Annotated in this window: 45 protein-coding genes and 1 pseudogene (2 of these 46 running past the window's edge); 18 read left to right on the top strand and 28 right to left on the bottom strand. The window is 68.9% G+C overall.

The window, feature by feature from the left end:
• The 3 genes from OG524_RS27865 to OG524_RS27855 all read right to left on the bottom strand — a co-directional run.
• Positions 1-785, bottom strand: partial view of a pectate lyase gene (locus tag OG524_RS27865; protein ID WP_405387974.1) — the 5' portion only. The gene continues 55 nt to the left of window position 1, outside the view; 785 of the gene's 840 nt are visible here — the first part of the coding sequence; its start codon is at positions 783-785; its stop codon lies off the left edge, out of view.
• A 287-nt stretch (positions 786-1,072) separates the two neighbouring features.
• A complete protein-coding gene (locus tag OG524_RS27860) occupies positions 1,073-1,897 on the bottom strand; it encodes a hypothetical protein (protein WP_405811861.1) in 825 nt (274 codons plus the stop codon).
• Complete coding sequence (locus OG524_RS27855) at positions 1,894-2,442, bottom strand: SigE family RNA polymerase sigma factor (protein ID WP_405393060.1); 549 nt, start codon at positions 2,440-2,442, stop codon at positions 1,894-1,896. The genes OG524_RS27860 and OG524_RS27855 overlap by 4 nt, the downstream gene beginning before the upstream one ends.
• Positions 2,443-2,663: 221 nt before the next feature.
• On the opposite strand from OG524_RS27855, the gene OG524_RS27850 reads away from it, so the two are divergent.
• Positions 2,664-4,595 (top strand): rhamnogalacturonan lyase, encoded by a 1,932-nt coding sequence (locus OG524_RS27850; protein WP_405387976.1) that lies wholly within the window; start codon positions 2,664-2,666, stop codon positions 4,593-4,595.
• A 156-nt stretch (positions 4,596-4,751) separates the two neighbouring features.
• Positions 4,752-4,904 carry a hypothetical protein gene (locus OG524_RS27845; RefSeq protein WP_405393415.1) on the top strand — a complete coding sequence of 51 codons (153 nt, stop codon included), beginning with the start codon at positions 4,752-4,754 and terminating at the stop codon, positions 4,902-4,904.
• A 172-nt stretch (positions 4,905-5,076) separates the two neighbouring features.
• On the opposite strand, the gene OG524_RS27840 is transcribed toward OG524_RS27845, so the two are convergent.
• Positions 5,077-6,570, bottom strand: a complete 1,494-nt coding sequence (locus OG524_RS27840; protein ID WP_405387977.1) for a long-chain-fatty-acid--CoA ligase — start codon at positions 6,568-6,570, stop codon at positions 5,077-5,079.
• Entirely contained in the window at positions 6,567-7,628 is a 1,062-nt protein-coding gene (locus OG524_RS27835; RefSeq protein ID WP_405811860.1) for a TauD/TfdA family dioxygenase, read from the bottom strand. Before OG524_RS27835 ends, OG524_RS27840 begins: the two co-directional genes overlap by 4 nt.
• A gap of 167 nt (positions 7,629-7,795) precedes the next feature.
• Between OG524_RS27835 and OG524_RS27830 the strand changes: the two genes are divergently transcribed.
• The 7 genes from OG524_RS27830 (at position 7,796) to OG524_RS27800 (ending at position 16,269) form a co-directional block, all read left to right on the top strand.
• Positions 7,796-8,818 (top strand): AraC family transcriptional regulator ligand-binding domain-containing protein, encoded by a 1,023-nt coding sequence (locus OG524_RS27830; RefSeq protein ID WP_405387979.1) that lies wholly within the window; start codon positions 7,796-7,798, stop codon positions 8,816-8,818.
• Positions 8,819-9,156: 338 nt separating this feature from the next.
• Positions 9,157-10,209 carry a 3-keto-5-aminohexanoate cleavage protein gene (locus tag OG524_RS27825; protein ID WP_405387980.1) on the top strand — a complete coding sequence of 351 codons (1,053 nt, stop codon included), beginning with the start codon at positions 9,157-9,159 and terminating at the stop codon, positions 10,207-10,209.
• A 127-nt stretch (positions 10,210-10,336) separates the two neighbouring features.
• Positions 10,337-11,311, top strand: a complete 975-nt coding sequence (locus OG524_RS27820; protein ID WP_405811859.1) for a quinone oxidoreductase family protein — start codon at positions 10,337-10,339, stop codon at positions 11,309-11,311.
• A 49-nt stretch (positions 11,312-11,360) separates the two neighbouring features.
• On the top strand, positions 11,361-12,275 hold the full coding sequence (locus tag OG524_RS27815) for a TauD/TfdA dioxygenase family protein (protein WP_405387982.1): 915 nt from the start codon (positions 11,361-11,363) through the stop codon (positions 12,273-12,275).
• A 106-nt stretch (positions 12,276-12,381) separates the two neighbouring features.
• On the top strand, positions 12,382-13,665 hold the full coding sequence (locus tag OG524_RS27810; protein ID WP_405387983.1) for an MFS transporter: 1,284 nt from the start codon (positions 12,382-12,384) through the stop codon (positions 13,663-13,665).
• Positions 13,662-14,240: an RBBP9/YdeN family alpha/beta hydrolase gene (locus OG524_RS27805; RefSeq protein ID WP_405811858.1), complete on the top strand. Its 579-nt coding sequence runs from the start codon at positions 13,662-13,664 to the stop codon at positions 14,238-14,240. Before OG524_RS27810 ends, OG524_RS27805 begins: the two co-directional genes overlap by 4 nt.
• Before the next feature lie 40 nt (positions 14,241-14,280).
• Positions 14,281-16,269 (top strand): acetoacetate--CoA ligase, encoded by a 1,989-nt coding sequence (locus OG524_RS27800; protein WP_405387985.1) that lies wholly within the window; start codon positions 14,281-14,283, stop codon positions 16,267-16,269.
• Between the two features lie 132 nt (positions 16,270-16,401).
• Here the strand turns inward: OG524_RS27800 and OG524_RS27795 are convergent, their stop codons facing one another.
• From OG524_RS27795 to OG524_RS27770, 6 genes are all read right to left on the bottom strand, one after another.
• Complete coding sequence (locus OG524_RS27795) at positions 16,402-16,821, bottom strand: cupin domain-containing protein (protein ID WP_405387986.1); 420 nt, start codon at positions 16,819-16,821, stop codon at positions 16,402-16,404.
• Between the two features lie 52 nt (positions 16,822-16,873).
• Positions 16,874-17,851 carry an aldo/keto reductase gene (locus OG524_RS27790; protein ID WP_405811857.1) on the bottom strand — a complete coding sequence of 326 codons (978 nt, stop codon included), beginning with the start codon at positions 17,849-17,851 and terminating at the stop codon, positions 16,874-16,876.
• A 70-nt stretch (positions 17,852-17,921) separates the two neighbouring features.
• Positions 17,922-18,761: an SDR family oxidoreductase gene (locus OG524_RS27785; RefSeq protein ID WP_405811856.1), complete on the bottom strand. Its 840-nt coding sequence runs from the start codon at positions 18,759-18,761 to the stop codon at positions 17,922-17,924.
• Positions 18,758-19,558 carry a carboxymuconolactone decarboxylase family protein gene (locus OG524_RS27780; RefSeq protein WP_405811855.1) on the bottom strand — a complete coding sequence of 267 codons (801 nt, stop codon included), beginning with the start codon at positions 19,556-19,558 and terminating at the stop codon, positions 18,758-18,760. Before OG524_RS27780 ends, OG524_RS27785 begins: the two co-directional genes overlap by 4 nt.
• A complete protein-coding gene (locus tag OG524_RS27775; RefSeq protein WP_405811854.1) occupies positions 19,555-20,592 on the bottom strand; it encodes an alcohol dehydrogenase catalytic domain-containing protein in 1,038 nt (345 codons plus the stop codon). Before OG524_RS27775 ends, OG524_RS27780 begins: the two co-directional genes overlap by 4 nt.
• Before the next feature lie 50 nt (positions 20,593-20,642).
• A complete protein-coding gene (locus OG524_RS27770) occupies positions 20,643-21,014 on the bottom strand; it encodes a DUF2255 family protein (RefSeq protein WP_405387991.1) in 372 nt (123 codons plus the stop codon).
• A gap of 281 nt (positions 21,015-21,295) precedes the next feature.
• Here OG524_RS27770 and OG524_RS27765 point away from each other — a divergent pair, with 281 nt between their 5' ends.
• The 3 genes from OG524_RS27765 (at position 21,296) to OG524_RS27755 (ending at position 23,691) form a co-directional block, all read left to right on the top strand.
• Positions 21,296-22,183: a helix-turn-helix transcriptional regulator gene (locus OG524_RS27765; RefSeq protein WP_405387992.1), complete on the top strand. Its 888-nt coding sequence runs from the start codon at positions 21,296-21,298 to the stop codon at positions 22,181-22,183.
• Positions 22,184-22,266: 83 nt separating this feature from the next.
• A complete protein-coding gene (locus tag OG524_RS27760; protein WP_405387993.1) occupies positions 22,267-22,524 on the top strand; it encodes a hypothetical protein in 258 nt (85 codons plus the stop codon).
• A 192-nt stretch (positions 22,525-22,716) separates the two neighbouring features.
• On the top strand, positions 22,717-23,691 hold the full coding sequence (locus tag OG524_RS27755) for a glycosyl hydrolase (RefSeq protein WP_405811853.1): 975 nt from the start codon (positions 22,717-22,719) through the stop codon (positions 23,689-23,691).
• A gap of 107 nt (positions 23,692-23,798) precedes the next feature.
• On the opposite strand, the gene OG524_RS27750 is transcribed toward OG524_RS27755, so the two are convergent.
• The 8 genes from OG524_RS27750 to OG524_RS27715 all read right to left on the bottom strand — a co-directional run bounded on the left by OG524_RS27750 (position 23,799) and on the right by OG524_RS27715 (position 33,446).
• The gene (locus OG524_RS27750; protein ID WP_405387995.1) at positions 23,799-24,476 is read right to left on the bottom strand and encodes an alpha/beta fold hydrolase; all 678 of its coding nucleotides are present in this window, start codon (positions 24,474-24,476) and stop codon (positions 23,799-23,801) included.
• The gene (manA, locus tag OG524_RS27745) at positions 24,473-25,669 is read right to left on the bottom strand and encodes a mannose-6-phosphate isomerase, class I (RefSeq protein ID WP_405811852.1); all 1,197 of its coding nucleotides are present in this window, start codon (positions 25,667-25,669) and stop codon (positions 24,473-24,475) included. The genes OG524_RS27750 and manA overlap by 4 nt, the downstream gene beginning before the upstream one ends.
• A 108-nt stretch (positions 25,670-25,777) precedes the next feature.
• Positions 25,778-26,371: a hypothetical protein gene (locus OG524_RS27740; protein ID WP_405811851.1), complete on the bottom strand. Its 594-nt coding sequence runs from the start codon at positions 26,369-26,371 to the stop codon at positions 25,778-25,780.
• Positions 26,372-26,585: 214 nt separating this feature from the next.
• Positions 26,586-27,644, bottom strand: a complete 1,059-nt coding sequence (locus OG524_RS27735) for a LacI family DNA-binding transcriptional regulator (RefSeq protein ID WP_405387998.1) — start codon at positions 27,642-27,644, stop codon at positions 26,586-26,588.
• Positions 27,637-30,111 carry a glycoside hydrolase family 2 protein gene (locus OG524_RS27730; RefSeq protein WP_405811850.1) on the bottom strand — a complete coding sequence of 825 codons (2,475 nt, stop codon included), beginning with the start codon at positions 30,109-30,111 and terminating at the stop codon, positions 27,637-27,639. The genes OG524_RS27735 and OG524_RS27730 overlap by 8 nt, the downstream gene beginning before the upstream one ends.
• 44 nt (positions 30,112-30,155) lie before the next feature.
• Positions 30,156-31,034 carry a carbohydrate ABC transporter permease gene (locus OG524_RS27725; protein ID WP_405388000.1) on the bottom strand — a complete coding sequence of 293 codons (879 nt, stop codon included), beginning with the start codon at positions 31,032-31,034 and terminating at the stop codon, positions 30,156-30,158.
• Positions 31,031-31,996: a carbohydrate ABC transporter permease gene (locus OG524_RS27720; RefSeq protein ID WP_405388001.1), complete on the bottom strand. Its 966-nt coding sequence runs from the start codon at positions 31,994-31,996 to the stop codon at positions 31,031-31,033. The genes OG524_RS27725 and OG524_RS27720 overlap by 4 nt, the downstream gene beginning before the upstream one ends.
• Positions 31,997-32,132: 136 nt before the next feature.
• A complete protein-coding gene (locus OG524_RS27715; RefSeq protein WP_405393061.1) occupies positions 32,133-33,446 on the bottom strand; it encodes an ABC transporter substrate-binding protein in 1,314 nt (437 codons plus the stop codon).
• Positions 33,447-33,791: 345 nt separating this feature from the next.
• On the opposite strand from OG524_RS27715, the gene OG524_RS27710 reads away from it, so the two are divergent.
• From OG524_RS27710 to OG524_RS27700, 3 genes are all read left to right on the top strand, one after another.
• Positions 33,792-34,757, top strand: a complete 966-nt coding sequence (locus tag OG524_RS27710) for an ROK family protein (protein ID WP_405811849.1) — start codon at positions 33,792-33,794, stop codon at positions 34,755-34,757.
• Positions 34,758-35,922: 1,165 nt separating this feature from the next.
• The gene (locus tag OG524_RS27705; RefSeq protein ID WP_405811848.1) at positions 35,923-41,133 is read left to right on the top strand and encodes a DUF6531 domain-containing protein; all 5,211 of its coding nucleotides are present in this window, start codon (positions 35,923-35,925) and stop codon (positions 41,131-41,133) included.
• A 6-nt stretch (positions 41,134-41,139) separates the two neighbouring features.
• Positions 41,140-41,373, top strand: a complete 234-nt coding sequence (locus OG524_RS27700) for a bacteriocin immunity protein (protein WP_405811847.1) — start codon at positions 41,140-41,142, stop codon at positions 41,371-41,373.
• A 905-nt stretch (positions 41,374-42,278) separates the two neighbouring features.
• Here OG524_RS27700 and OG524_RS27695 read toward each other — a convergent pair.
• The 5 genes from OG524_RS27695 to OG524_RS27675 are packed head-to-tail and all read right to left on the bottom strand — an operon-like array spanning position 42,279 to position 49,658.
• Positions 42,279-43,022, bottom strand: a complete 744-nt coding sequence (locus OG524_RS27695) for a hypothetical protein (RefSeq protein ID WP_405388005.1) — start codon at positions 43,020-43,022, stop codon at positions 42,279-42,281.
• Between the two features lie 43 nt (positions 43,023-43,065).
• Positions 43,066-43,821 (bottom strand): hypothetical protein, encoded by a 756-nt coding sequence (locus OG524_RS27690; protein WP_405388007.1) that lies wholly within the window; start codon positions 43,819-43,821, stop codon positions 43,066-43,068.
• 7 nt (positions 43,822-43,828) lie between these two features.
• On the bottom strand, positions 43,829-48,592 hold the full coding sequence (locus OG524_RS27685) for a putative T7SS-secreted protein (RefSeq protein WP_405811846.1): 4,764 nt from the start codon (positions 48,590-48,592) through the stop codon (positions 43,829-43,831).
• A 2-nt stretch (positions 48,593-48,594) separates the two neighbouring features.
• A complete protein-coding gene (locus tag OG524_RS27680) occupies positions 48,595-49,251 on the bottom strand; it encodes a hypothetical protein (protein ID WP_361894493.1) in 657 nt (218 codons plus the stop codon).
• Positions 49,248-49,658, bottom strand: coding sequence for a hypothetical protein (locus OG524_RS27675; protein WP_388203866.1), 411 nt, complete (start codon positions 49,656-49,658; stop codon positions 49,248-49,250). Before OG524_RS27675 ends, OG524_RS27680 begins: the two co-directional genes overlap by 4 nt.
• A 204-nt stretch (positions 49,659-49,862) precedes the next feature.
• On the opposite strand from OG524_RS27675, the pseudogene OG524_RS27670 reads away from it, so the two are divergent.
• Positions 49,863-50,981, top strand: a pseudogene (locus tag OG524_RS27670) (ATP-dependent helicase); the annotation flags it as partial.
• Between the two features lie 408 nt (positions 50,982-51,389).
• Here OG524_RS27670 and OG524_RS27665 read toward each other — a convergent pair.
• Positions 51,390-52,733: a class I SAM-dependent RNA methyltransferase gene (locus OG524_RS27665; protein WP_405811845.1), complete on the bottom strand. Its 1,344-nt coding sequence runs from the start codon at positions 52,731-52,733 to the stop codon at positions 51,390-51,392.
• 98 nt (positions 52,734-52,831) lie between these two features.
• A complete protein-coding gene (locus OG524_RS27660; RefSeq protein ID WP_405388010.1) occupies positions 52,832-54,880 on the bottom strand; it encodes an APC family permease in 2,049 nt (682 codons plus the stop codon).
• A 344-nt stretch (positions 54,881-55,224) separates the two neighbouring features.
• Here OG524_RS27660 and OG524_RS27655 point away from each other — a divergent pair, with 344 nt between their 5' ends.
• Positions 55,225-55,893, top strand: a complete 669-nt coding sequence (locus OG524_RS27655; RefSeq protein ID WP_056790670.1) for a TrkA family potassium uptake protein — start codon at positions 55,225-55,227, stop codon at positions 55,891-55,893.
• Complete coding sequence (locus OG524_RS27650) at positions 55,893-56,573, top strand: potassium channel family protein (RefSeq protein WP_405388011.1); 681 nt, start codon at positions 55,893-55,895, stop codon at positions 56,571-56,573. The genes OG524_RS27655 and OG524_RS27650 overlap by 1 nt, the downstream gene beginning before the upstream one ends.
• 114 nt (positions 56,574-56,687) lie before the next feature.
• Here OG524_RS27650 and OG524_RS27645 read toward each other — a convergent pair whose 3' ends face one another.
• Both OG524_RS27645 and OG524_RS27640 read right to left on the bottom strand, forming a co-directional pair.
• The gene (locus OG524_RS27645; RefSeq protein WP_405388013.1) at positions 56,688-57,458 is read right to left on the bottom strand and encodes a DUF3159 domain-containing protein; all 771 of its coding nucleotides are present in this window, start codon (positions 57,456-57,458) and stop codon (positions 56,688-56,690) included.
• 3 nt (positions 57,459-57,461) lie between these two features.
• A protein-coding gene (locus OG524_RS27640; protein ID WP_405388014.1) for an OB-fold nucleic acid binding domain-containing protein crosses the window boundary here: on the bottom strand, positions 57,462-57,671 show its 3' portion. Its footprint extends 207 nt past the window's final position; 210 of the gene's 417 nt are visible here — the last part of the coding sequence; the start codon falls outside the window, past its right edge — the gene reads right to left on this strand; the stop codon is at positions 57,462-57,464.

Here is a 57,671-nt window from a genome sequence, read left to right as displayed (position 1 = left end):
GTGCCCGTCTTCGGCGGCTCGGCACCCGTGTTGTTGCCGGTGAACCGGTCACAGGTGGAGATCTTCTTGCCGCTGTCGCCGTGGATGCGGATGTTGCGCAGCGCCGCGGTGTCGCCGTAGTTGGTGTTGATGCCGACGAGCGACTTGCCGGGAGCGGTGATGTCGACGTCGTTCACGATGATCGTCCGCTTGTACTGCGTCGAGCAGTTGCCGCAGGAGCGGACCAGCTTGCCGAACTCCGACACCTGGAACTTCGTGATGACGAGCTTGCCGGCCCCGTTGAACTGGAAGACCTTGTCGGAGGCCTTCCGGGCGCCGCCGCCGTACACCGTGTACACGGAGCTCGCGGACTTGCCCTTGAAGGTCGCGGCGTCCTCGCCGACGTCCTCCCACCAGACGTTCTGCAGCGTGCAGCTGCCCGCGCAGTGGATGCCGTCCGCGGCGGGCGAGCCGATGACGACGTTCTTCAGGACGGCGCCGTCCTTCAGCTTGAATATGGGGTCCTGGCCCTCTTCCTGGCCGTCGCCGCCCAGCTCTCCGCTGCCGTAGAAGCGCTTGAGACCGCCGTCGTACGTGCCCGACACCTCGATGCTGGCGGACACCGCCTGCTTGCCCTTGGGAGTGGGCCAGGCAGCGGCGGCACCGGCCGGCGACAGCATGACGTTGGTGACGACGGCGGCGCCGGTGAGTCCGACCGCGGCGGTCAGCGCGCCGATGGCGCGGCGCCGCGTCAGGCGCCGCTTGCGGCCCTTGCGCAGTTCGGAGCGTCCACTGAGTTGACTCATGTGTTCCATTCCTCGGGGTGTGGAGGTGACCTTTCATTCACTGGTCGCCGCCGCCCGGCCCGGGGGTTGCCGCGGAATCGGAGAACTCCTGACGCAGGTCCCGGAGCCTCGGAGGCTGTCGGGTGACCTCGGATCGGAAAGCGGACGCGGTCCGGTGCGTGCGGTTCCGGTGCGTGCGGTTCCACGGCGGAGGAGGGGGGCGACGCGGAACGCCGCCGACCGACGACAACGCGGGAAGCGTGCGTGCCAGGGCGTGGCCGCCGGGTCAGAGGTCACCCGACACCCCCTCAGTCCGAGGACGGTGCGAAGTCGCCCCGCCAGTCGTCCTGTTCCCCCGGGGACCCTGAGGTGCCTGCCTGGACGGTGTACACATCGCCATAGGCGTTCCGCTGCCCCTGGGCGTGGTCGTACTGCCCCGCGAAGACGTGCGCGCCGACGGGGACGGTCCGGCCCGCCCTCAGGGTCCACCGGTAGACGAGGAAGCCGTCGTCCTCGGACACCGAGGCGTCGAAGTCCTCCGCGGGCAACGAGCGCCAGCTGCCGGTGTCCGCGACTTCGGCGGTCAGCGCGACGCGCAGTTCGACGGTGAGGGAGGCCAGTGGTTTCCTCGCCTTGACGGTGACGTTGCTCTGCGCCCAGTGGATGCTGCTGCCCGGGTCGATGGAGCCGTCGGCCCACAGCAGGTCCGCCGCCGTCGGACTCTCCGAAGGCTCGCTCCTCGACGCGTCGGACGGGCGCTTCGTGTGCGGAGTCCCGGTCGGCCGGGGTGCGGCCGTGGTGGGTGACGCGGACGTGCGGAGCGGTACCGGGGCCGACGACGGGGCGGCGGGTGTGTCCATGGGGGCGGAAGTCGTCACCACGCTCTGCGGATTCGGGGCCTCCTCGTTCACGGAGGAGGCGACCGCGTACCCGGCGACGGCGAAGACACCGGCCACGGACGCCGTCGCGCTCACGACGCGCAGCCAGGACATCGCCGGCCCGGGGGGCCGGTGCGCGGCAGCCGCCTCGTGACCGCCCATGCCCCGCTCCACGCGGGCCCGCATACGCTCCCGGTCGGGTCTGTGCGTATGCGCGGCGCCGCGCAGCCGGCGCCGCAGTTCGTCGTCCTTCATGCCGTCCTCCCTCCCGGGGCCGCGGTCCGTACCCGTTCCACTCCGGGAAGCGGCGTCAACTGACGCTGCAGTTCGGCCATTCCCTTCGACGTCTGGCTCTTCACCGTACCCACCGAGACCCCCAGGGCGAGGGCCGTGTCCTTCTCGGAGAGATCGAACGCGTGCCGCAGCACCACGCAGGCGCGCTTGCGGAACGGCAGTCTGCCCAGCGCCTCCCGGACGTCGATCACGCCGGACACGTCCGGGCCGTCCGTCACCTCGCTCTGGCTCGACCAGAACAGCGTGACCCGTCTTCGCTCGCGCACCGCGCTGCGGATACGGCTGCGCGCCATGTTGGCCACCACTCCACGGGCGTACGCGACCGGATACTCGGCGGCGCGCATCCGGTCCCAGCGCCGCCAGAGCGCGAGGAGGGCGTCCGCCGCGAGGTCGTCCGCCCCGGCCGCGTCGCCGGTCAGCAAGTGGGCGAGGCGTGAGAGTTCGGCGAAGTGCGCTTCGAAGAAGGCATCGAACTCCCTCGTCGCGTCATCCACGGCCGCACACATGGGCACCTCGCTCACCGACCCGAAACTGCGTTGTTCAGAATTTCGTACATCATCTGGAATGTCGAACGCCGAACGATAGAGGCGTACACACCGCAGGTCAAACGGCCGACGGTGGCCCGGATTTCCGCCGGCTCGGACTCCGTGCGGGCGGCAACCTTCCTGGCAGCGGCGGCGACCAGGATACGTATCGGTCCCTCCACGACGATGACGACGAGGTCACTATGCCCCGATCCATCCATGCTTCCCACCGTCGCCGCCGCGGCCGCATGTTCGCGGGAGGGGTGCTCGCCACCACGCTCACCGTGACCGCGGGTGTGCTGGCGGCCGGCCAGTCGGCGGGTGCGGCGGAGGAGGTCTCCGCACCCGCCAACAAGGCCACTGCGGCACTGGCCGCCGCACGCGTGGCCGAGAAGCTGGATCGCGGCCTGGTCGCCGTGCCCGCGAGCGGTGGCGTGCTGGTCACCTGGCGGATGCTCGGCAGCGACGCGGAGAGTGTCTCCTTCAAGCTGTACCGCGGTTCGACACTGATCACGGAGACCGGCAAGACCAACTTTCTTGACACAGGCGGCAGTTCCACCTCCGCGTACGAGGTCCGCGCCCTGGTGAACGGCGTCGAGCAGCCCGGCGAGAAGGCGGGGGTCTGGGCCTCGGGCCGTCTCGACATCCCCCTCGACAAGCCTGCGGGCGGAACCACGCGCGACGGCGTCGCCTACACCTACGCCGCCAACGACGCCTCCACCGCGGACCTGGACGGCGACGGCGCCTACGAACTGGTGCTGAAGTGGGTGCCGTCCAATGCCACCGACGTGGCCAACTCCGGCACGTGCACCGGGCCGACTCTCTACGACGCGTACGAGCTGAGCGGCAAGCGGCTGTGGCGCGTCAACCTCGGGACGAATGTGCGCAGCGGCTCGCACTACGACTCGTTCCAGGTGTACGACTACGACGGCGACGGCAGGGCCGAGGTGGCCGCGCGCACCTCGGACGGCTCCAGGGACTCCGCGGGCACCGTCATCGGCGACGCGTCGGCCTCGCACCTCGCGGCCAACTGCGCGGTGCTGAGCGGCCCCGAGTATCTGTCCGTCTTCAACGGGCAGACCGGCAGGGTGATGGACTCCGTGCCCTTCGAGCCCGCTCGAGGCGCCGTCTCGGACTGGGGCGACACCTGGGGCAACCGGGAAGGGCGGCTGCTCTCCGCGACCGCGTACCTCAACGGTTCCTCGCCCAGCATGATCTTCAGCCGGGGCATCTACGAGCGCATCGCGGTCGCCGCGTACGACTGGAACGGCACCGACCTGAGCCGCCGCTGGAAGTTCGACACCAACAGCTCCACCAACTACGGCAAGGGCTTCGACCAGCAGGGCAACCACAACCTCGCGGTCGCCGACGTGGACGCGGACGGCAAGGACGAGATCGTCTACGGCGCCATGGCCGTCGACGACAACGGGAGCGGGCTGTGGACCACCAAGCTCGGGCACGGCGACGCCGTGCACGTGGGTGACCTGAACCCGTCCCGGCCCGGCCTCGAATCCTTCAACGTGCACGAGCACACCGACTCCGCCTACGGCTACGAGATGCATGACGCGAGGACCGGCCAGATCCTGTGGGGCACCAAGACCGGCACGGACGTCGGGCGGGGCATCTGCGCGGACCTGACCCGCACTCACGCCGGTGCCGAGTGCTGGTCGAGCGGCGGCGGGCTCTACGCGGCCAACGGTACGAAGATCAGCGACGCGGTCCCGACGTTCGGCGGCGGGGCCTCGTACAACTCCGCCATCTGGTGGGACGGCGACGCCAACCGTGAGCTCCTGGACCACCGCTGGTCGGGCACGGCGGGTGTCGGCTACGCCCAGGTGCTGAAGTACACCGGCTCCACCGAACTGACCCGTATCTGGTACGACCAGGACGCCAAGTCCAACAACTGGACCAAGGGCAGCCCCGCCCTCTCCGCCGACCTCCTCGGCGACTGGCGCGAGGAAATGCTCTGGCGCAACACGGACTCCACGGCACTGCGGCTGTACACCACCCCGCACCCCACCGAGTTCCGGCTGCCCACACTGATGAGTGACCCCGTGTACCGGCTCGGGATCGCCTGGCAGAACACCGGATACAACCAGCCGCCGCAGGTCAGCTACTACCTCGGCACGAAGTAGCGGACACCCTCTCCCCCTCACCGCCCCCTTCGGATGGAAGTGGTGCCCGGACAGTGGCGCGTACCCGGTGGATGTGCGCCGGGGGCCAGTGGCTCGTTGAGATGGTGAGCCCGTAGGGACCACCGTCCGGGCACCGCCCGTCAGAAGGACAGCGCAGTGACCGCCACAGCCGGCCGGAGTCCGGACCGCGCGTCCGGGCACCGGCCGGTGAGGGGGCGGGCGAAGCCGCCCGCCGCCCCGCTGCCGCAGCGGGACGGCATCGATCCCGTGCGCCTCCGGCTGCCGACCGGGGTCGGCCGGGCGTCATGACGTGCCCCCTCCCTCGACCCGCCCCCGGGAACGGCGTACTCCCCCGTCCACGGCGTGGCCGAACCGCGTACGGGACCGGGATCGCCGGGAGGACGGCGGCAGGCCCACCGGACCGCCCCTCGTCGTCCCAGCCCGCACGCCGGGGTGCCGCTACAGCGCGTCGGCGCGTGATTCACCGATCGGTGACCACGATCTCGCGCTTGAGGATCTTGCCGGTGGGGCCCTTGGGGAGCTCGGCCGTGAAGGTGACGATCCGGGGGTACTTGTATGCCGCGACCCGGTCCTTGACGTGGTCGCGGATCTCCTCGGCCGTGGCACTCGCACCGGACCGGAGTGTGATCACCGCTGCGATCTCCTCGCCGTGGACCGGGTGCGGCACGCCGACCACCGCGGCTTCGGCGACGGCCGGGTGCTCGTACAGCACCTCCTCGATCTCACGCGGGTAGACGTTGTAGCCGCCGCGGATGATCAGGTCCTTCTTGCGGTCGACGATGAAGTAGAAGCCGTCCTCGTCGACACGGGCCAGATCACCGCTGTGGAACCATCCCTCGCGAACGGCTTCCGCCGTGGCCTCGGGACGGTTCCAGTAGCCGGTCATGAGGTTCTCGCCGCGGATCGCGATCTCACCGACCTCGCCCGGGGGCACCGCCCCGCCGTCCTCGGCGACGAGCTGCATCTCGACTCCGCGGATGGGCTGCCCGATCGAGCCCGCCTTGCGCGGGCGGTCGGGGTGGTTGAAGGCGGCGACCGGTGAGGTCTCGGAGAGCCCGTATCCCTCCAGCACCGTGGCGCCGAAGCGCCGCTCGAAGCCGTGCAGCACCTCGACCGGAAGCGAGGCGCCGCCCGAGACGGCCAGGCGCAGCCAGTGGGTGTCGAAGCCTTCGGGCAGCGGGGCGTGGAGCAGCGCCGCGTACATCGTCGGCACGCCGAGGAACACGGTGACCCCGTCGCGGGCCATGATCTCCAGGGCGCGCTGCGGCTCGAACCGCGGCAGGAGGGTCAGTGTGGCGCCGGCGGCGACGGCCGTGTTCAGCGCACAGGTCTGGCCGAAGGCGTGGAAGAGCGGCAGACCGCCGAAGAGCACGTCGCCGGGTCCGACCTGGAGCAGTGTCTCGGCCGCGGTGGCGGTGTTGGTGGCCAGGTTCCGGTGGGACAGCTCGGCCCCCTTCGGTGTACCGGTCGTGCCCGAGGTGTAGAGGATGAGGGCCGGATCGTCATCGGTACGGCTGACGATGCCGGGCATCGGTTCGTGAGCCCGCAGCACGTCGTCGAAGGCCGAGGGCTCGGTCACCACACATGCCGTTCCGGTCTCGGCGGCGGCCTTCTCGACCTCGTCCGCGAACAGGGGGAACACCAGCGCGATCCGTGCCCCGCAGTCGCGCAGGGCGAAGGCCACCTCGCGGGCCTTGAGGAGCGGATTCATCGGCACGACCACGCCGCCCACCCGCAGGATGCCGTAGTAGACGACCGGGAACAGCGGCACGTTGGGCATGGTCAGCGCGACGCGGTCGCCGGGCCGGACGCCGCGGTCGCGCAGGAGGGCGGCGACTCTGGCGCTCGCTTCGTCCAGTTCGGCGTAGGTGAGGGTGCTGTCGTCGTGGCGCACGGCGATGCGATCACCCTGGGCCGCGGCGGAGTCCACCAGGAATGTGGCGAGGTTGGTCATGGCTGTCTCCTTGGGTTCGTCTCGTCCTGCGACGCGGCATTCCGGGGGCGGATCACATCGCGAGGGGTGACCCCGCCGCGAGCGTCCTCGGTACGGGGGCGGTGCGGCAGGGCCAGCCAGAGCCGCAGCAGGTGGCGCTTGAGTGCGGGCTGGGCGTGGTCCTCGAACTCCGCTCGCGCGTGCATGACCGTCCGGGTGTTGACCAGCAGCAGGTCGCCGACCTGAAGGTCGATGTCGAGCCGGAACTCCGGGGAGCCCGCCACGTCGTCGATGAGGTCGAACAGCTCCAGGTCCGCCCGCTCCAGCCGGGGCACCTGGGGGAAACGCTGGGCGGACTCCAGGTAGCAGCGGTGGTAGCGCATGCTCGGTGCCCCTTCCGGCCGGGCCACGAGCGGGACGGCCGCGTACGGCGTCTCCCCGGGAGCGTGCTCCTCCCGGCGGTCGAAGAAGTAGGTGCGGTACAGGCGCCCGGCCAGATCGGGGCGCAGGTCCAGCACCGCGTTGTGCACCGCCGCCGAGCTGACCAGGGAGGTGAGCCCTCCCGTGCGGGGCGCCCGCAGCGGAAGCAGCGCGAGCAGATCGGTCCTGTCGGTGTGGAACGGCAGCGCCGCCCGGGTCTGGTAGCCGCGTGTCGCCGGATCGGTCAGGCTGCGGCCGGTGTCCCGGACGTGGCCGAGCATGTGCCCGTCCGCGTTCTGCGGGACCGGACGCCCCAGGTGCTGGCCGAGGCCCCAGAAGACGGTGCTCGCGGCCGGCTCGCCCAGCCGTTCGACCGGGAGGCCCTTCACGATCGCGAACCCGCGTCCGTGCTCCAGTGTCCTGGCGATGCGCTCCAGCTCACCGGCGAGCACGGGGAGCGGGAAGTCGGCCGCTGTCAGCTTCAGCAGTGTGAGGTCGCGCCTGCGCGCCTCCCCCAGGGCGGAGTCGATCTCGGCGAGGTGGCGCGGCGAGAGCCGCAGGATCCACTCCTCGCGGTTCACCAGATCTCCGCCTCGCCACACCGAGGGGCCCGAACAGGGCGCGTCCAGCGCCTTGCCTGTGTCCGTCGTACCGGTCATGTGCGCCTCCGTACCGTCGCCCGTCCACCGGCCCCAGGGGGGTGCCGCATCGAGCCGGGCGGCCGGTGAACGGACGCCATGCTAGGTCGCGCGTTCACACCATACTTGTCCTGGCGTGACATCTGACTTACCTTTTCGGGACACCTGGACAGCCTCGGAGGGTACGTATGAAGCCCCTGGTCCGTACCGCAGCCCTCAGCGGCTATGTCGAACTGTGCCGCGCACTGGGCATCGACCCGCAGCCTCTGATGAAGCGCGCGGGCCTGGACACCGCCGCCCTCGCGGTCCAGGACCGATGGATCTCCGGGGCGGCCGCGGTCCAGGTGCTGGAGCTGTCGGCAGTCGCCTCGGGGCACGAGGACTTCGGCGTGCTGATGGCCGATTTCCGGCGCCTCTCCAACCTCGGCCCCGTCAGCCTGGTCGTACGCGAGGAACCTGACGTACGGAGCGCACTGAGACTGCTGATCCGCCATCAGCACATGTACAACGAGATCCTGAACGCCCAGCTGTCCGAAGGCGACGGGCTGGCCACGTTGAGGGTCGACCTGCGGCTCGGCGAGGTGACGGAGAGCAGGCAGGCCACGGACCTGGTCGTCGCCGCCTTCCACCAGATCCTGCGCGGCTTCCTTCACCCGCGGTGGCAGCCGCTGTCCGTCTGGTTCAGGCACCCCGCACCGGTGGACACCTCGACGCACCGACGCACGTTCGGCGAGTCGGTGGAGTTCGATCGCGAGTTCGACGGCATAGTCTTCTACGCCGCCGACCTCGATGCGCCCAACGCGATGGCGGACCCGCTGCTGCGGGAGTACGCACACCAGTACTTCGAGGCGATCGCGGTCCCCAGGGACACCACCACCGCGGACCGGGTACGGGAGCTGATCGAGGTCCTCCTGCCGAGCGGGCGCTGCTCGATCGAGCAGGTCGCGCGCAGCCTGGGCGTCGACCGGCGCACCGTCCACCGGCATCTGGCCGATTCGGGCGAGACGTTCTCCTCGCTCCTCAACGCCACCCGCACGCATCTCGCCGAGCAGTTCGTCGCGAATCCGCGGCGTTCCCTGACGGAGATCTCCGACCTTCTCGGTTTCTCGTCGCTGAGCGCCTTCTCGCGCTGGTTCCGCGAACAGTTCGGGTGCAGCCCGAGGGCGTGGCGCAGCGGCGGGAACCGGCAGCAGCTCCCCGGCCAGGACTGATCCCACGGGCGGCACGTGCCCGGCCGGTCGCGTCGGCTCACGCAGCGTGACGCACGGGCGATGTCCCCAAATGACAAGTTATCCGTCCCCGCGGGTCAAGCGAGCGCGGGTGTTCGCCCCTACGTTTGCAGCACCGCAGAGACGCGGTCGGCCGCCGGAGAAGAGCCGTACCACCCCCCGTGCACGTCCCCTCCGGAACGGTCGAACGTACCCGGGCCGCCCTGCGCCCGCTGTCCCCCGGTGACCCGCATCGATCCTCGCCGGACATCTCATGCCCCGGCATCGCACGCGGCGATGCTCCCGGCGAATGATCACCGACCGCACGAAGGAGACGGACCGTGCACTTCCACGACGACTCACTTTTCCCGGAGAACCAGGAAAAACTGGTGATCCAGGCCGCCCCCTACGGGCCGGAGTGGCTGCCCGGGGACGCCGACGACCTTCCCCTGACGATGGACGAGCACGTCCAGGCGGCCGTCGACTGCTACAACGCCGGCGCCACCGTGCTCCACATCCACGTACGCGAGCTCGACGGCAAGGGCTCCAAGCGGATGTCCAAGTTCAACGAGCTCATGGGCCGGCTGCGCGAGGCCGTGCCGGACATGGTGCTGCAGGTCGGCGGCTCGATCTCCTTCGCCCCCGAGGGTGAGGGCGGTGAGGCGAAGTGGCTGAGCTACGACACCCGCCACATGCTGGCCGACCTGGACCCCGCGCCGGACCAGGTGACGATCGCGATCAACACCAGCCAGATGAACATCGTCGAGATCATGAACGACGACGATCTGGAGGGCACGTCGATCGCGAAGCCCGATTACTACAAGGCGTACCGCGACATGGTCGTCGAAGCGGGCCCCGACTTCTACCTGGAGCACCTCAAGCGTCTGGCCGCGAGCGGCATCCAGCCGCACTTCCAGCTCGCCACCCTGGCCCAGCTCGAAACCGTCGAGCGGCTCATCCGGGCCGGTATCCACACGGGCCCGCTGATCCTCAACTACGTGGCGATCGGCGGCGGTTTCGCCGGCCGCCACCCGGCCGACCTCATCGAGTTCGTCCGTCGCGCCCCCGACGGCGCCGTCCTGACCATCGAGAGCTCCATGCGCGCCGTGGCACCCATGAACGCGATCGGCATCGCGCTCGGCGTCCACGTCCGGGTGGGCAACGAGGACAACCTGTGGCGGCGCAAGGGCGAGCGCATGTCCAGCGTCGAGCAGGTCGAGCAGATGGTGCAGATCTCCGAGGCGCTCGGCCGTGACATCGCGACCGGCGCGGAGGCCAGGAAGATCTACCAGCTCGGCGAGACCTACTCGGGCGCCGACGAGACGCTGGCCCGCCTCGGCATGGTGCCGAACCGCCGTCCCGGTCAGCGCGGCTTCATGCTGCGCGACGTCTGATCACGGCACGGGACCACCGCGCCGAGCCGCGCACCCGCGCGAACCCACAGGGCCGTCGGGGTCACGTCCCCGGTCACCGACGGCCCTGTTCTCTCTCCTCACCTCCCACGAACAACGGAGCACGTCCATGGCGCACGCCATTCGCTTCAAGGAGACCGGCGGTCCCGAGGTCCTGCGCCGGGAAGAGGTCGTCGTCGGCGACCCCGGCCCGGGCGAGGTACGGATCCGGCACGAAGCCGTCGGACTCAACTTCGCCGACACCTACTTCCGCAGCGGCCTGTATCCGGCGCCGCTGCCCGCCGGGCTGGGTGTCGAGGCCGCGGGTGTGGTCGAGGCGGTGGGCGAGGGCGTCACCCGCGTCACCGAGGGCGACCGGGTCACGTACACCGGCAGCCCGCTCGGCGCCTACAGCACGGAACGGGTCATGCCCGCCGACTCCCTGATCCGGCTGCCGGACGGCATCGGCTTCGAGACCGCCGCCGCGATGACCATGCGCGGCCTCACCTCCGCGTACCTGCTGCGCAGGATCCACCCGCTGAAGGCCGGCGACACGATCCTGCTGACCGCGGCCGCGGGCGGCGTCGGCCTCATCGTCTGCCAGTGGGCCAAACTGCTCGGGCTGACCGTCATCGGCACCGTCTCCACGGAGGAGAAGGCCGAGCTCGCCCGCGCCCACGGCTGCGACCACGTCATCCACTACCGGCGCGAGAACGTGGCCGAGCGGGTGCGCGAACTGACCGACGGCGCCGGGGTCCCGGTCGCCTTCGACAGCGTCGGCAGGACCACCTACGCCGCCTCCCTCGCCTCGCTCCGGCGCCGCGGTCTGCTGGTCTGCTTCGGTACGGCCTCCGGGCCGGTCCCGCCCATCGACGCCATGCAGCTTGCCGTCAGCGGCTCCCTCTTCGTCACCCGGCCGGCGCTCGCCGACTACATCGCCGACCCCGTGGAGCGGGCCGAGCTGGCGGGGGAACTCTTCGACCACGTGGCCTCCGGACGCATCGCCATCGAGATCAACCAGCGCTACGCGCTCGAGGAAGCCGAACAGGCGCACCGCGAGCTGGAGGCGGGACGGACCACGGGATCGTCCGTCTTCGTCCTCTGAACCCCTGGCGGCTCACGCGGCACCACCACTCTCTAGAGGAGGAAGCACCATGGAAAAGACTCTCACCCAGCAGGGGGGCGCGCCCGCGTCGGTGCGCGCCCACTCCCTCGGCTCGATCAAGGCCGAGCCACTGACCTGCACCATCGGCGCCGAACTCTCCGGCGTGAACCTCGGCGACGCCTCCCGCGACGACGAACTGTTCGCCGAGATCAGGGCCCTGCTCCTGCAGTACAAGGTGCTGTTCCTGCGGGACCAGGACATCACGCGCGCAGAACACGTCGCCTTCGCCGAGCGCTTCGGCCCGCTGGAGGACCACCCGGTCGCCGGCAGCGACCCCGACCACCCCGGCCTCGTGCGGATCTACAAGGACCTGGACAGCGCGCCGGAGCACTACGAGAACGCGTTGCACACCGACGGCACCTGGCGTGAGAAGCCGTCCATGGGCGCCGTGCTGCGCTGCGTCGAGACGCCTCCGGTGGGCGGGGACACGATCTGGGTCAACATGGCCGAGGCCCACCGCCGGCTCCCGGAGCACATCAGGACCCAGATCCAGGGGCTGCGGGCCAGGCACAGCATCGAGGCCACCTTCGGTGCCGTCATGCCGCAGGAGAAGCGTCAGGCGCTCAAGGCACAGTTCCCCGACGCGGAGCACCCGGTGGTGCGCACCCACCCCGAGACCGGCGAACAGATCCTCTTCGTCAACGCCTTCACGACGCACTTCGTCAACTACCACACGCCCGAGAACGTGCGCTTCGGGCAGGACTACGCCCCCGGCGCGGGCCTCCTCCTGAACTACCTGATCAGCCAGGCCGCAGTCCCCGAGTACCAGGTGCGCTGGCGCTGGACGCCGAACAGCGTCGCCATCTGGGACAACCGCTCCACCCAGCACTACGCCGTCCAGGACTACTGGCCCGCCGTCCGCCGGATGGAGCGCGCCGGAATCGTCGGCGACGGACCGTTCTGACCCTTCCCTATCCTTTTCCCGAGCAGTCGAGGTGATGACAATGGGGTTTCTCACCACTGCGGAATCCGCCCCGGGCAGAACCGGTTCCGGTTCCTCGGAGTGGCCCGTGTCCCGGCGCTACGCCTGGGTCGTCTTTGCACTGAGTTTCGGACTTCTGCTCTCGGACTACATGTCCCGGCAGGTCCTCAACGCCGTCTTCCCGATGCTGAAGGCCGACTGGCTGCTCTCGGACGCCCGCCTGGGCTCCCTCAGCGGCGTCGTGGCCCTGATGGTCGGTCTGCTCACCGTTCCGCTCTCGCTGCTGGCCGACCGATGGGGCAGGGTGAGATCCCTGGTCATCGCGGCGACCTTGTGGAGCCTGGCGACCCTGGGCTGTGCGGTGGCGGCGAGCTACGGCCAGATGTTCATCGGCCGGCTCCTCGTCGGCGTCGGTGAGGCCGCGTACGGCAGTGTCGGCATCGCCGTCGTCCTGAGCGTCTTCCCGCGCGCCCTACGGGCGACCCTCTCCGGGGCCTTCATCGCCGGCGGAGCCTTCGGCTCGGTCCTGGGCATGTCCATCGGCGGCGCCGTGGCGCAGGCGTACGGCTGGCGCTGGGCGTTCGCCGCGATGGGCGTCTTCGGCCTGGTGCTCGCGGGCGTCTACGCCGTCGTGGTCACGGAGAAGCGGCTGGCCCCGAGGCAGGATCCGCCCGAGGGCAAGAACGGCACCGACCCACGGACCCCTCTGCGCGTGCTCCTCCCACGGCTGTTCTCCTCCGTCTCGGTGATCAGCGCCTACATCGGCAGCGGTCTCCAGCTGTTCATCGCAGGCACCCTGATCGCCTGGCTGCCCAGCTACTTCAACCGCTACTACGACATGCCGACCGCGAAGGCCGGTGCGACCGCCGGACTCTTTGCCCTCGTGATCGGAATCGGCATGGTCGCCGGCGGAATCGCCTCGGACCGGATCAGCCGGCGCGCCCCGATCCGTAAGTGGGCCGTCGCCATCAGCTGCAGTGTGGGCTCCCTCGTCCTGCTGATGACCGCCTTCCGCATGCCGACCGGCCCGGCACAGCTGGTGGTACTGGGGCTGGGAGCCCTGCTGTGCGCCGGAACGGCCGGGCCGGGTGCCGCCATGGTGGCGAACCTGACCCCCGCGGCCATCGCCGCGACGGCGTTCGCCACGCTCACGCTGGCCCAGAGCCTGCTCGGACTGGCCCCCGGCCCCGCCGTCACCGGCGCGCTCGCGGACCGGCTCGGTCTGCTCGGCGCACTCCAGCTCGTCCCGCTCGTGGCGATCGCGGCCACCGGCGCCTTCCTGGTCGGCCGCCGCCACTACGACCGTGATCTGCGCCGTCTGACCGGGCTCGGCCCGGTGGCGGAGCCCAAGGAATCGGAGACCTCCCCATGAGCCGTACCACCGAGCCGGTGGTCGTGATCGTCCCCGGTCTGCGCGACCACGTCGAGGAACACTGGCAGACCCTGCTGGCGACCCGGCTCACCCAGGCGGGCCGCACGGTCCGTACCGTCCCCCCGCTGACGCGGGACCAGCTCAGCCGCGAGGCCCGCGTGGCCGCGCTGGACGAGGTGGTGGCGGAGATCGAGGGACCGGTGGTGCTGGTCGCCCACAGCGCCGGTGTGATCACCACCGTCCACTGGTCCCAGGAGCACGCGGCCCCGGTGCGGGGGGCGCTGCTGGTGACGCCGCCCGACTTCGAGAAGCCGCTGCCGGAGGGTTACCCCACTCCCGAGGTGCTCGACAAGAACGGCTGGACACCCGTGCCCCGCTCGCCGCTGCCCTTCCCCAGCATCGTCGCGGCCAGCTCGAACGACCCTCTGGGCACCGTCGAACGCGTCGCCGAGCTGGCCCGGAACTGGGGCGGGCGCCTCGTGGAACTCGGCGAGGTCGGCCACCTCAATCCCGCCTCCGGCCATGGCCCGTGGCCGCGCGCCGAAGAACTGCTCCGCGAGCTCGAACAGAGCTGATCCACCGCACAGCCCCCGCTCAGCCCCGCGAAAGGCAACGATGAACACCGACACCGACCTGCTGTGGTCTCCCGGTCGCCGCGAGTTGGAGGACTCCAACGTCGTGTGCTTCATGGAATGGGTGAGCGAGGTGCGGGGGCTGCGCTTCTCCGACTACTCCGAGCTGTGGCGGTGGAGCTCCACCGACCTGCCCGGCTTCTGGTCGGCGGTCTGGGAGTTCTACGGGCTGGATGCGGTCACCCGGTACGACGAGGTGCTGGGTGATGCGTCGATGCCGGGCGCCGTCTGGTTTCCCGGCGCCCGGCTGAACTTCGCCGAGCGGTGCTTCGCCCGGGCCACGGACGCCCGCCCGGCGCTGATCAGCGTGGCCGAGGGCGGCACGCCCGTGGAGACCTCGTGGCAGGAACTGCGCCGCCAGGTCGCGGACGTCGCGGCTGCCCTGCGCCGCATGGGCGTGGGGCCCGGCGACTGTGTGGCCGCGTACCTTCCGAACCTCCCGCAGACCGTCGTCGCCCTGCTGGCCACGGCCGCCGTCGGCGCCGTGTGGACGGCGTGCTCCCCGGACTTCGGCACCCCCAGCGTGCTCGCCCGGCTGCGGCAGGCGCAGCCGACCGTCCTCGTGGCCGCGGACGGATACCGCTACGGCGGCAAGACCTACGACAGACGCCCCGAGATCGCCGAGCTCGCGGACGGACTGCCCACCCTGCGTCACGTCCTCGCGGTCGACAACGTCTTCCCCACCCCGGCCGAGCCATGGCCGACGCGGCACGGGATCGAACAGCACGCCTGGTCCGCGCTGCCGGCCGCCGCGTCGCCACTGGAATTCGCCGACGTGCCCTTCGACCACCCCTTGTGGATCCTGTGGTCGTCCGGGACGACCGGGATACCCAAGGGGATCGTTCAAGGTCACGGTGGCATCGTGGTCGAGCTGCTCAAGGCACTGGGCCTGGGCGCGGATCTGCGCGCCGACGACCGCTACCTCTTCCTCACGTCCACGAGCTGGATGGTCTGGAACTTCCTGGTCGGTGGCCTGTTGCACGGCACCACGATCATCCTGTACGACGGCAGCCCCACCTTTCCGGACATCAACGGGGCCTGGCGGATCGCCGAACAGACCGGCGCCACCATGGTCGGCGTGGGCGCGGCCTACCTCGCCGCCGTGGAGAAGTCGGACACGCGTCCCGCGGCCGAGCTCGGTCTCGAGCGACTGCGTTCCGTACTCCAGACCGGATCGTCCCTGGCCCCCAGCACCTGGCGGTGGGTCCACGACCGGCTCCCGCCGAGCGTCTGGCTGCAGTCGATCTGTGGCGGTACCGACATCTGCTCGGTTCTCGCAGGCGGTTCCCCCCTGCTGCCCGTACGCGTGGGCCGGATCCAGTGCCCCGCGCTCGGCGTCGCACTGGCCTCCTGGGATCCCGGCGGGCACCCCCTGACAGGTGAACAGGGCGAGCTGGTGGTGACCGCGCCGCTGCCGTCCATGCCCCTCCACTTCGTCGGCGACCCCGACGGCGCCCGCTACCGGGCCAGCTATTTCGACACCTACCCAGGGATCTGGCGGCACGGCGACTGGGTCACCGTCGACGCGGACCTGTCGGTCGTCGTCGCCGGCCGCTCCGACTCCACCCTCAACCGCATGGGCATACGGATGGGCTCCGCCGACATCTACGCCGTCGTCGAGCAGCTCCCCGAAGTCGCCGACAGTCTCGTCATCGGCGTGGAACAGCCCGACGGTGGCTACTTCATGCCCCTGTTCGTCGTGACCGCTGACGGCATCGCACTGAACGACGGACTGCGCGAGCGGATAGCCGCAGCCATCAGGCAACGGCTGTCCCCGCGCCACGTGCCCGACGTGATCGTCCCGGTCCCCGCCGTCCCGCGCACGCTCACCGGCAAGAAGCTCGAAGTACCCGTCAAGCGCATTCTGCAGGGCTCCCCTGTCTCCGACGTCAGCAGCGAAGGATCGGTGACCCACCCCGAGATGCTCGCCTGGTTCGCGGACTTCGCAGCCCGTTCGGCACCGGACAGGTGACCCGCCCACAACGATCTGCCCGGGCCCCGGCTGGGGCACACGGATCTGGCGGGCGGTCCAGTCGGGGCCGACGCCGCCGAACAGGGCAGTCATCGTCTCGGGCGTGAGCTGCTCCCCCTTCGTGTGCGAGCGTCAGCGTGCGCGGGTGCGAGGGGCGTTGTACTGCTCGTCGGTGACATGTTCCAGCCAGGTGGTCTCGGGCCGGTCGTCATCGGGGGCGGTGGCGTCCCACAGGGCGAGGTGCTGCATGAAGTTGTCCTCGGTGGCCCCGTGCCAGTGCTCCTCGCCGGGCGGGCAGGTCACCGTCTCGCCGGGGTGGGCCTCGAAGACGACCCCGTCGCGGGTGCCGACCAGGGCGACACCGGAGACGACGTGCAGGGTCTGGCCGATGGCGTGGTGATGCCAGGCGGTGCGGGCGCCAGGGGCGAAGCGCACCATGTTGGCGCGCAGGCGGGAGGGTTCCTGACCGGCGTGGATGACGTCGAACCAGACGTCCCCGTTGAACCAGTCCTCAGGGCCCTTGCCGGTGGGCTGCGGCTTGACGAACTCCACGGGATGCTCCTTGCTTTCGTACTGGGCGGTGTGGCGGGGAAGGAGAGGCAGGTCAGCGTTCCAGCATGGCCAGGCCCGCTTCGGTGTGGGTGTCGCCGGCGGCCGGGGGGAGGCTGGAGAGCTTGGACAGCACCTCGTCGCTGAGCTGGATGCTGTCCGCGGCGGTGTTCTCCTCGACGCGGGCGACACGCTTGGTGCCGGGGATGGGGGCGATGTCGTCGCCCTGGGCCAGCAGCCAGGCGATGGCGACCTGCGCCGGTGTGGCGCCGACCTGGGCGGCGATGGCCTGGACTGCGTCGGCGAGGGCCAGGTTGCGCTGGAAGTTCTCGCCGGTGAAGCGCGGGTTGCCGCGCCGGAAGTCGCCCTCCTCGAAGTCGTTCTCATTGCGGACGGTGCCGGTGAGGAAGCCGTGCCCGAGCGGGGAGAACGGCACCAGGCCGATACCCAGTTCCCGCAGCACAGGCAGGACGCGGTCCTCGATCCCGCGGGTCCACAGCGAGTACTCGGACTGGACGGCGGTGACGGGGTGCACGGTGTGGGCGCGGCGGATGGTGTCGGGACCGGCCTCGGACAGTCCGAAGTGGCGGACCTTGCCCTCGGTGATCAGTTCGGCGACGGCTCCGGCGGTCTCCTCGATGGGGGTGTTCGGGTCGACGCGGTGCTGGTAGTACAGGTCGATGTGGTCGGTTCCCAGCCGCTTCAGCGATCCTTCGACCGAGGTGCGGATGTTGGCGGGGGTGGAGTTGAGGTTCCAGGCGCCGGCGCCGCCGTGGTCGATCATGCCGAACTTGGTGGCGAGGACGACTTGGTCGCGGCGGCCCTTGAGGGCCTGGCCGAGGAGGTTCTCGTTGGTGTAGGGGCCGTAGATCTCGGCGGTGTCGATGAGGGTGACGCCGAGGTCGACGGCCCGGTGGATGGTGCGGATGGATTCGGCGTCATCGCTTCCGGCGCCGGTGAGACCGTGGGACATGCCCATCGCGCCCAGACCGATCCGGGAAACCTCCAGGTCACCCAGCTTGACGTGCTTCATAGCCGTTCCTCTCCTGACAGGTTGAACGCGGGTGATCGGCGCGACCGAGCGCGTGAGTGGGGGCGGGGAGCTATTCCCCGGCGGGGAAATCGGTGGAGGCCGCCAGGTCGCGCTGGGCCTCGAAGTCCTCGATCCGCTTGCGCAGCACCCCGAGGGTGGAGTCCAGTGCCTGGGAGCCGAGCATCATCCGCAGCGGGGCCGGCTCGGTGTCGGCGGACTCGATGATGGCCGCGGCCATGCGCTGGGGGTCGCCGGGGGCGAGGCCGTTGGCGGGGTCGAGCATGACCTTGAAGGCGTGTGCGGGGTTGCCCTCGTAGGCGTCGATCGGGTCGGCGACCTGGGCGCTGCCATAGCGGAACTCGGTACGCGCCCCGCCGGGCTCGACGATCGTCACACCGATGCCGAACGGGGCGACTTCCTGGGCGACCGCCTCGGCGAACCCCTCGATGCCCCACTTGGCAGCGTGGTACATGGAGTTGCCGGGGAAGGCGACCTGTCCGCCGTAGGTGGACATCTGCACAATGCGTCCGCCGCCCTGGGCGCGCAGGTGCGGCAGGGCCGCGCGGATCAGGGTGATGGAGCCGGTGAGGTTGGTGGCGATGATGTGATCGACCTGGGCATCGGTGATCTCCTCGGCGGCGCCGAACAGACCGTAGCCCGCGTTGGAGACGATCACGTCGACACGGCCGGCGGCGAACGCCGCGTCCACCGTCTTGCGCACGGCGGCGGTGTCGGTGACGTCGAGGATCTCCGGCCGGAAGATGTCGGGGTACTGCTCACGCAGGTCAGCGACCTTGTCCAGGTTGCGGACGGTGCCGATGACCGTGTCGCCGCGTTCCAGGAGCCGGGTGGTCAGGGCGTGGCCGAAGCCTCTGCTGACGCCGGTGATGAGCCAGGTACGGGTGGTCATGCGTTGCCCTTCTTCGTGGTCGGGGCGGTGTCGGCCGGCGCGTTGGCGTCGAGGGCGGCCAGGGCGTTGAGGGTGCGGGGGTAGCCGATGAACGGCAGCAGGCCGGTCAGGACGGCGAGGAGGGTGGCGCGGGTGTTGCCGACGTTGAGGTTCGCGGCGACGTGTCCCTTGACCTGGGCGTCGGCGCCGCCGAGCGCGGCGAGCATCGCGAAGGTGAGCAGTTCCCGGGTGGGGACGTCGATGCCGGTGCGGGTGTAGTGGTCGCCGAAGCAGTTGCCGCTCAGGAACCGCTGGATGTGCTGCTCGTCCTCGGGGGCGTTCGCGTACATGGCGTCCACGGCCTTCTCGCCGACGATCTGCTTCTGGACCGCCAGGCCCTGCTCCATCCGGGTGCCCGGACCGGTGGTGGACTGGCCTTCCAGGGGCAGTGCGATGCCGCGGTCGGTGAGCACCTGATTGGTGGCGTGCAGGAAGTCGAAGACGCGGGCCATACCGGCGTACGGCACGGCCTGGTAGACGATCTCCTTCGCCTGCACCGGGGTGACGCCGATGGTGAGGGCGGCGCCGAGCATCACCTGGTATTCGGCGAGGGCGCCGGCGGCGATCATCGCGGCGAGCTGCGTCATCAGCCGGGTTCGCTCCGGCAGCTTCTGCGTGTGCTGCAGGGCCTCGTCGAAGGCGAAGTTGTCGAAGTACTCGATCAGTTCCGGATCGGTGACCGCGAGGGTGGAGACGTGGCCGGGGAAGAGCCGCTCGTGCGCGGCGGTGGCGGCGGGGTTGGGCTTGCGTGCGGTCACGGGCGGACCACGACCTTGAGGTTGGTGCGGTCGTCCATGGCCTTGTACGCGTCCGCGACCTGGTCCAGGGAGACCTCGGCGTCGAACACCCGGCCCGGGTCGATCCGGCCGGCGAACACGTCGGCGATCGCGGGCTCCAGGTAGGCGCGCACCGGGGCGGGCCCGCCGGTCAGACCGGCGTTCTTCCCGAACAGCGACCCGAAGCCGACCGGGGCCTCCTCGTACTGCGGGACACCGACGCGGGAGATGATCCCGCCGGGCCGCACGACGCCGTACGCCTGCTCGTAGGCGGGCATCAGCCCGACCGCCTCCAGCACGACGTGGGAGCCTGCGCCGCCGGTCAGGTCCATCACCTTGGCGATGCCTTCCTCGCCGCGCTCGGCGACGACGTCGGTGGCGCCCCACTCCTTGCCGAGGTCGGTGCGGGAGGTGTGCCGGCCCATGAGGATGATCTTCTCCGCGCCCATCCGGCGCGAAGCCAGCACGGCGGACAGGCCCACCGCGCCGTCGCCGATCACGGTGACGGTCTTGCCGGGCTCGACCCGGCCCATGTGGGCGGCGTGGTAGCCGGTGAGGTACACATCGCTCAGAGCGAGCAGCGACGGCAGCAGGGCCTTGTCCACATCCGTGGGCAGCTTCACCAGTGTGCCGTCGGCCTGGGGGACGCGGATGGCCTCGGCCTGCGCTCCGCCGACGCCTCCGGCGCCGTACCAGCCGCCGTGCGGGCAGGCGGTGTGGAAGCCGTCCCGGCAGATCGGACAGGTGTTGTCGGCGAACGCGAACGGGGAGACGACGAAGTCACCGCGCTTGAGTCCGCGCACGTCGGAGCCGGTCTCCTCGACGATGCCGAGGAACTCGTGCCCCATCGGTACGCCCTCGTCGGTCTTGTCCATCGAGTGGTAGGGGTGCAGGTCGGAGCCGCAGACACAGGCGAGGGTGATCCGGACGATCGCGTCGGTGGGGTCGACGATCTTCGGGTTGGGGACGTTCTCGACCCGGACGTCGCCGGGGCCGTACATGAAGGTGGCACGCATGGAAGATCTTGCCTTTCGTAACTGTGGGTAGCTGACTGCCGACGGGCTGATCAGCGTGGTTCGAGGCGCAGGGTGGAGGCGCGGGACCGGTCGGTGAGGACGTGCTCGACGATGCTTGTGCAGTGCCCGTACTTCTGCCGGTAGGCGGCGTCCACACCCGGGTACTCGTCGGGGTCGGTCGGGTGGAAGGTGACGCCCTGGCGGACGCCGCCGGCGTCGATACGGCCCTGGTGGCGGGACTGCGTGCCCCGGTACCAGGGACCGTCGGTGCCCTTGACCGAGCGGACGTACAGATGGTCTCCGGCGCGGACCACCCACATCGTCACCGGTTCGCGCAGGGTGCCGTTCGCCCGTTCGGATGCCAGGTCCAGCTCCTCGGCCGCAGCGATCTTCTCCAGATCCGTACCGTTCCAGTCCGTCATCGTCAGTCCCTTCCGCTGTGCAGGCCAGGCGGGCCTGACCAGCCATGTCGCCGTTCACCACGTCCACCGTTCCCCGCACACGAGCGGCACGCCATCGGAGCGGGCCGGGCCATCGGGGATGTGCCTGGGCGGCGGGCGCCGGGCACGGTGCAACACCGTCAACCGTGCCCCTTCACAGCCGCCGCAGGCAGGCCGGGATGTTCCAGGGGGTGGCCAGCGGGGGTGTGACAGGGCCCCCCTCAGCACGCATGTCGCACCGAAGGCGGAGAGACACTGGCGGTATGGCACCTGAGCAGCACAGCAGCGGCGAAGAGCTGGCACGCTTCCTGCGCGCCCGCCGCACCCAGACCAGCCCCCGGTCCGCCGGGCTCACCCCGGGCCCCGGCGTCCGCCGCACTCCGGGACTGCGGCGCGAGGAACTGGCCACGCTCGCCGGGGTCAGCATCGACTACTACACCCGCCTGGAACGCGGCAAGGAAACCCGCCCCAGCCCCGCAGTGATCGACGCGCTCGCCCGCGCCCTCCAGCTCGACGACGCCGAACACCAGCATCTGCGCGACCTCGCCGTCCGCGCCGCCCACTACGCACCCCAGGCCGCCCCCGCCCCCAGCCGTACCGTGCGCCCGCACCTGAAGCTGCTGCTGGAAGCCGTGCGCCCTAGCCCGGCCTACGTCGTCAGCCGCAGCATGGACGTCCTCGCCCACAACCCCGGCGGACTCGCCCTGTACCCCGGCCTGGCGGACTGGCCGGCCACCCGGCGCAACCTCGGCCGTTATCTCTTCCTCCACCCCGCCGCCCGCGAGGTCTTCCCTGACTGGGACAACCAGATCCGGCACTGCGTCTCCCGGCTGCGTGCCCTGGCCGGCACGGACCCCGACGCCCCCGACCTCACCCAGCTCGTCGGCGAGCTGCTCCTGAAGAGCCCCGACTTCGCCAGGCTCTGGGACCGCTACGACGTCACCGGCCGGAAGATCACCACCAAGACCTTCCAGCACCCCCAGGTCGGAAAGATCACCCTCGACTTCCAGGGCATGGCCCTGGAAGGAACCCCCGGTCACCGCTTCGGCGTCTACATCGCCGAACCCGGCACCCCCGAGCACGACGCCATGCTCCTGCTCGACATGACCGCCCCCCACACCGCCGAGCCGGCGTCCCAGCAGAAGAGGTAGCCCCGAGGGGCATGCCCCTCGGCCAGGGCACCATCGGGGAAGTTTGGTGGTTCGTTCAGGGTGGGCGGCGCCTGATGTAGCGCATGACGGTCTGCTCGGTGATGCGGAGCAGGCGGCGCATCAGCCGGAGCAGGGTCGGCACTTTCGGCCGCTTCGTCGAGGATGCGGTCCTGGCGCAGGTTGTCGGCGACGTCATCGACCACACCGACCGGAAAGGGTGGCGCCCGGTTCCGCACAACACCCGGCCCGGTCTGGGCACGTGGGTCGGCGGCGCGGCACGACACCACTGGGGGCGGGCCATGTCGGTACGCAGTTCGAGCCATGACGCGGAGCGCACATAGAGGACAAGCAGCGAAAAATGTGCCACGTTTAGGAAACGTTAAGTAAATTATGTTGTCTGCTGGCAATGAGAGGCAACGTGAACCGTTGACGAGAACTGCAGATTCCGCCACCTTCATGACGTCGAGCATTTCCGCTCCGCCACGAAAGCAGGGATGCCAGTGAGAAAAACACGACGCTTTGCCACTTCCGCCTTGACTGCCGCAGCCGTATTCACGGCAGCATTCGTTTGGCCGGCGGCGGAGTCCGCGCAGGCGTTTCCCGCGACGCCCAAGCAGAACGTAGTGAACTATCTGCGCTCCATCTCCGGAACCAGCATCGTTTCCGGACAGCACAACAAGGAGCCCGCTTCGGCTCCGGGGCAGTACACGCAACAGGTCAAGGACGTCACCGGGCAGTACCCGGGCCTGTGGGGCGGCGATCTGATGTTCAACGCTGCGGACGTGGCCAATCGCCAACGTGTGGTCGACCAGGCGAAGACCGAGTGGGCCAACGGGTCGCTGGTATCTCTGACCTGGCACGCCTGTCCGCCGACCGGCGGAAGCACCTGCGCGTTCGAGGGCGGTGTGAAGTCGAACCTATCCAACGCGCAGTTCTCGCAGATCCTCACCAACGGCAGCACACTGAACAACACCTGGAAGCAGCGTCTCGACGAGGTCGTCCCCTACCTCCAGCAGCTGAAGAACGCGGGAGTCCCCGTGCTCTTCCGGCCGTTCCACGAGATGAACGAATCGTGGAACTGGTGGGGCAACCGGCCGGGTACCAACGGAAGTGCCCGACTCTTCCAGATCACGCGCGACTATCTCGCGGGAACGAAGGGGCTGGACAACCTCATCTGGGTGTGGAACGTGCAGGACAACCCGGCCGGCGGGTGGAGCAACTACTACCCCGGAAATTCGTACGCCGATGTCGTGTCACTCGACGTCTGGTACAAGAACCACCCAAGTTCCGGCGATTACCAGCAGATGAGGAACATCGCCGGGACAAAGCCCATGGCCATCGGGGAAATCGGCAAGATGCCGACCGCCGCGATGCTGCAGAGCCAGCCGCAATGGGCATGGTTCATGATGTGGTCCGAGCATCTGCGGGGGAACAACACCAACGCCGAGATCCAAGCGGCGTACTTCCACCCCCGCGTTCTGAACCAGGGCGAGGTCAGCCTCCCCTGATGCCCTTGTCGCCATCGCCGGGGCGAACTCGCGGCTCCTGATCCGGGTCGGGCCGAAGGGGCCCGACGGCTGTTCATCTTCGCCCTGAGGCAAGCGTTCGGGTGTGATCACAGCCATCCGGACAGCCCACGGAGAAACCCGACGGGATCGTCACGGTGGACGGTGTGTCCTGCACCGTCCACCGTTCGCGTGTGCCATCCCCGGCTGCGCAGCGTCGCGGCCGGGGCCGGTGGAATCCGTTCGCTGGGGTCGGCGAGCAGCACCAGGGACGGCACGGCCGGGGCGGCGGGCAGGCCGGGCAAGTGCGCCAGGGCGTCGACGGAGCTTGGATCCCAGGTCTCCAGCGCCTGGTGCTCGGCGGTGATGTCCTCGTCATGCCAGAGCGGGTGCTCGGCCCGCAGTTCTCGCCAGGTGGCGTACTTGGCGGCGCGCAGGGCGGCCAGGTCTCGGGGCCGGTTCACCCATGCGGGGTCGCAGTGGACGGCTCGGGCACAGCGCAGTCGGGGTGTGGCGAGCAGCAGTACGGCTGAGCCCAGTGAGTGGCCGATGGCGAGGTCGGGGGCCGGAGGCACGGTTTCGATCAGGTCGGTGGCCAGGACGGCGGGAGTGTAGGTGGCGCCGTGGTCACTTCCTCCATGACCGCGCAGGTCGACGGCGATGACCCGGTAGCCGCTGTCTGCGACGGCCGGTGCGACACGGTTCCACGTGCGTGAATCTGTCATGATGCCGTGCACGAGCACGGCTGTGCGGGGGCCGGTCCCCCACTCTCTGGTCGCGAGCCTCATGAAGCGGCGGACAGGGGTACTCGCGCGCGGTGGAGCACCGCTCCTCCGCCGGTCACCTCACACGGGCTTCCCGCGGGCACGAACACGGCCGCGCCCCGGGAGAGGGGCGGACCCGACGTCAGGCGTACGTGGCCGACGAGACAGAGCAGCACCTGCGGCCCGGGGTCGGTCACGCTCACGGCTTCGGTACCTGTCTCCAGGCGCGAGAGAACGAACTCCTCTGTCGGAGAACAGAATTCGGTCTCACCGGCCGGCCCGGTGGGAGTGGGCCGCATGACTGCGGGTCTCATCGGAGTGCAGTCCACGATGTCGGCCGGCAGCACGGTGTCGACGTGCTTGTCGGTCAAGCCGCAGCGCAGGACGTTGTCCGAGTTGGCCGTGATCTCCACGCCGGTTCCCCGCACATATGCGTGCGGCACGCCTGCCCCTCGGTACAGGGCTTCTTCTGCGTCGAGACGAACCTGGTTGAGCAGCAGTGCTGCGAGAAGCCCGGGGTCACCGGGGAAGTCTTCTGCGACGGCCGCGTAGGCGGCGCCGGCGTTGCTCCAAGGATCTGGGGACGCGGTCAGCCGGGGCAGGGCGGCGGATACGGTGCGCACGAGCCGCTCGGGAGCGCGCAGGGCCGCGCGAAGCGTGCGGCTGAGGGCTTCGTGCGCAGGCCGCGAGTGGAGAACGACTGACCAGCGGCGGAGTTCGGGCACCGCCAGGGCATCGAGCAGCTCGGCTGTGCGGGCCGGCTCCCGGAAGCCGCAGAGCGCCTCGAAGGGCTCCAGTGCACACAGCAGTTCCGGCTTGTGGTTGCGGTCTTCGAACGTGCGGTGCGGGGCGTCGAGCGGCACTCCGGCCGCTTCCTCTCGGTCATGGCCGTTCTGCGCCTGCCGGCGTGTGGGATGCACCTGCACCGACAGCGCCCGCTCGGCTGCGAGCACTTTGGGCAGGAAGGGGAGTTCGGGGCCGTGAGCGGCCAGGCTCGCCTCCCCCAGTTCCCTGAGCGGGTCGGCGGTGACGGCGGCTGCCAGGTCAGGGCGGCCGGGCCGGTCGGGGAGAAGCGATGGGACGACGCGGTGCGCGCCGAACCAGAGTTCGGCCTGTGGTTCGCCGTCGGGCCGCTGCCCGAGGAGAGCGGGAATCGCGGTGCGTGAGCCCCAGGGATGGTTACGTACGGCGGGGCTGAGGAGGGAAGGTGCGGTCACGGGGTCCTCCGGGGAGAGGGGTGGGGCATGAGAGTGCGCCGCCGTCGTCCGGCGAGGGCGGCGCACGGGTCCCGGGCACGGTCAGGGCTGTTGTGCCCGGCAGATCGGTCAGGTCAGTCGGTGGCCGTGAACGCCGTCGCCGTCGGGTTCGCGTTGCAGACTGTCGCTGTGCGCTGACATGCGTGCCCAGCCCTGGAGCGTGTCCACCTCGACATCCTGGCTCGGACCGGCCTCGACATCCTGGCTCGGACCGGCGCCCAGGGGCGCAGATGTGGCGAGGATGCGCCCGGCCCGGTCGAGGGCACTCACCCGGTACGACGCCTGAGTCCGCGGAGTCGTGGCGTCGAGCCACGGCGTGTCGATGTCGCCGACCGGAGTCGTGGTGAGTGTTGTCCACGGACCGTGTGCACCGCGCACGGAGCGCTGGACACGGTAGGTGTGGGCGCCGACGGTGCCACGCCAGGCTATCTCGTGGATACCGGACCGCTTGGTGATCGAAGTGATCAGCGGTGGGGTGACAGGGAGGGCGGGCAGACGCCGTTCCCCCATGACGCGTGCCGTCTTGAGCGCGTCGCCGAATACGGAAGTGGGTGGGGTGGTCGATCCCGCCCACGTTCTCGTCCAGGCCGAGCCGGACAGGTTGGTGCCCGCGAAGCGGAACGGCTCACCCTGCAGCGTCAGTGAGGTCCCCTCCCGCTGCACGAAGGCGTCTGCGGTCCGGCTCGGCGGATCAGCGGTGGCGGGGACGATGCGGCGGTGGTGGTGACGAGAGCGCCGACCGTCAGGAGGGCGGCAGGGGTTCTTCGGCGGTGTCGGGGCATGGCAAACCTGGCTTTGGCTCAAGAGGGCTGGGGGACGACGGCAAGCCTGCCCGGTCCGGAGTGGGTATCCGGCCGGGGTGCTGCCTTGGCCGTCGTCAGTCGGTGGGTTGCCGCGGGGGTGCGCTGCTGCCCCGGGGCAGCAGTACGGGCGGAGCGGCCGGGCCGGACGACACGTCGCGGCGGTGGACTACGTCGAACAGCCGACGGGTCACGTCGGCGCCGAAGCCGAACACGTCATGGCTCATGGCCGAGAGGGTGGGATGCGTGAGCTGGCACAGCTGCGAGTCGTCCCAGGCGATCAGGCTGACGTCCCTCGGTACGTCCAGCCCCATCTCGGCGGCGACGGACAGACCGGCGACGGCCATGATGTCGTTGTCGTAGACGATGGCCGTGGGGCGGCGCGGGGAGGCCAGCAGCGACCGGGTCGCCCGGGCACCCTGCTCCCCCGAGTAGTCGGTGGTGACGCTGCGGGCCGGCTCCAGTCCGAGTTCGGCCACGATCGTGTTCAGCGCGGCAGTGCGGATGATGGTGTGGCCGAGCGACGGATGGCCACCCACCCTTGCGATCCGTCGGTGCCCAAGGGCAGCGAGGTAGCGCACCGCCTCCTGCACGGCAGCCTCGTCATCGGTCCACACCGAGGTGAACCCACCGGTCAGCGACGGGTGGCCGACCGCGACGGCCGGTAGCCCGATCGCCGCCAATTCGGTGACCCGGGGATCGTTCTGCTGGATGTCGACCAGGATGGAACCGGCGATCCGGCGCGACTGCCACCACTCGCGGTGGACGGCTATCTCCTGAGTGACGTCGCGCACCAGGTGCAGGAGCAGGGAGCACCGGTGTTCCTCCAGGACGGACTCGGCCCCGGAGATGAACTCCATGTAGAACGGCTCCAGCCCGAGCTGCCGCGCCGGCCGGGCGATGACCAGGCCGACGGTGTCCGCAGCTCCGGTAGCGGATCCGGACAGCTTGATCGCGGTCTGGCTCGGCACCCAGCCCAGCTCGGTGACTGCCTCCATGATGCGTTCACGCGTGGCTTCCGAGACACCGGGCCGGTTGTTGAACGCCAGGGACACCGCTCCTCGCGACACCCCGGCCCGGGCGGCCACATCGTTGATGGTGACGCGCCCGGACCGGCGTGCAGGTGCCTCACTCACGGCCGGCAGCCCCGTTGACGCAGAACAGCGCGCCGCCCGCGGCCTCCGCGGTGGGGCGCTCCCAGCCGGTGACATGCCAGGTGAAGGTCTCGCCGGGCAGCAGGGTGACCCGCCCGTGATCGGTGCCGGCGTCCGGGGCCAGCCGGTCGGCCTGCAGCACCAGGTCCCGTACAAGCCCGGCGGCGGTGACCGTGACCGCGACACCGTTTCCGCCCCCCTCGCTCACCCGGACGTCGTAGGAGGCGGCCGGGTAGGCGAACTCACGGTCGGCGCAGGTGAAGTGCACGGCACGCGAGCCGTCCGCGTCGGCGACGAGGAACTCCCGGCGCGCGTCGCCGAACTCGGCGACCGAGCGGGGCAACGCCTCCAGAGCCACACTGTTCCCTGCGGCCTTGAGCATGACCTCGGCGCTTGCCAGCACCGTTCCGTCCGCGTCCATCCGCCGGACCGTGACGGTGGTGTCCCACGTGGCGGCACTCTGGTTGCAGCCCGCGACGACCAGGGCGCTGTCCCGGAGCTGGAGTGTCAGCAGCCGGTCGGCGTACAGACGGCGCATCTCGAAGTACAGCGGCTTGAACCGGGCGTCACCGTCGATCGCCGCCCAGGAGGTCACCGGCCAGCAGTCGTTGAGCTGCCACAGCACCGTGCCGGCGCACCGGGGCCAGTGGGAGCGCCAGTGCTCCACCCCGGTGGCGACCGCGCGCGCCTGGTTCAGTTGGGTCAGGTAGTGCCAGGTGTCGAAGTCGGCCGGCGGGGCGAAGTGGTGGTCGAGCCCCCGGTTCAGCTTGCCATTGCCGTCCTCCGCCTTCTGGTGGTGCAGCATGCCGGGCGAATCGGCGGTCAGCGGCCTTTCGGACAGCGCGCGTTCCAGGGTGGCGTGGGTCGGCGGGGCCTGCCAGCCGAACTCCGCGACGAAGCGGGGCACCGTGGTGAGGTAGTCGCTGTAATCTCGGCGGTTCCACACCTCCCACGAGTGCGCGGTGCCGTGGTCGGGGTCGTTCGGAGTGTGGTTCCAGGACCCGGACCAGGGGCTGCCCGCCCAGTAAGGCCGCGTCGGGTCCGTCTGCGCCACGATGCGGGGCAGTAGACCCAGGTAGTAGCCCTCCCCCCATGATCCTCCGGCGAGTTCCTGCTCCCACCCCCAGTCGGCGAAGCCCCAGAGGTTCTCGTTGTTGCCGTTCCACAGCACCAGCGAGGGATGGGGCATCAGCCGGACCACGTTCTCCCGGGCCTCGGCCTCGATCTCGGAGCGCAGCGGCTGCTCCTCCGGGTAGGCGGCGCAGGCGAAGAGGAAGTCCTGCCAGACCATCAGGCCCAGCTCGTCGCAGACGTCGTAGAAGGCCCGGTCCTCATAGATCCCGCCGCCCCATACGCGTACCAGGTCCACACCCGCGTCTGCGGCCTGGGTGAGACGGGTGCGGTAGCGGTCGGCGGTGACGCGTGTGGGGAAGACGTCGTCGGGTATCCAGTTCACCCCCCGGGCGAAGACCGGGGTGCCGTTGACGACCAGGGTGAAGGCGCTTCCGTGCACGTCCGGGGACGTGTCGAGTTCGATCGTGCGGAAGCCGATGCGTCGCTCCCACGCGTCCAGGGCGTGGCCGTCGTCGCCGTCCTCCAGCACGACGGTGCACGCGTACAGTGGCTGGTCGCCGTAGCCGCGCGGCCACCACAGCTTCACGTCCGGGGTTTGTACGGTCACGGTGGCGGTCCTGGCTGCGGGCGCGACGGTGATCTCCGAGGAGACGTCACCGACCGTGGCCACCAGACGCAGCGGCCGGTTCTGACCGCTCGTCGTGCGGTCCAGATCGACGGTGATCTCGACGATGCCGCTCCCGTCACCCGCGACGGTGACCTGCGGACGGACCTCGGCCAGCCGGGCGGTGGACCACTGCTCGATGCGCGCCTCACGCCACACGCCGGCCGTCACCAGGGTGGGGCCCCAGTCCCAGCCGAACGAGCAGGCCATTTTACGTAGGTAGTTGAACGGCTCGGGATAGGAGTTGGGCCGCTGACCCAGCGCCTCTCGGACCGCCTCGGCCTCGGTGTACGCGGACGTGAAGGCGACTTCGAGCGGCGCCGGACCGTCGACCAGCAGGTCGGTGACGTCGAACCGGTAGGAACGGTGCATGTTCCGGGTACGCCCCAGCAGCCGGCCGGCAGCATGGACGGCGGCGACCGTGTCCAGCCCGTCGAAGACCAGTTCGGCACGCTCGAAGGTGCAGTCGCGCTGGGGCAGTTCGGTCGCGTAGGACCAGTCGGCACGGCCCACCCAGGCAGCCTCCGACTCGTTGCGGTCCAGATACGGGTCGGCGAGCAGATCCGCCGCCATGAGGTCGGTGTGGACGCAGCCGGGCACCTGTGCCGGCACGGTGGTTCCGGCCAGCTGCGGGGGCGCGTCCTGCGGGGTGCCGCGGTCGGTGTTCAGGCGCAGCGTCCACCCCTGGGACAGCGGCGTGCGGACCTTCATGCGTGCTCCTTGAGATGTAGTGCGGGGCGCGGTGGGCGGGCAGGTCATTTGGTGGAACCGGCCGCGAATCCGCTGTAGATGAAGCGCTGCAGCGCCAGGAAGACGATCAGGGTCGGCACGATCACGACGATCGTGCCGGCGGAGATGGTCTCCCAATGAGCGCCGAAGGGGCCCTTGAACCGGAACAGGGCGGTGGAGATGGTGCCGAGTTCGGGGTCTGGCATGTAGAGGAAGGGCACGTAGAAGTCGTTGTAGATCGCGATGCCCTTGACGATGACGACGGTGGCGATGGCCGGTCGCAGCATCGGGAGGATGATTTTCCGGTAGATCGTCCAGGAGTTGGCGCCGTCGATGCGCGCGGCCTCGTCCAGGGAGACGGGGATGGACCGGATGAACTGCAGGAAGATGTAGATCGAGACGATGTCGGTGCCGGTGTACAGCAGGATCGGTGCCCACCGGCTGTTGAACGCGCCGAGATCGTCGATCACCTGGAACGTCGCGACCTGTGTGGTGACGCTTGGCACCAGCGTCGCCAGCAGGAAGAGACCCATCACCAGCTTTTTGAGGCGGAACTGGAAGCGGTCGATGGCATAGGCGGTCATCGAGCCGATCAGCACCGTCCCCGCGGTGGAGACCACGAGGATCAGTGTCGTGTTGCCGAACGCCCTCAGCATCGCACCTTGCTCGATGGCGGTCGCGTAGTTGGTGAAGTTGGACCAGTCACCGGGCAGTGCCAGCGGGCCGCTGTTCGCCACCTCCGACTCGGTCTTGAGCGAGGTCAGCAGAACGACGGCGAGGGGCACGAGGACGACTGCCGAAGCCAGGAGCAGTGACAGGTACTTCAGGACGACCGGGATTCCGGGCGGTACGGAACGGCCGCCGTTGACCCCGCGCCGGGCCGGGGCAGACAGGTCGGTGGTCATGAGAGCTCCACCCTCTCCTCGGGAAACAGCCGACGCTGGACCCAGGTGATCAGCAGGATCAGGAGCAGCAGGACGACGGCGGACGCCGAGGCCAGGCCGACCTTGTCGAACTGGAAGGCCAGCTTGACCGTCTGGATGACGAACGTCTCGGTGCCGTTGGCGCCACCGGTCATGATGTAGGGGATCTCGAAGACAGCCAGAGACCCGGAAACGGCGAGTATGAAACTCAGGCTGATGATCGGCTTGATGCTGGGTGCGATGATGTGCCGGAACTGCTGCCGGCGGTTGGCCCCGTCCAGCTCCGCCGCCTCGTACAGGTGCGGGGGAATGGACTGGATCGCACCGAGGAACAGCACCATGTTCAGGCCCATGAAGCGCCAGACAGACACCCCCGCGAGCGAGGGATTGGCCAGGTCCGGGTCGCCGAGCCACAGGTGCTCGCCCTCCGCACCGACCAGCCGCAGCAGCGTGTCGAGAGTGCCGTCGGGCTGGAAGAAATACAGGAACACAAACCCGACGGCCACCCCGTTGATCAGATAGGGAAAGAACAGCAGACCCTTGAACAGGTTGCGGAACCGGGTGTTGAAACTGAGGACCGTGGCGAAGTACAGCGCAAGCGCGATCTGAAGGAACGACGCCGCCAGGTAGAACCCGCTGACGAGAAACACCTCGAACCGCGCGGGCCGCGTCACCAGATCGGTGTAGTTCTCCTCGCCCACAAAGGAGCGCGAAGGGCTGATGCCGTCCCAGTCGGTGAAGCTGTAGCCGATCATGTCCGCCACCGGCAGGAACGTGAACATCAGCAGCAGCGCCAGAGGCGCGGCCAGGAAGAGCCAGGGGGTCAGGGCCGCGGCGCGGCGCCGCCTGCCGGCGCGTGGCCGGCCGGGGGCAGGCTTCGGCGGCGGTGTGGTTCGCCGGCCCGCGGCGAGCCCCCCTGCACGGGTCTTATGGGCAACGGTCATCTCACGGTTCCTCGTGGTGGGTTCCCTGTCGGGCGGATCTCGGGGAGGCGGCACGGCGAAATGCTCATGCGGGGCCCTGTTCGGGCGGCTCGCAGCGCGGCTGTCCTGGTCGGGGTCTCACCGTGCCGCAGCATGGTCAGCCGCCGAGGGTCTGCTGCGCCTCGGCCCACTTCCCGTTCAGCTCACCGAAGTAGCTGTCCATGTCCCCGTCGGCCGCTCCCCGGGCGACGTCGACCAGCTTCTGCCGATAGCCCTGCGCGGTGATCCCGATCTCGGACGCCTTGTCGATCTTGTTGACGTCGACGACGTATTCCTGGTGCTGCGGGATCAGGGTGACATCGTTGTCGGAGAACGCGTTGAGCGTGTTCGGCAGCGGAGCGCCCTTGACCGAGGAGATGGACCCTTCGCTGGCGGCCTGGCCCGACTTGGTGATGTACCAGTCGAGCCACGCCCGCGCCGCTTCCTTGTTGTCGGAGTGCGCGTTGACCGCGTACTGGTAGTCAGGGCGCAAGACGGAGCAGTACGTCCCGTCACGCTGCGCCGGGAACGGCATGAATGCGATGTCGTCGGGGTTCTTCCCGGCGGCCTCCGCTCCGGCCCGCATCTGGGAGATCGCCCAGGACCCCAGCCACATCGATGCGACCTTGCCGGATCCGATCTGCGCCTTGGAGTCTTCCCAGTTGGTGGTGGTCGGGTCGGGCTCCGACAGCTTCTTCTCGACGATCGTGTAGAGGAGCTTGTCGATCTCGTAGAGGTCCGATCCGCTGCTCCAGGGCTCCTCGGTCTTTGCCAGGGAGTCGTAGGCCCCGGAGTCGCAGGAGGGCGAGCCGATGGCGTTGGTCCAGTTGGTGAGGGGCCAGCCGTCCTTGTAGTTCGTGTAGTAAGGGACGGCATCCGTCTTCGCCTTGATCGTCGCCAGGTCCGCGACGAACTCCTCGGGCGTGGCGGGCCAGTCCTTGATACCGGCCTTCTCCCAGACCGCCTTGTTGTAGACGAACCCGTTCGCCACCCCGATGTTGGCCAGACCGTAGACCTTGCCATCCACCGTGGCATGGTCGGTGTAGTCGAACGTCGCCGACAGTTTGATGGAACTCCCGAGCGGCGCGAAGAAGTTGGGGTACTGCTCGACGGAGAGGGAGTTGGGGATCAGGAGGACGTCACCATAGTTCTCGGTGTTCATCCGGATCCTGGTCTCGCCCTCGTAGTCGGTCAGCCCTTCGAACTTGACCTTCACACCCGGGTAGATCTTGTTGAACTCGGCCGCGTACTTCTTCAACGACCCGTCAGCAATCTGGTCCGTCCTGTTGGTCAGAACCGTAATGCCGCCAGACACCTTCGCGGGATCGCTCGGCGGAGCCGCGATCTCACCACTCGTCGCATCCCTCTGACCACTACATGCCGTGACAGCAGCCAATATCGTGGCCACCAGAACCACACCAGCTCTATGCATTTTCTCCACCCCTCACTGCACGACTACCGACATCAAGCCCAGAGGGAAGCCGCAGGGACTCCCGCCGCCCCGGCCCGATGAGCGCTCAACGTAGACGTAACGCGGAGGCAATGTCCATAGACCGGTCCACCTGGATTTCAGAGCCTTCACAAGGCCCTGATCAGCAGCTTTACTAAACCTTGACTAAATCAATCGGCTCTTGAACGCGCCGGGCGACGCCGCCTCGCCAGCACCTGGACAACGTTGTCAGGCAATGGTGTGATGTGGTCGGCTCACCGAACCGCACATGCCACCCCTACACAGAGGAACATCACCGTGAGTAGTCATTGGCCGGCGGCTCAACCCATGAACGATGGCCTGATCGCCGCCCTCGATATCGGCGGAACCAAAATTGCGGGCGCCCTGGTCGACCGGGATGGCGTTCTGGTTCACCGTGCGCGCCGCGCCACCCCTGCGCGGGAACCCGCCGACGTACTCGTCGGTGCGGTTCACGAAGTGATGGGCGCCCTGTCCGCCAGCCCTCTGTGGGGAAGAGTTCGGGCGGTGGGCATCGGCAGCGCCGGCCCGATCGACCTGGCACACGGGACCGTGAGTCCCGTCAACATTCCCGCCTGGAGGAACTTTCCCCTCATCGAATCCGTCGCGAGGCATCCGGCTGTGGGCCATCGGCAGGTGGCGCTGGCGGGGGACGCCGTGGCGATGACCGCCGCCGAGCATCGCCACGGCGCGGCACGCGGACACAGGAACGCCCTGTGCCTCGTGGTGTCGACGGGTGTGGGCGCCGGCCTGGTGCTCAACGGCAGCGTGCACCACGGGCTCACAGGCAATGCCGGTCACCTCGGCCACATCAGCATCGACTTCGACGGTGAAGCCTGCCCGTGCGGAGCGAGAGGCTGTCTGGAAGCCATCGCCAGTGGTACCGCCATCACCCGGCACGCGCTTGCTCTCGGATGGCAAGCACCTCTGACGGCAGACGCAGCAGGGGTCGCGGCGGCGGCTCGAACCGGAGAAGCGGCCGCCATCGCCGCGTTCGACCGGGCGGCCCGCGCATTGGCGGCGGGCATCGCCGCCACGGCGGCGCTGGTCGAGATCGACATCGCCGTTGTCGGGGGCGGTGTCGCTCAGTCCGGCGAGGTGTTCTTCGAACCGCTCACTCGCCACCTGCGGCGCTACGCGGCGATGCCGTTCCTGAAGGAGCTGCGCGTCGTGCCCGCTGAGCTGGGGCCCGACGCCGGTCTGGTCGGCGCCGCGGTGCTGGCGTCAGCGGGAGTTGCACCCGTTGCGACCATACTCGGCCATGGCAATCGGTAGGCAAGGCCACGCAGCTCTCCTCGGGCCCGTCCGATTCAACTTCCGGTCTCGTCCGGTACCCGCTCCTCATACTGACGCGCGCCCAAGACCCTCGACGGCGTCGGCGGGAAGCAATAGCCAAGCTCTCAGCGACGAGCCGTTTCCCCGGGCATGACACGCAACTGCTGATACTCCCTCAGGAGTGGCGTCGGATGAGCGTCGAACCGGCTCCTCGATGATCGGGGCACAGACCCCTGCCTAGTACGCCGTCCACATAACCTCAGGTCGGAGCCGTTCGTCAGCCACCCGGCACGGTCCACGTCATACGCGGAGGGAAACAGGTCGAGCGACCGCCCCACGCTACAAACCCGCAGGTCAGGCGCCCTTGTCAGCAGGCTCAAGGATCGCCACTCCACGTGCGAGCTCATCGAGAACACATCACAATCGACGGGGGCCGGAGAACCTGCACGTCAGACCCGATTTCTCGGTCCGCCGGCCGGACGGCGAGTGGGCCGGAGCGTCACAGCAGCGGCAGCCAGCTCGGGAGATCCGCTGCGCGGTCACGTCCTCCATAGAGCAGGAACGACGAATGCACCGACAGCCCACCATGGCACCGGCTGAACGTCAGGCCGCCGCCGACATGCAGTGCTCAGCGTCGGCCCGGTGTTCCGCTCCCGCACGTCGACAGCAAGTGAGGTCCGCGAACGAGGCGCACCTTTCACTCCCCCACCACTCGCCACAACCACGCCAGTCACCGAACAGAAACCCAGGATTGGCCGGCTGCTCTCCGGGGGTTCAACTACCGCCTTCAGGGCAGGACGGCGTGTTCACGCCAATCGCCCACCAGGGGACGGCTGGTTGACCCCGCGACCAGGGGACACACCGGGCACCGTTCGGTGCGACGCATCAGGATCCAGCCCCATCCACCGCCCTGCGTTAGTTCGATCCACTTTTGGATCAAGCATCACCCCGACTCTGTTCACGACTTACTCACGGGTGATGCACTGTGCGCACACAAGCGCGAAGACTCCTCACAACGCTCCTGGCTCTGGCTCTCCTGGCTGTCGCAGGGGTCATCCCCTCCTGGGCATCCCCCGGAGGCCAACAGACCTCCATACCCCCATCGACCGCCATACGGACGGCCGAGGCGAGAACCGCTGCGGACCTCCCGAAGCCGCCCAAGGCCATGACGCTGGCCGAGAGACGCCAGCAAGTGAAGCAGGACCGGGACGAGCTGTCCCCCATGCACAGCTACATCGACCCGCGCGCAGAAAAGCGGTCCGGCACACCGCACCCCCGTCCCACCGAACCCGCCGACCGAGGCCCGGCCGCGAGCAGATCGGCGACTCCGTTCGGCACACAGGCAACAGGGAATCCCACGTGGGTCAGCGCGTACGCCACTGCTTACCCGGCGATGTTGTCGATCGGCGGGCAACTGCAGCTGCCGGCGGGTACGACGGCGTCCTCGGTATCCGGGATGTGGCTCTATGTCCGCGACGAGGCGGGGAACTACGTCCACCAGCAGGAGATCAAACGCACCACCGGCGACCCTTCAGGCCGCTACCTCGACAACGGCGCCTGGTGCTACGGGTGGTGGCCGAGCAACTCCTACCCTGCCGACCAGTGCTTCTGGTGGAGCGGCAGCACGCTCGGGGGGCATCTCGAGGACGGCAAGAAGTACTACGCCTGGATCTTCCTCACCGGCACCGACGGGTCTTCGAGTCCGGGCGGAACCACCTCTCCCCTCGTGGAAGCCTTCTACACGCCTGACATTCCCGGAGCGCAGGCGGGCATCTGCACCTGCTACGCGCAGGCCCACCGTGCGGACCCGGTCAACACGGCGACCGGCATGTTCTTCGAGCAGCTCACCGACGCCTCCCTGGTCGGCCCAGGCGTGCCACTAGCCCTGGAACGCACGTACCGTTCCGACTCGGCCACGGCCGGCCTTCTGGGGCGCGGCTGGGCGACACCGTTCGACTCGAAGCTCACGGTCGCGACGGGAAAGGTCACCTACCAGGCGGACGACGGGGCGTCGTTCGTCTTCACGCAGAACAGCGACGGAACGTACAAGGCCCCGGCCGGGTCGGCAGCCAAGCTGGTCAAAGGCACCAGCGACTACATCCTGACCACGCCCGACCACACCAAGCGGACCTTCACCAGCGGTGGTCAGCTCGTTTCCGTCGTGGACAAGGCAGGAAAGGGGCTGAACCTGACGTACGCGTCCGGCAAGCTCGCCTCCGTCAAGGACGCCGCCGGGCGCACGACGACGTTCACGGTCGGCGCCGACGGGCTGCTGTCCAAGGTGGCTCTGCCGGACACGACATCGGTGTCCTACGGCTACACCGGTGGTCTGCTGACTTCGGTGGCCGACCCTGCCGGAAAGACCTCTTCCTACGCGTATGACGCGAACAAGCGGCTGTCGTCGTACACCGACCCCGCAGGCGGCAAGGTCAGCAACACCTACGACACCGCAGGCCGGATCACTTCCCAGACCGACCAGAACACCAAGACGACCACGTTCACCTGGGACGGCAGCCGCGAGTCGCACACCACGGCGCCCGACGGCGGCGTGTGGACCGACGTGTACTCCGGCAACGTCCTCATGTCGACCATCGACCCGTACGGCAAGAGCATCACCTACGACTACGACCGCAATCTGCGGCCCGTGGGCGTCACCGACCAGCGCGGCAACACCACGTCGATGACGTACGACAGCGCCGGCCGGATGCTCACGCGCAGTTCGCCGTCGGGGCTCGGCTACAAGGAGATCTGGACCTACGACACGTCGGGCAACATCACCAGCCACACCGACGGCCGCGGCAACCAGACCACGTACGCATACAACACGTCCAACCAGCTGACGACGACCACCGACCCGCTCGGCGGCACCACCGCCTACACGTACACGACACTCGGCGCCATACAGACGGTCAAGACACCACGGGGCAAGGTCACCACCTACGGCTACGACACAGCCGGCAACCGGACATCGGTGACCACACCCCTGGGTGAAAAGGCGACGTTCACCTACGACGCGGCCGGGCGGATCCTGACCAAGACGGACCCTCGTGGCAACGTCACCGGCGCCGACCCCGCCGCCTACACAACGAGGTACGCCTACGACGGGCGAGGGCTGCTCAGCTCGGCCACCGATCCGCTGGGCCGCACCACGTCCTACACCTACAACGGTGCGGAGCAGCTCCTCACCGCGAAGAACCCTGAGGGCGGCACCACGGCATTCGCCTACGACGATGCCGGGCACCTGACCCGAACGACAGACGCGGCGGGCAAGTTCGTCACCCGCACCTACAGCGCCGCCGGACACCTCGCCTCCGAGACGGACGCCGCCGGCAACAAGACCACCTACACCTACGACAAGGTCGGACGCCCGCTCACCAGCGTCTCCCCGCGCGGCAACGTCGGCGGCGCCGACCCGGCCGCCCACACCACCAACTACGCCTACGACGCCGCCGGCAACAGCACCAAGGTCACCGGTCCCACCGGTGCGTTCACCACCACGACCTACGACGCGATCAACCGGCCGCTGGTAAACACCGACCAGCTCGGACACACCACCGGCTACACGTACGACGCCAACGACAACGTCACCAAGGTCACCGACGCCGCAGGCAAGACGACCCTCTCCGTCTACGACAAGAACAATCGGCTGACCAGCAGCACCAACCAGCTGAGCAAGACCAGCACCTACACCTACGACGACGACGGGAACCTGCTCAGCAGCACCTCGCCCCTGGGCAACAAGGAGAGCTGGACCTACGACGACGACGGCCGCCAGGCCACCGCCGTCAACCCGCGGGGCAACACAACCGGCGCCTCCCCCGCCCAGTACACCACCACCTACGACTACGACCCGTCGGGCAATCCGACCGCCGTCACCGACCCGCTCGGAAACGTGACCAGAACCGAGTACGACGCCGTCGGAAAAGTCACCCGGAGCACGGACGCCGACCAGCGCGCCACCACCTACAGCTACAACAAGCTCGACCAGCTGACCACCGTCACAGCCCCCGGCGGCGCGGCCACCACCTACGGCTACGACACAGTCGGCAACGTCACCGGCCGGACCGACGCCAACAACCACGTCACCACCTACGGTTACGACGCCGCGCACCGCCTGACGTCGGTCACCGACCCCCTGGACCGGGCGACGACGTACGCGTACGACGCGGACAGCAATCCGGTCAAGGTGACGACGCCCCGCGGCACCACCACCCGGACGTACGACGCCCGCGGTCTGGTCACCAAGATCGACTACTCGGACACCACGCCGGACGTCACCCTCGGCTACGACGACGCCGGACAGATGACTGCCCGTGCCAACGCGAAGATCTCCGAGGACTTCGTCTACAACGCGGTCGGTGACCTCACCAAGACCCGCGGCTTCGCCTACACCTACGACGCCGCCGGGCAGATGCTCACCCGTAAGTACTCCGACGGCAACACGATCGGCTACACGTACGACAACGACGGCCGCACCGCCACGATGACGGCCGACGGCGCCACCACCACCTACACCTCCGACGCGGCGGGCAACCTCACCAGGACGGCACTGCCCAACACGGAGACCGAGGAACGCACCTACGACCGGGCGGGCCGCGTCACCGCCGTCACCTCCGCCAAGGCGGGCACGACAGTCACCAAGACCGCCCTGACCCTCTCGGCGGCCGGCCTGCCCACCCGCGTCGACGTCACCCGGGCCGGAGTCGGCACCGGCGGCTACGACCAGACCTACGACACCGCGGGCCGCCTCACCTCCGGCTGCTACCCCCAGCCCTGGATCACCGGCTGCGCCGCCACCCGCACCACGTCCTACACCTACGACAAGGTCGGCAACCGCCTGACCTCCACCCTCGGCGCCACGTCAACCAACTACGCCTACGACGACGCCGACCAGCTCACCTCCACCACCGCCGGGACCAGCACCACCGCATACGCATACGACGCGGACGGCAACCAGACAAAGGCCGGCGCCAACACCTTCACCTACGACCTGGCCGGACAGATCTCCACCGCCACCGTCGCGGGCACCGACTACACCTACGACCACGATGCCAGTGGCAATCAGGTCGCCACGCTCCAGGACGGTGCGGTCACCAGCCGCACCCAGTGGGACCCCAACGCACCCCTGCCGATCCTCGCCACCGAGTACGACAGCGCCTGGACCGTCAAGCAGTCCTACCGCTACGACCCGATCGGCCAGCCCGCAGCCGCCAAAACCGGTACGGGCGCGGTCTTCTACTACCACCACGACACCCAGGGCTCACCGCTCGACGTCACCAGCAGCACCGGCACCCTCCACCAGCGCTGGGCCTACGACCCCTACGGCACCCGCGTCCTGGGAACCGTCACCGGAGGCGCACCCGCAAGCACCCCCTCTTACACCGGCGCCCGGTACGAAACCACCACCGGCAACCTCGACCTCCACGCCCGCCAGTACACCCCGGCCACCGGCCGCTTCAACAGCACCGACCCGGTGACCCGCAGCACCTCAAGCCCCCATGTGTCCCCGTACGCATACGCCGACAACGTACCCACCCTCCTGACCGACCCGAGCGGCCGTACCCCCGAAGACCCGAACGACAGCGTCGACGGCATCGGCGACGTGCTGGGCATTTTCGGTGACGCCTTCGCCGACGTCGTCAAGTCACCGTTCGTGTTCCTCGGTGACGCGCAGGACGCCTTCACCGGCGAGAACGGCGGCGCCGGGGCCTTCCTCGACAAGTACCTCCCCGTCCGCCCCGCCTACCGCCTCTACCGCGCCGAGTACATGCTCCGCCAACAAGGCTGCGACGCACTCGCCGACCTGTACGCGGAAGCCGCCGACGAACTCACCCAGCAAGTGGCCCTCGTCGGGGTCGGCGGCCTCAGCGGCTGGAGGCGACAAGCGGTCGAGCCCGAGACGTCGGCCCTGGGCGCCGAAGGGCTAAGCAGTCGCCCCGCCATTACGGGGGCCAGGACGGCCACAGAGCTAAGGAACTCTCCAGGCGCTGTAACAGGTGGCGGGCGTCTGTCCGATATATCTGGTGGGTGGCTGAAGGGAACCCATGGAAGTACGGGGAAAATCCCGGGACAGATCGGCCGACAGCTGCAGGGGAAATCCTTCAAGACATTCGGGGATTTTCGCGAGGCTTTCTGGAAAGCCGTTGCCAGTGACTCAGGGTTGGCAGCAGGCTTCAGTAAATCAAACAGGACACGTATGGCTGCCGGCAGGGCGCCATTTGTGGCGAATCAGCAAGCCGTGGGAAGGAACAACAAGTACGTCCTCCATCACGTAAAACCGATTCAACATGGCGGCGGCGTCTACGATCTGGACAATCTGGTGGTTGTAACGCCTCGGTATCATGCCGAGGTACTGGACCCCAACTATCATCAGTGAGGTGTGATGGGCGCGCGTGACCTTACCCGCGATCAGCTCGTCGAGCTCGTTCGCAAAATTATGGCGGACCACGGGACGGAGGAGGAAGTCGATAGGCTCGTGGAGATTCTCGAAGCGAGCGTTCCTCATCCTCGCGTACTCAATCTCATCTACCATCCCGACATGGAAGGTTTTACGGACGGCTTGACGGCAGAAGAGGTTGTGGACACCGCCTTGTCCTATACCCCTTTCGCTCCGTAAGGACGAAATACGGGGTTCGGATCCCCGGCCGCAGGTCGACGTATGCCGCCAGCGTCAAGGCCGCTGGCAAAGGAGCCTCCGGGGCCGATCGGCCCCGGAGGCCGCTCCTTGTTCTGGCTCAGTTCAGCGCGGATCCACCGGCTTGAGTGTGGTGCGATCGGTTCGGGCTGGTGCAGGGCATGTCGAGGCTGGACAGACAGGACTCCGAGGTGAGCAGGTTCGCGCTTCCTCGGTCGACTCTGAGGAGACGACGCCGGAGCGCTGTATCGCGTGGCCGTCGGCGCTGACAGGTTGTCGACGTCGGCGGCGAGCCAAGCCGCCCCACCCGGCAGCTGTGACAGTTCCCCTGAACACCTGACAGCCCAGCAGTTCACCTGACGCCCCATCAGAAGGGGCGTCAGGTGAGCGTCAAGATGCCCTGTCAGCACCATGTCGTCGCCCGGATCGGGAGTGGCACACGCCACGCACACCCTCCGAATCTGCAGGTCAGCGGCCTTTTCGAGAGGCTCAAGGAGCGTCACGCACTCCAGATGATGCGCCCATGAAGACATGTCGACGCGACCTGCCCGGTTTCCCGAAAGTTGGGAAACCAGCAGGTCAAAGGCCCTTCGTTGCAGGTTCAAGGATCGCGACGCACTCCACATGGTGGGTCATCGAAAAGACGTCACCGATAGTCGATGTGAGAGAAACTGCAGGTCAGATAGGTTTGCCGACTCTGCAGGCGGGCTTTCAGGGCTCGGAGCGTCAAATGAGCGTCACGGCAGGCGTGTCGCGGAGCCCGCGTCCGCAGCGGTGCTCGCCCACCGGCGACCGGACCGGGTCACCCGCACGCAACACGGCATCGGCAAGCATGAACAGTGAACAACGCCTCGCACGCCTGCGGCCGACCGTCAACGGCTGCCGTACTACTCGACCAGTTCGCCGATCAGAGCGAGGAGCGCGTCGGCCCGGTTCCGGTCCTCACGCTGGTCACGCAGCCTGCGGTCAAGCTCCCGCAAGGCGGACAGGGCTGCCGGATCACGGCGCCGCACCGCGTCCAGCCACGGCGTGGTGACGAGGTCCATGCACGCGGTGAACAGGGCCCGGGTCGACGGGGCGGGAGGAGCCGGGTCGGGGGCGGCGAACCCGGTGGTCACGTACCGGACCGGGTCGGTCAGGCTCCACCCGACGACGGCGCCGTCCTGAACGAGAAGTGCCACGTCCGGGGCGATACCGACGCGTGCCTCCAGCGGCTCGTCCAGGACATCGAGGTCACGCAGACAGGTCAGTACGGCATCCTCTGGGGCACGGCAGAGCTCGGTGGTCACCTCCAAGCGGAAGTCCCGGACCTCTTCGGCGCGAAGTCCGCCCGGGTGGACGGCGGGTACGGCAGGAAGTCGGGCACAGTCCTCAGTGTCGGCAGCCTCGTGGGGCAGGCGGAACCCGGCCCCGACCAGTTCCCGGCTGTCCGGGTCGAACCGGAGCTCGTCGGGGTCGTCCCACAGCCACTCCTGGCTGCCGAAGGTGTCCCCGAGGGACTGTTGCCATTCCTTCACGTCCGCGTACTCCGCGACGCGCACACACTGGCCCCGGAAGTCGAAGCGCGGACAGATGCACAGGAGATTGCCCGTCACCGTCGCACTCCAGTCGCCGTCGAGGACGAGTCTCATCGCTCGTCACCGTACGAACCATCCACCGCCGGCCGGTTCACCTTCACGTTGCGTAATCGTCCACGTAAGTGGCGATCAAGGCGAGCAGGGCGTCAGCCCGGTGCCGGTCTTCGTGCTGGGCTCGGAGGGTCTCGTCGGCGGCCCGGAGGCGGGTCAGCGCGGCAGGTTCACCGTCCACCACGTCGTCGACCAACGGCGAGGTGACCAGGTCCAGGCATTCAGTGAGCAGACGACGCGTGGCCGCGGAAGGCGAGCCCGAGTCGGGAGCGGTGTGCGCGGCGGTGAGGTACCGCGCGGGGTCGGTGATGCTCCAGCCGACGACGGTACCGTCCTGGACGAGAAGCGCCACGTCTGGTGCGATGCCGACACAGGCATCCAGGGGTCTATCGAGGACATCGAGGTCACGAAAGCAGGCCAGCACGGCATCGCCGGGAGCCCGACACAGCACCGTACACATCTCGTGGCGGAAGTCCCGGATCTCGTCCGCACGGAGCCCGCCCGGACGAACCTCGGGCAGGACGGGAACGCCGGCGAAGGTCTCGGCGTTCGCGGACACATACGGCATCTGGAGTTCGGCCCCGACCAGCTGCCGGCTGTCCCGGTCGAACCGGAAGACGTCCGGCGTATCCCACAGCCAGTGCTGGCTACCGAAGCTATGCGCGACGAACCGCTCGCGCTCCATCACGTCCGCATAGTGCATGACGCGCACGGAGTCGCCTGCGAAGCGAGGGGTGGTGTGCAGCGGATCATCCGTCACCGTTGCACGCCAGTCGCCGTCGAACGACAATTTCATGGTCATCCCTGCCTCATCTGATCTGCACTCCCGGGGCCAGGTTGCCGAACTTGCCAGGGATTCTGCCCTCCACGATGTCCTCGTGGGTAACTGGCTTACCAGGGTCCAACGGACTGCCACCGAGCGCCCTCGCACCGGATTCCCCCTTGATGCCCGACTCTCCGTACGCCGTGATGGCCTGGCCCTGCTTGGAGCCGGGCCCATACACCACGGCAATGTCATTGTCCTTCCGAAAGAGGAAGTTTCCTGCTTGGCCCGATGACTGGTACACGGCATCGGGGCTCTTCAGAATTTCCAGGACTCGTTCGTCGGTGAAGGCGTGCCCCGTGTCGCCGTGGTAGTCGGCGTGTTTCTTGAACCCGCCGTTCTCTGCCCTCTCCACGATGCCGTCCAAGATCCTGTCGATCCGCTTCTGTGCCTTCTCCTCCTTCGGGTACTTGGGCATGAGCCCCAGCGGGTCCGACGCGGTGGTCGGGTTGTCCACGTAGCCGACGGGGTTCGGGGCAGGGGCGAGGCCGAGGGGGTCGGGGGAAACGTAGCGGCCGGTCTCCGGGTCGTAGTGGCGGAGGTAGTTGTAGTGGAGGCCGGTCTCGGGGTCGTAGTACTGGCCCGGGAAGCGGAGAGGGGTGTAGGTGCTGCCGTCGCGTGCCCATGCGGTGGTGCCCCACAGCGTGGCACGGGAGCGCCAGGCGATGTCGCCGGATTCGTCGATCAGTTCGGTGGGGGTGCCGATGAGGTCGGTGGCGATGGCGAAGAAGCGGCGGTCGATCTCGTTCTGCCGGTCGTCGGCGGTGAGGATGCGCTCGGTCTGGGCCAGGGGGGTATGGCCGCGGTGGTCCCAGGTGAGGGCGACCGTGTTCAGCTGGTCGGGTCCGTGGCTGGTCTGTTCGCACAGGGTCAGGCCGTCCCAGGTGAACCGGACCTCCTCGACCACGCTCTCACCGTCGTCCGCCATGCGCTGCTTCGCGGTGCGTCGGCCCAGCGGGTCGTAGCGGTACCTCCACCGGGTCCCGTCGGGGGTGGTCACGGAGGTGAGGCGGTTCTCCGTGTCCCATGTGTAGCGCCAGATGTCGGGCTTGCGGGAGAGGCGGGCCTTCCGACGCAGGATCACCCGGCCGAGGGCGTCGTGCTCGAAGCGCACATCGCCGGCCCGGGTGACGGTGGTGCCGGTGTAGTTGCGTGGCCCGGTGGCTTCATGGCCGGGGTGGCCGGACGGCCAGGACGCCGAGGTCTGGTTGCCGGCGTCGTCGTAGGCGTACCGCTCCGTCCATCCTTGGGCGTGGACGGCGGTGACCCGGCCAGCCCGGTCCAGGTCGAAGGTCCGAGTGCCCGTCAGCCGGTCAGCGGCGGAGGTCAGCTGACCGTCGGCGCGGTAGGAGTAGGCGCGGCTGTTGACGGTACGCCCTGACGCGGTGACCTGCTGCTCGGCCAGCCTTCCGGCCGCGTCCCAGGCAGAGGTCACGGTGACCGCGTCGCTGAAGACGCGGGCGAGTTCCCGGCCGGCCACGTCGTGCGTGAAGTCGATCCGCCGATCGCCGCTGGTCAGGCGGTTGGGCATTCCATCGGCGCCGTAGGTGTAGGTGGTGACGTGGCCGGTGGGGGTGATTCGGCGGGTTCGGCGGCCCAGGACGTCGTAGGCATACGTGGTGGGGCGGCCGTCGACGAGTTCCGTCTTCGTGAGCCCGCGCCGGTCGTACTGGTACCGGAGTTCGCTGTCCGGTCCGGCGGCCTCCAGGAGACGTCCGGCAAGGTCGTGGCCGTAGGTCGTCACACGACCGTCGACGTCCTTGCTGATCACTTGGCCCAGTTGGTCACGCTCGAACGAGATGGTCCCGCCGAGCGCGTCAGTACGGACGGCGAGCCGTCCCGCCGCGTCCACCTCGTAGCTGAGTGTGCGGCCGTCGAAGTCGGTCTCGGAGAGGACGTTTCCGGCTGCGTCGTACTCGTAGGTCCAGGTCAGCCCCTGCGGGTTGTGGACACGGGTGAGGCGCAGCTCGGCGTCGTGCTCGAACTCGAACCGTGCGCCGTCGGGGTGGATACGGGCGAGTGGGAGGTCGAAGTGGGTGTACTCGAAGCGGGTGACATCGCCGGACGCCTCGGTGCGGGTGAGGAGGTTGCCCTCGCCGTCGTACGTCCACGTTTCCGTGGCCCCGTCGGGCCCGGTACGCCGGGCGAGCTGCCCGTCCGCGTCCCACTCGAAGCAGGTGACGGCGCCGGCCGGGTCGGTGACGCGGACCGGTCTGCCGAGGGCGTCGCGCTGGGTGCGGGTGACAGCCCCTGCCGGGTCGGTCACCTCCACGGGCAGTCCCGCCGCGTTGCACACCGCGTGTGTCGTGGCGCCGAGGGCGTCGGTGACCGAGGTGAGCCGCCCGCCGCTGTCGTAGGTGTAGCGGGTGATGGCGCCGGCCGGGTCGGTGACCGCCGTGCGGTTGCCGTGTTCGTCGAACGCGTGGACCGTGCGGGCGCCACCCGGACCGTAGACCTCGGTCGGCAGGCCGAATTGGCCACGCACGGTGCGCAGTTCGCTTCCGTCAGGGCGGACGGCGGAGATCAGCCGGTCATGCTCATCGTACGAGAAGGCGGTGGTCAGACCCAACGGGTCGGTGCGGGTGCGTGTGTTGCCGCGCGGGTCGTAGGTGAACTGGGTGGTGTGGCCGAGCGGGTCGGTGACGGCCAGGAGACGGCAACCGGGGCCGAACAGGTGGCGGGTCGCGTGCCCGTCGGCGGTGGTGAGTGTGGTCGCGTGGTGACCGGTTTCGGGGTCCGGGTCGGTGTAGGCCAGGCTGATCTGGACGTGGCCGGCCTCGCCGCCCTCCGCCACGACGCGGTCGCGGTCGTCATAGAGGTAGTCGTAGCGGCTGTTGTTCGAGTCGATCCAGGCGATGACGCGCCGACGGTCGTCATAGACGTAGGTGGTGGTGGCGCCGGACGGCTTGGTGACGGTGGTGAGATTGCCGTCCTCGTAGCCGTAGGCCATCAAGGGCAGGTCGGCGCCGTCCTCGCCCGCACCGGCCAGGGCCAGGGCAGTGACCAGGCCGTCGGCGGCCGACAGCGTCACCTGGTGACCCGCCGAATGGACCAGCGCCAGAGGCAGACCGTCCTCGCCGCGGTCGATGTGGATCGTGTGGCCGTTGCGTTCGGTCACTTCTGACAGCCAGGCGGTTCCGTCGCCCCCCGGTTCGCTGCCGGACGGCGCGGTGAAGTGGAACGTCAGGCCGCTGTCCAGGGCGGTGACCATGTAGTCGCCATCGACATCGCGGGCCAGCAGGGTGCGGGACCGACCGGTCGCCGGTGCGGTGGGCGCGCCGGGGGCCGGGTGCGGGTACGGGACCAGGAGCCCTTCGGCAGTGACGTGAAGGACGCCGACGGCGTCGATCTGTAGACGCTCGTCGACGGTGGACGTCCAGGCGGGCCCCACGAAACGGCCGACCGCACAACCCGACTCGGTGCGGCGGGTGAAGACCACCGGCAGGATGCCGGGAAGCTCGACGTCGGTCTGGGGCAGGTACATCCGGCCCGTGGCGAGGTCCACCGGATCGCCGCCCTGCTTGCGGTCGCCGTCCGGGGTGCTGTGGGTTCCGTCCGGGACGTCGTCGACCAGCTTGCGGAGCCTCGCGGCTTCGGCGGCCTCCTTGATGGCGCGCACGCCCTTCACCGCGGCGCCGCCGCCGCCGGTGGCGGCGGTCAGCGCCAGGTCGGGAATCAGCCGGCCGAAGCCCTCGGCCGGGTCCTTCATGAAGTCGCCGATCATCTGCTTGCCGGTCCCGACGGGGTCGTTGGCGGCGATCACCAGCCCCGCGGCCAGGCTATTGAGGGACGTGGCGTACTCAGCCGGGTGCGTGAGGTTGTACGGGTCAAGGGGATTGACTTGGCGGACGAAGTTGAGGATCCCTGCCGTGCCCTTGATGATGCCGCCGCCGACGTGGTCGCCCATGATCTGCAGCTCTTGGAGCCCGTGGCCCAGCTGCTCGGCGTACGACGGCTTCTCCGGGGCCATGTCGCGGGCGGCGCGGACCGCCGTGCGTGCGGTCTCCGCCGCCGAGTTCCGCTGCTTACGGGCCTCGGCGAGGATGTCCTGCGCCTCCTGCATCAGCTTCCTGCCGGGGTCCTCGAACGTAGCCGCGGGCATGGGAGGGAGCGAGGACGGCTTGCGTTTGTCGGCGGGCTGGGCGTTGTAGCGGTCGACGGCCGCGTTGTAATCGTCGACCTTCGCTCGGTGGGCGTCGGCGGCTTCCTCGGACGCCTTGACACCCTCCTTCCACTTGTCGATCGCCGTCTGTGCCTGTCCCTGCGCCCAGGTGACGGTGTCGGCGAACGCCTCCAGTGCGCCGACCGCCTTCTCGCTGGCATCGGCGGCGGCGTACCACTTGGGCGGCTGGGTGCTCACCGCGGTGCGCAGTGCGTCGGCCGCCTCGCCCTTGAGCTGGGAGGAGTCGAGGCTCTTGAGACCGTCGCCGGTGGTATCGAAGGCCGTCTGGAAGGACCGGAGTCTTCTGGCGGTGGCGTCGAGCTTGCCCGCGCTGCCGTAGATCAGCTTGGTCTTGTCCTCGGTCTGCCCGAGGTCCATCTCGTCGACCTCGGCGCCCATCCGGTTGGCGACGGAGCGGGACTGCTCGCGGACCCAGTCCGCACCGGACTCCCAGCCGGCGTCATCCAGCCGGTCGGCGGTCCAGTTCCCCGCGTCCTCGACACGGTTGCCGGCCCACTCGACGCCGTCCTCGACGACGCTCTCGACCGAGTCGGGCGTGATGTCACTGACGAAGTCGCCGATACCCACAGTCAGTTCCCCCCGGGCTCAGTCTGCTGCTGCGCCCGCAGGGCGCGTTCCTCCGGCGACGGGCCAAAGGCGTCGTCCAGCGCCCGGTTCCACTGGTCGTCGGAAAGGCCGAGCTCGTCCTTGAGCATCTCGGACCGCTGGCCGCCCTGGCCCTCGGTCAGGACAGTGCGGCCGGTGTCCTTCCACGTCTGCTCCATCTCCTGACCGGCCTGCTCGAACGAATCGGCGCTCCAGTCCGGGTCCAGGTAATCCGGAGTGAACACGTCGCCCCAACCCTGCTGGGTGATCTCCTCCTCGGTGGCGTGCGGGCTCCCGCCCATCACCGAGTTCACGCCGACCTTGAACGTGCCCTCGATGTACTGGTCGTGCTCCCACTGGGTGCCCGCCGCAAGTCCGAGTCGGTCGGCTATCGCACTGGCGTCGCCCACCAGGGCTCGCACACCCCACTCCCAGCGTTCACAGAAGTCCTCGAAGTCGACGGACAGGCCGTGGTGCCCGGCCTCCATCCCGGTCATGGACAGCTCCGAGAAGCCCTTGCCCATCACCGAACCGGTCGACCCACCGAGTTCACCGAGCTGGTCGATCGTCGAGCCCAAGCCCTGCGTGAACTTAACGACGGACGCCTTGCCGAAGCTGAGGTCCCCACCGTCTACGCTCATCGCCCGCTCCCTTCGGAGCCCACGTCCAACGCGACAGCGTCCGGCACAATCCCGGCAGCCGGCGGGAAGAACATCGACCCGTCCTCGGTCGCAATGTCGACGGCCAACCCGGCGGGCCCGTCCAGCGACGGCACCACCTCGTCCACGATCCGGGCACCCAGCAGCGCCGCGTACTCCATGGGCCGGTCACCGGAAGCGTGGCTGAGGGCGAACCGGGCGAGCGCCGCCTCGTCGGTGAACCCGCAGACCCAGCGCACTCCACCCGACCACGCCGACCACAGTCCGCCGCCGACCACCGGCACCAGGAGGATGGAACGGCGCATCTCACCGACCAGAGCCCGCGGGTCGCCGTCCCCCGCCCTCTGCTTGCCTATCCGCTCGGCAAGAGCTGTCCTTGCCTGCTCCATGGCCCCTCCCCCATTCTCATCGCGGATGGTGCACAACCGTAGATCAAGACGCATCTCGTGGAGCAGCAGTTCTTGTGAAGACGCGCACAGCGTGATTGGTCAAGCACCGACGCCAACAGCTCTTGCACTACGTACGGTTACGACGCGGCGCACCGCCTGACGTCGGTCACCGACCCCCTAAGACCGTGTCCTATGTGGGTTCGGCTCGTTGGGTTCCTTCAACGCATCGGACGGACCGGCCGCCGACCGGGCACTCTCCGCAACTGCCTGTTCCTCGCGGTGAGCGAGGAGGCCCTACTCTCCTCAGCAGCTCTGCTCCTGCAGTGGTCCCGCGGCTGGGTCGAACCCGTCATCGCCCCTCCAGAGCCGCGTCACCTGATCGCCCAGCAGCTCCTCGCGTTGTGCCTTCAGGAACACCGGGTCGGCGAAAATCTCTGGCAGCAGTGGTGGAACGGACTCATCCCGTTCCGGGCCGGAGCCGAGCCTGTCGTCAACCACCTCGTCCAAGAGGGGTATCTGGACCAGGACGGCGGCCTGCTGTTCATCGGCCCCGAGGCAGAACGCCGCTACGGGCACCGCCACTTCATGAATCTCACCGCCGTCTTCACCGCACCCCCCGAGTTCACCGTGTTCAACGGCCGTACCGAAATCGGTCGCACCGACCCCGACCTGCTCACCGAGGAAATCGAAGGCCCTCGCCGACTCCTGCTCGCGGGCCGCAACTGGCAGGTGACGTACATCGACTGGCACCGCAAGCGCTGCTTCGTGGAACCGGTCGACGAAGGCGGGCGCGCCCGCTGGAACGGGTTCGGAGCCGAGCGTGTCCGCTCCTTCACCCTCACTCGTGCGACCAGGGACGTCCTGCTGGGAGAAGACCCTCCGGTACGTCTCACCAACCGGGCCTCTCTGCGGCTCGCAGAAGCACGCGAGACGTTCCTGGACACCGTCCACCCCGGCGGAACTCTGATCGTCCGGCGCGACGGCGGGGACGTTCGATGGTGGACCTGGGCCGGGCACCGCGCGAACGCCACACTGTCCGCCACGCTCCCCTCCGTCGTCGTTCCGCACCGCCGGACGAACGGCGACTGGATCCGGCTTCGCGAGGACCTCACACCGCCACGCTGGCAGAACGCCTTGCGCGACGCCCAAGCGAACCTCGCCCTCCCCCAAGTCGACAGCCACGCGATCCGCGGTCTCAAGTTCAGCGAGGCGCTCCCCTCCCGTCTGGCCGAAGCAACACTCGCCGCACGCCTCATGGACTCAACGGGCGCGGAAACCGCCCTCACTGAATCCATTCGGCTCTCCACGCTCACCGACAGGTAGACACGCCTCAGCCACAACCTCGCTCCCTCGATGGGGGTCGGATCGCCGCAGAAGACGGTCGTCTCGCGGGTGAGGCGGGGCCATGAGATCGGCCCTGGCGAGGTGGACCACCGTTTGAGAGCGGTCTGGCAGGGTTTCGTAGTCGCCAGGCGCATACAGGCGAGATGGAAACGCAGCACACGCGCGCCAGCCCCTCAAAACAGGCCCGCTCGGCGCCACGAAATTCCCGGCACCTTGCCACACCCGCACAGTCAGGAGGCCACCTGATCAGCAAAGCAACACACCTGACGACCCATCAAAACGAGCGTCAAATGAGCGTCAAGATGCATCGCAGAGCGTCATTTCAGCGTCAAGATATCGCCCGTACCGCCCACAGCGCACATAACACACATCACCCGAACTTGCAGGTCAGGCGCTCTTTGCGATGGGTTCAAGGATCGCCACGCACTCCACGTGGTGCGTCATCGGGAACAGATCGAACACCCGCAGCGTCCGCACCCTGTACCCGCCCTCCCGGAAGTACGCCAGGTCCCGTGCCAGCGCCGCCGGGTCGCACGCGACGTACGCGATACGGCGGGCGCCCAGGGTCGAGAGCTGCTTGACGACCTGCTTGCCCGCGCCCGCGCGCGGCGGGTCCAGGACGATCAGGTCGCACTCGGTGATGCCCGTGCGCGGCAGGATCTGGTCGACCTTGCCGTGCTCGATGCGGACCCGGTCCAGGTCCTTCAGGTTGTGCCGGGCGTCCTCGACTGCGCGCTTGCCGGACTCGATGCCGAGCACCGCGCCCTTCTCCCCGATGCGCTGGCCGATGGCTCCGGCGAAGAGGCCGACCCCGCAGTACAGGTCGAGCGCCATGTCGTTCTTGCGGGGCAGCAGGCCCTGCATGACCGCGCGGACGAGGGTGTCAGCCGCCTGCGGGTGGACCTGCCAGAAGCCGCCCGAGCCGACGCGGTACGTACGGTCGTCGGCCCGCTCGCGGACGAAGGCGCGGCCGTGGACGCGGTGGACTCCGCCGTCCTTCTCGTCGACACGGAGCACGGAGACGGGCTTGTCGAGCTCGACCAGCGGGAGCCGGCCGCCCTCGCGCGGGGTCAGGATGACCTGGCGGTCGTGGGAGCCGGTCGCCGAGATGGCCTCCACCGTGGCCATCTGCGGCCAGTCCTGCTTCTCGATGCCCAGCTCGGAGACGCCGGGGGCGGCGATCATGCAGTGGTCGATCGGCTGGACCTCGTGCGAGCGGTGCTTGCGCAGTCCGGCCACGCCGTCCTGGTCGATCGCGTACTGGACGCGGGTGCGCCACGCGGGGACCTGGCCCGGCGGGAGCTTGTCGCCCTCGGCCGGCATGACGGTGCCGTCCCAGCCGGCCTCCTCGGGGGTGAGGCCCGCGAGACGCTGGAGCTGCTCGGTGATCACTTCGCCCTTGAGGCGGCGCTGGGCACCGGGCTTGGCGTGCTGCCAGTCGCAGCCGCCGCACTTGCCGGGGCCCGCGTAGGGACAGGGGGCCTCGACCCGGTCCTTGGACGCGTCGATGACGGTGACCGCGTCGGCGCGCAGGAAGCGGGAGTCACTCTCGCCCTCGGTGACCCGGGCGACGACCTTCTCACCGGGGAGGGTGTGCCGCACGAAGAGCACCTGGCCCTCGTCGGTGCGGGCGATGCAGTGGCCGCCGTGGGCGACGGGGCCGACCTCGACCTCGTACTCCCGACCGATCAGAGACTCCCCGGCCTGCGACGATGTGGATTCGTTCTGCATGAGGGGGTGGCTCCAGAGATCAAAGGGAAAGCGGCCGGACAACAACCCACGAGTCTACGTGGGTGCCGGCCGACCGCTTACCACAAGCGCGTGCCCGGTCAGCTCCGGTGGCCGGAGTCCTTGTGGCGCCGCTCCACGGGACCCCGGCGGACCGAGCCGGGCGCGGTCCAGTCCGCGCGCTTCCTGGCCCGCAGCTTCGCGGCCTCGGAGGACTCCAGCTGGTACGGCACCGAGGTCACCATCACACCCGGTGTGAACAGCAGCCGGCCCTTGAGCCGCAGGGCGCTCTGGTTGTGCAGCAGGTGCTCGTACCAGTGGCCGACGACGTACTCGGGGATGTAGACGCTGACCACGTCACGGGGCCGGTCCTTGCGCAGGCCCTTCACGTATTCGATGACCGGCCGGGTCACCTCGCGGTACGGCGAGTCGAGGATCTTCAGCGGGATGTCGATGCCGCGCCGCTCCCATTCCTCCTTGAGCGCCTTGGTCTCGGCGTGGTCGACGCTGATGGAGAGCGCCTCCAACTGGTCCGAGCGCACCAGCTTGGCGTAGGCGAGCGCGCGCAGGGTGGGCCGGTGGAGCTTGGAGACCAGGACGATGGAGTGGACGCGCGAGGGCCGGAGCGTGTCGTCGGTCGGGGCGTCGGTCGCCGCGATCTCCTCGGTGACCCGGTCGTAGTGCTTACGGATCGCGGTCATCGTTCCGTAGAAGATCACCATGCCGAGCAGCGCCACCCAGGCCCCGTGGGTGAATTTCGTCGCCAGGACGACGACGAGCACCAGGCCCGTGAAGAAGGCGCCGAAGGTGTTGATCGCCCGCGAGCGGACCATGTGCCGGCGCTTGGCCGGGTCGCGCTCGCTGCGCAGGTGGCGGTTCCAGTGCCGCACCATGCCGGTCTGACTGAGCGTGAAGGAGACGAAGACACCGACGATGTAGAGCTGGATGAGCCGCGTGGAGTCGGCCCCGTAGATCCAGACGAGGAGGATCGCGGCTCCGGCCAGCAGGACGATGCCGTTGGAGAAGGCCAGCCGGTCGCCGCGGGTGTGCAGTTGGCGCGGCAGGTAGCGGTCCTGGGCCAGGATCGAGCCGAGCAGCGGGAAGCCGTTGTACGCGGTGTTGGCGGCGAGGAAGAGCACGAGGGCGGTGGCCGCGGCCAGGAGCACGAAGAAGAACGTGCCGTCGCCGAAGACCGCCGCCGCGACCTGGGAGATCACCGGGTCCTGGACGAAGCCGGCGCCGACCGCGGTGCCGTTGTGGAGCAGGTCCTCCGCGGGGTTCTCCGCCATCTTGACGTCGGTGGCCATGGCCAGGCCGATGATGCCGCAGAACATGGTGACGGCCAGCAGGCCCATCGCGGCGAGGGTGGTGGCCGCGTTCTTGCTCTTCGGCTTGCGGAAGGCGGGTACGCCGTTGCTGATCGCCTCGACGCCGGTGAGCGCCGCGCAGCCGGAGGAGAAGGCCCGCAGGAGCAGGAAGACGAGGGCGAAGCCGGCCAGCCCCTGGTGCTCGGGCTTGATCTCGTAGTCCGAGGTCGGCGCGTGCATGGTCTCGCCGAGGACCAGCCCGCGGAACGCGCCCCAGAGGATCATGATGAAGACCCCGGCCACGAACAGGTACGTCGGGATGGCGAAGAGCTTGCCCGACTCCTTCACGCCGCGCAGGTTCATCAGCGTCAGCAGCACGATGGCGCCGATCGCGAAGACCGTCTTGTGCTCGACGACGAACGGGATCGCGGAGCCGAGGTTCTCCACGCCGGAGGAGATGGACACGGCGACGGTGAGGACGTAGTCGACGAGGAGCGCGCTGGCGACGGTCAGACCGGCCTTCCGCCCCAGGTTGGTGTTGGCGACCTCGTAGTCGCCGCCGCCGCTCGGGTAGGCACGCACGTTCTGCCGGTAGGAGGCGACCACGGTGAACATGAGGACCACCACGGCGGCGGCGATCCACGGGCTGAAGCGGTATGCCGACACACCCGCGATGGACAGCACGAGGAGGACTTCGCCGGGTGCGTACGCCACCGAGGACAGCGGGTCGGACGCGAAGACGGGCAGCGCGATGCGCTTGGGGAGGAGTGTTTCCCCGAGCTTGTCACTGCGCAGCGCCCGGCCGATCAGGATCCGTTTGGGCAGGTCGGTCAGTTTGGACACGCTGAGGATCGTAAGCGCTGTCGCGACAGGCGACCGAGGCACCACCCGCTCGGTACCGGGAAAACCTTCATAATTACCCGCGCTCACCGCGAAAGTCCATGGAATCCTTAACGGAATCCTTGCGGGCCGGACGGTCGGCGGACCCCTTCGGGCCCCTCCTTTGCCCGGTGCGCCCGGGATGCGCACACTCGGATGAGGCGGCGGATACCCGGCCGCATAAGCTCATCCCAGGGCAGCGTCGAAGGCGATGGCCCCATCGGTTTGCCCCGCAAGCGGAGAAAGAAGTGTGAGCAGGGTGTTTTCGCAGGTCATCCGGACGACCAGGACGGCGAGGTAGGCGCACGGTGCACATCGTCATCATGGGCTGCGGGCGTGTCGGAGCCGCTCTCGCACAGACCCTGGAGCAGCAGGGACACACGGTCGCCGTGATCGACCAGGACCCCACGGCGTTCCGCCGTCTCGGTGCCGGGTTCGGCGGTCGGCGGGTCAACGGGGTCGGCTTCGACCAGGACACGCTGCGCGAGGCCGGGATCGAGGAGGCGGGGGCGTTCGCCGCGGTGAGCAGCGGCGACAACTCCAACATCATCGCGGCCCGGGTGGCCCGCGAGATGTTCTCCATCGACAACGTCGCGGCCCGCATCTACGACCCCCGGCGTGCCGAGGTGTACCAGCGTCTCGGTATCCCCACCGTCGCCACGGTGCGCTGGACCGCGGACCAGATGCTGCGGCGGCTGCTGCCGTCGGGCGCGGAGCCGCTGTGGCGGGACCCGAGCGGAGGTGTGCAGCTCGCGGAGGTGCACACGACGCCGTCCTGGATCGGCCACAAGATCAGCACGCTGCAGGAGGAGACGGGGGTCCGCGTGGCCTTCCTCACCCGGTTGGGCGAGGCCATACTGCCGACGTCGCAGACGGTGCTGCAGGAGGGCGACCTGGTCCACGTGATGATGCGGACGGACGAGATCGCGAAGGTCGAGGAGGCCTTCGCCGAAGGTCCTGAGGAGGGCGGTCACTGATGCGCGTGGCGATTGCCGGGGCGGGTGCGGTGGGCCGTTCCATCGCGGCCGAACTCCTGGAGAACGGGCACGAGGTGCTGCTGATCGACAAGGCGCCGACCGCCATCTCGGTGGAGCGGGTCCCGATGGCCGAGTGGCTGCTCGCGGACGCCTGTGAGATCACCTCGCTCGACGAGGCGGCGCTGCAGCGGTGCAACGTCGTGATCGCCGCGACCGGCGACGACAAGGTCAACCTGGTCGTCTCGCTGCTCGCCAAGACCGAGTACGGCGTTCCGCGGGTCGTCGCCCGGGTGAACAACCCGAAGAACGAGTGGCTGTTCAACGAGTCCTGGGGCGTCGATGTCGCGGTCTCCACACCGCGGCTGATGTCCGCCCTGGTCGAGGAGGCGGTGAGCGTCGGTGATCTGGTCCGGCTGCTGCGCTTCAGCCACGGCGACGCCAACCTGGTCGAGCTGACGCTGCCCCCGGAGTCGGCGCTGGCCGGCACCCGGATCGGCGCTGTGGCCTGGCCCGAGGACACTTCGCTGGTCACCATCATCCGGGGTACGCGCGTCCTGACGCCGAGCCCCGAGGAGACCCTGGAGGCCGGTGACGAGCTGCTGTTCGTGGCCGCCCAGGCGCGCGAGGAGCAGCTGGAGGACCTGTTGTCGGTCCGCCGCGATCCCTCGGACGAGAGCTGAGCCGGGCGACAGCTGCGTCGGACGACAGCGCGAGACGGGAGAGGGGCCCGGAACCATGAGTCATGGTTCCGGGCCCCTCTCCCGTGTCCGCGAGGTACCGGCGTTCGGGCGCGGTCAGGCGTCGTGGTGGCGGGCCTCGGCGGCCCGGGCGCTCTGCGCTGCCTTACGGGCCTTCTCGGCCTCCTCCTCCGCCTCCATCTCCGCGAAGACGTCGATGGGCGGCGGCGCCTTGGCGAGGAAGACCCAGGTCAGATACACCGCGAGCAGGAACGGCGGGATCTTGAGCGAGACCAGCACCCAGCCGAACTGCGTGGTGTCGGCCCACCAGTACAGCGGGAAGAGGATCGCGCACTTGGCGAGGAGGATCAGCCCCCACGCGTAACTGGCCTTGGCGTAGGCCTTCTTGCGCCCCGGATTCCTGGTGCGCCAGGAGAGGTTCTCCTTGAAGACCGGGCCGAGGATCAGGCCGATCAGCGGCACCCCCGCGAGGGTCGTGCCGAGGTAGGCCAGCGCCAGGCCGAGCGTGTAGATCATGCCCGGCAGGTAGAAGTCCTTGGCGTTGCCCGTCATCATCGCGAAGACCACGCCGAAGGCCACACCGAAGACACCACTGAAGGCGTGCTTGACGGTGTCCTTGCGGACCAGGCGTACGACGACGAGGACCAGGGACAGCGCCAGCGCGGCGACGGCCGAGGCCTTCAGGTCCTTGTTCAGGGTGAAGATCGTGACGAAGAGCAGCCCGGGCAGAACTGTCTCCACCATGCCGCGCACGCCGCCGAAGGCCTCGAAGAGCGCGGCTTCCGTGACGGCCTTCGCCTCGGCGTCCTGCTGGTCGGTGCGGTGGGGCTGGTCCCTGTCGGATGTCGGCTTGTCGAGAGGCGTCACCGGCTACTCCTTGCCGAGCGGTCGGAGTTCGTATGTGGGGTTGAACAGCACCCGGCGCCCGTGACTCATGGCGATGCGGCCCGAGGCGATGATCTTACGGCCCGGTTCTATGCCGACGATCGAGCGACGGCCCAGCCAGACCACGTCGAGCGGCGCGGTGCCGTCGAAGAGCTCCGCCTCCAGGGCGGGCACTCCCGCCCGCGGGCGCAGGGT

This window comes from Streptomyces sp. NBC_01520, assembly GCF_045040375.1.
Classification (GTDB): Bacteria; Actinomycetota; Actinomycetes; order Streptomycetales; family Streptomycetaceae; genus Streptomyces.
Note: the sequence above shows the minus strand (reverse complement) of the source record. Positions and strands in the feature narration are given on the sequence as shown.

Coding starts and splice junctions, on each gene's coding strand:
- OG524_RS27860 (WP_405811861.1), bottom strand. CDS start 1,897: ATGAAGGACGACGAACTGCGGCGCCGGCTGCGCGGCGCCGCGCATACG.
- OG524_RS27855 (WP_405393060.1), bottom strand. CDS start 2,442: ATGTGTGCGGCCGTGGATGACGCGACGAGGGAGTTCGATGCCTTCTTC.
- OG524_RS27850 (WP_405387976.1), top strand. CDS start 2,664: ATGCCCCGATCCATCCATGCTTCCCACCGTCGCCGCCGCGGCCGCATG.
- OG524_RS27840 (WP_405387977.1), bottom strand. CDS start 6,570: ATGACCAACCTCGCCACATTCCTGGTGGACTCCGCCGCGGCCCAGGGT.
- OG524_RS27835 (WP_405811860.1), bottom strand. CDS start 7,628: ATGACCGGTACGACGGACACAGGCAAGGCGCTGGACGCGCCCTGTTCG.
- OG524_RS27830 (WP_405387979.1), top strand. CDS start 7,796: ATGAAGCCCCTGGTCCGTACCGCAGCCCTCAGCGGCTATGTCGAACTG.
- OG524_RS27820 (WP_405811859.1), top strand. CDS start 10,337: ATGGCGCACGCCATTCGCTTCAAGGAGACCGGCGGTCCCGAGGTCCTG.
- OG524_RS27815 (WP_405387982.1), top strand. CDS start 11,361: ATGGAAAAGACTCTCACCCAGCAGGGGGGCGCGCCCGCGTCGGTGCGC.
- OG524_RS27805 (WP_405811858.1), top strand. CDS start 13,662: ATGAGCCGTACCACCGAGCCGGTGGTCGTGATCGTCCCCGGTCTGCGC.
- OG524_RS27800 (WP_405387985.1), top strand. CDS start 14,281: ATGAACACCGACACCGACCTGCTGTGGTCTCCCGGTCGCCGCGAGTTG.
- OG524_RS27790 (WP_405811857.1), bottom strand. CDS start 17,851: ATGAAGCACGTCAAGCTGGGTGACCTGGAGGTTTCCCGGATCGGTCTG.
- OG524_RS27785 (WP_405811856.1), bottom strand. CDS start 18,761: ATGACCACCCGTACCTGGCTCATCACCGGCGTCAGCAGAGGCTTCGGC.
- OG524_RS27775 (WP_405811854.1), bottom strand. CDS start 20,592: ATGCGTGCCACCTTCATGTACGGCCCCGGCGACGTCCGGGTCGAGAAC.
- OG524_RS27770 (WP_405387991.1), bottom strand. CDS start 21,014: ATGACGGACTGGAACGGTACGGATCTGGAGAAGATCGCTGCGGCCGAG.
- OG524_RS27765 (WP_405387992.1), top strand. CDS start 21,296: ATGGCACCTGAGCAGCACAGCAGCGGCGAAGAGCTGGCACGCTTCCTG.
- OG524_RS27760 (WP_405387993.1), top strand. CDS start 22,267: ATGACGGTCTGCTCGGTGATGCGGAGCAGGCGGCGCATCAGCCGGAGC.
- OG524_RS27750 (WP_405387995.1), bottom strand. CDS start 24,476: ATGAGGCTCGCGACCAGAGAGTGGGGGACCGGCCCCCGCACAGCCGTG.
- OG524_RS27730 (WP_405811850.1), bottom strand. CDS start 30,111: ATGAAGGTCCGCACGCCGCTGTCCCAGGGGTGGACGCTGCGCCTGAAC.
- OG524_RS27725 (WP_405388000.1), bottom strand. CDS start 31,034: ATGACCACCGACCTGTCTGCCCCGGCCCGGCGCGGGGTCAACGGCGGC.
- OG524_RS27720 (WP_405388001.1), bottom strand. CDS start 31,996: ATGACCGTTGCCCATAAGACCCGTGCAGGGGGGCTCGCCGCGGGCCGG.
- OG524_RS27715 (WP_405393061.1), bottom strand. CDS start 33,446: ATGCATAGAGCTGGTGTGGTTCTGGTGGCCACGATATTGGCTGCTGTC.
- OG524_RS27710 (WP_405811849.1), top strand. CDS start 33,792: ATGAACGATGGCCTGATCGCCGCCCTCGATATCGGCGGAACCAAAATT.
- OG524_RS27705 (WP_405811848.1), top strand. CDS start 35,923: ATGACGCTGGCCGAGAGACGCCAGCAAGTGAAGCAGGACCGGGACGAG.
- OG524_RS27700 (WP_405811847.1), top strand. CDS start 41,140: ATGGGCGCGCGTGACCTTACCCGCGATCAGCTCGTCGAGCTCGTTCGC.
- OG524_RS27695 (WP_405388005.1), bottom strand. CDS start 43,022: ATGAGACTCGTCCTCGACGGCGACTGGAGTGCGACGGTGACGGGCAAT.
- OG524_RS27690 (WP_405388007.1), bottom strand. CDS start 43,821: ATGACCATGAAATTGTCGTTCGACGGCGACTGGCGTGCAACGGTGACG.
- OG524_RS27680 (WP_361894493.1), bottom strand. CDS start 49,251: ATGAGCGTAGACGGTGGGGACCTCAGCTTCGGCAAGGCGTCCGTCGTT.
- OG524_RS27675 (WP_388203866.1), bottom strand. CDS start 49,658: ATGGAGCAGGCAAGGACAGCTCTTGCCGAGCGGATAGGCAAGCAGAGG.
- OG524_RS27665 (WP_405811845.1), bottom strand. CDS start 52,733: ATGCAGAACGAATCCACATCGTCGCAGGCCGGGGAGTCTCTGATCGGT.
- OG524_RS27650 (WP_405388011.1), top strand. CDS start 55,893: ATGCGCGTGGCGATTGCCGGGGCGGGTGCGGTGGGCCGTTCCATCGCG.